The sequence below is a fragment of the Burkholderia sp. WSM2232 genome, assembly GCF_000472545.1.
GTDB lineage: Bacteria > Pseudomonadota > Gammaproteobacteria > Burkholderiales > Burkholderiaceae > Paraburkholderia.
In genome coordinates this window covers 171,004-228,674 of record NZ_AWZV01000011.1, presented here as the reverse complement: position 1 = coordinate 228,674, position 57,671 = coordinate 171,004, and the positions used below count along the sequence as shown (strand labels likewise).

49 protein-coding genes and 1 tRNA gene (2 of these 50 only partly in view) are annotated in these 57,671 nt (G+C 64.1%); 24 read left to right on the top strand and 26 right to left on the bottom strand.

The annotated features are described in order from the left end of the window. Positions 1-251 carry the 5' end (the start) of a dienelactone hydrolase family protein gene (locus F757_RS0112310; RefSeq protein WP_027211654.1) on the bottom strand. It extends 448 nt beyond the left edge of the window, so 251 of the gene's 699 nt are visible here — the first part of the coding sequence; the start codon lies at positions 249-251; the stop codon falls past the left edge of the window. 303 nt (positions 252-554) lie between these two features. Between F757_RS0112310 and F757_RS0112305 the strand changes: the two genes are divergently transcribed. Further along, positions 555-1,655 carry an NAD(P)H-dependent flavin oxidoreductase gene (locus F757_RS0112305; RefSeq protein ID WP_027211653.1) on the top strand — a complete coding sequence of 367 codons (1,101 nt, stop codon included), beginning with the start codon at positions 555-557 and terminating at the stop codon, positions 1,653-1,655. A 500-nt stretch (positions 1,656-2,155) separates the two neighbouring features. Further along, complete coding sequence (locus tag F757_RS0112300; protein ID WP_025597995.1) at positions 2,156-3,301, top strand: branched-chain amino acid ABC transporter substrate-binding protein; 1,146 nt, start codon at positions 2,156-2,158, stop codon at positions 3,299-3,301. 352 nt (positions 3,302-3,653) lie between these two features. Here the strand turns inward: F757_RS0112300 and F757_RS0112295 are convergent, their stop codons facing one another. Further along, positions 3,654-4,865, bottom strand: a complete 1,212-nt coding sequence (locus F757_RS0112295; protein ID WP_027211652.1) for an MFS transporter — start codon at positions 4,863-4,865, stop codon at positions 3,654-3,656. 283 nt (positions 4,866-5,148) lie between these two features. On the opposite strand from F757_RS0112295, the gene F757_RS0112290 reads away from it, so the two are divergent. From F757_RS0112290 to F757_RS0112280, 3 genes are all read left to right on the top strand, one after another. Further along, positions 5,149-5,811: a HugZ family pyridoxamine 5'-phosphate oxidase gene (locus tag F757_RS0112290; RefSeq protein ID WP_027211651.1), complete on the top strand. Its 663-nt coding sequence runs from the start codon at positions 5,149-5,151 to the stop codon at positions 5,809-5,811. Between the two features lie 392 nt (positions 5,812-6,203). Then, on the top strand, positions 6,204-6,506 hold the full coding sequence (locus tag F757_RS0112285; protein WP_027211650.1) for an H-NS histone family protein: 303 nt from the start codon (positions 6,204-6,206) through the stop codon (positions 6,504-6,506). Positions 6,507-6,825: 319 nt separating this feature from the next. After that, a complete protein-coding gene (locus tag F757_RS0112280; RefSeq protein WP_027211649.1) occupies positions 6,826-8,067 on the top strand; it encodes a cation diffusion facilitator family transporter in 1,242 nt (413 codons plus the stop codon). 310 nt (positions 8,068-8,377) lie between these two features. Here F757_RS0112280 and F757_RS0112275 read toward each other — a convergent pair whose 3' ends face one another. The 3 genes from F757_RS0112275 to F757_RS0112265 all read right to left on the bottom strand — a co-directional run bounded on the left by F757_RS0112275 (position 8,378) and on the right by F757_RS0112265 (position 10,197). Beyond that, positions 8,378-8,836, bottom strand: a complete 459-nt coding sequence (locus tag F757_RS0112275; RefSeq protein WP_006050474.1) for an Lrp/AsnC family transcriptional regulator — start codon at positions 8,834-8,836, stop codon at positions 8,378-8,380. Between the two features lie 90 nt (positions 8,837-8,926). Next, positions 8,927-9,556, bottom strand: coding sequence for an exonuclease (locus F757_RS0112270; protein WP_027211648.1), 630 nt, complete (start codon positions 9,554-9,556; stop codon positions 8,927-8,929). Next, positions 9,553-10,197: an MBL fold metallo-hydrolase gene (locus F757_RS0112265; protein WP_027211647.1), complete on the bottom strand. Its 645-nt coding sequence runs from the start codon at positions 10,195-10,197 to the stop codon at positions 9,553-9,555. Before F757_RS0112265 ends, F757_RS0112270 begins: the two co-directional genes overlap by 4 nt. A gap of 639 nt (positions 10,198-10,836) precedes the next feature. On the opposite strand from F757_RS0112265, the gene F757_RS36830 reads away from it, so the two are divergent. Then, positions 10,837-11,439 carry a septal ring lytic transglycosylase RlpA family protein gene (locus tag F757_RS36830; protein ID WP_027211646.1) on the top strand — a complete coding sequence of 201 codons (603 nt, stop codon included), beginning with the start codon at positions 10,837-10,839 and terminating at the stop codon, positions 11,437-11,439. Positions 11,440-11,639: 200 nt separating this feature from the next. On the opposite strand, the gene rsmI is transcribed toward F757_RS36830, so the two are convergent. Beyond that, on the bottom strand, positions 11,640-12,518 hold the full coding sequence (rsmI, locus tag F757_RS0112255) for a 16S rRNA (cytidine(1402)-2'-O)-methyltransferase (RefSeq protein WP_027211645.1): 879 nt from the start codon (positions 12,516-12,518) through the stop codon (positions 11,640-11,642). A 37-nt stretch (positions 12,519-12,555) separates the two neighbouring features. Between rsmI and F757_RS0112250 the strand changes: the two genes are divergently transcribed. The 5 genes from F757_RS0112250 (at position 12,556) to F757_RS0112230 (ending at position 15,201) form a co-directional block, all read left to right on the top strand. Then, on the top strand, positions 12,556-13,038 hold the full coding sequence (locus F757_RS0112250; protein ID WP_027211644.1) for a YraN family protein: 483 nt from the start codon (positions 12,556-12,558) through the stop codon (positions 13,036-13,038). 259 nt (positions 13,039-13,297) lie between these two features. Then, positions 13,298-13,885: a phosphoheptose isomerase gene (locus F757_RS0112245; RefSeq protein ID WP_013337801.1), complete on the top strand. Its 588-nt coding sequence runs from the start codon at positions 13,298-13,300 to the stop codon at positions 13,883-13,885. Between the two features lie 25 nt (positions 13,886-13,910). Then, complete coding sequence (locus tag F757_RS0112240; protein ID WP_027211643.1) at positions 13,911-14,702, top strand: BON domain-containing protein; 792 nt, start codon at positions 13,911-13,913, stop codon at positions 14,700-14,702. Then, a complete protein-coding gene (locus tag F757_RS0112235; RefSeq protein ID WP_027211642.1) occupies positions 14,699-15,049 on the top strand; it encodes a c-type cytochrome in 351 nt (116 codons plus the stop codon). Before F757_RS0112240 ends, F757_RS0112235 begins: the two co-directional genes overlap by 4 nt. Positions 15,050-15,125: 76 nt before the next feature. Then, a tRNA-Ala gene (locus tag F757_RS0112230) sits at positions 15,126-15,201 on the top strand. A gap of 110 nt (positions 15,202-15,311) precedes the next feature. Here the strand turns inward: F757_RS0112230 and F757_RS0112225 are convergent. Further along, a complete protein-coding gene (locus F757_RS0112225) occupies positions 15,312-17,054 on the bottom strand; it encodes a methyl-accepting chemotaxis protein (RefSeq protein ID WP_027211641.1) in 1,743 nt (580 codons plus the stop codon). Positions 17,055-17,575: 521 nt separating this feature from the next. Here F757_RS0112225 and F757_RS0112215 point away from each other — a divergent pair. The 3 genes from F757_RS0112215 (at position 17,576) to F757_RS0112205 (ending at position 21,571) form a co-directional block, all read left to right on the top strand. Next, complete coding sequence (locus F757_RS0112215; RefSeq protein ID WP_027211640.1) at positions 17,576-19,102, top strand: sensor domain-containing diguanylate cyclase; 1,527 nt, start codon at positions 17,576-17,578, stop codon at positions 19,100-19,102. Positions 19,103-19,172: 70 nt separating this feature from the next. Next, positions 19,173-19,805 (top strand): DUF2239 family protein, encoded by a 633-nt coding sequence (locus F757_RS0112210; protein WP_027211639.1) that lies wholly within the window; start codon positions 19,173-19,175, stop codon positions 19,803-19,805. 458 nt (positions 19,806-20,263) lie between these two features. Beyond that, positions 20,264-21,571 (top strand): solute carrier family 23 protein, encoded by a 1,308-nt coding sequence (locus F757_RS0112205; RefSeq protein WP_027211638.1) that lies wholly within the window; start codon positions 20,264-20,266, stop codon positions 21,569-21,571. A gap of 67 nt (positions 21,572-21,638) precedes the next feature. On the opposite strand, the gene F757_RS0112200 is transcribed toward F757_RS0112205, so the two are convergent. Continuing rightward, positions 21,639-23,288 (bottom strand): Na+/H+ antiporter, encoded by a 1,650-nt coding sequence (locus F757_RS0112200; RefSeq protein WP_027211637.1) that lies wholly within the window; start codon positions 23,286-23,288, stop codon positions 21,639-21,641. A gap of 476 nt (positions 23,289-23,764) precedes the next feature. Between F757_RS0112200 and F757_RS0112195 the strand changes: the two genes are divergently transcribed. Both F757_RS0112195 and F757_RS0112190 read left to right on the top strand, forming a co-directional pair. Then, positions 23,765-25,042 (top strand): sensor domain-containing phosphodiesterase, encoded by a 1,278-nt coding sequence (locus F757_RS0112195; RefSeq protein WP_027211636.1) that lies wholly within the window; start codon positions 23,765-23,767, stop codon positions 25,040-25,042. Positions 25,043-25,077: 35 nt separating this feature from the next. Next, complete coding sequence (locus F757_RS0112190; RefSeq protein ID WP_027211635.1) at positions 25,078-25,794, top strand: copper homeostasis protein CutC; 717 nt, start codon at positions 25,078-25,080, stop codon at positions 25,792-25,794. Positions 25,795-26,107: 313 nt separating this feature from the next. Here the strand turns inward: F757_RS0112190 and F757_RS0112185 are convergent, their stop codons facing one another. From F757_RS0112185 to F757_RS0112145, 9 genes are all read right to left on the bottom strand, one after another. Continuing rightward, the gene (locus F757_RS0112185; RefSeq protein ID WP_027211634.1) at positions 26,108-29,695 is read right to left on the bottom strand and encodes an indolepyruvate ferredoxin oxidoreductase family protein; all 3,588 of its coding nucleotides are present in this window, start codon (positions 29,693-29,695) and stop codon (positions 26,108-26,110) included. Positions 29,696-29,970: 275 nt separating this feature from the next. After that, on the bottom strand, positions 29,971-30,930 hold the full coding sequence (locus tag F757_RS0112180; protein ID WP_027211633.1) for an ion channel: 960 nt from the start codon (positions 30,928-30,930) through the stop codon (positions 29,971-29,973). Positions 30,931-31,026: 96 nt separating this feature from the next. After that, positions 31,027-31,272 (bottom strand): hypothetical protein, encoded by a 246-nt coding sequence (locus F757_RS0112175; RefSeq protein ID WP_027211632.1) that lies wholly within the window; start codon positions 31,270-31,272, stop codon positions 31,027-31,029. Positions 31,273-31,346: 74 nt separating this feature from the next. After that, on the bottom strand, positions 31,347-31,577 hold the full coding sequence (locus tag F757_RS0112170; RefSeq protein WP_027211631.1) for a hypothetical protein: 231 nt from the start codon (positions 31,575-31,577) through the stop codon (positions 31,347-31,349). A 223-nt stretch (positions 31,578-31,800) separates the two neighbouring features. Next, on the bottom strand, positions 31,801-32,718 hold the full coding sequence (locus tag F757_RS0112165; RefSeq protein WP_027211630.1) for a PfkB family carbohydrate kinase: 918 nt from the start codon (positions 32,716-32,718) through the stop codon (positions 31,801-31,803). After that, positions 32,715-33,998: an AGE family epimerase/isomerase gene (locus F757_RS0112160; RefSeq protein ID WP_027211629.1), complete on the bottom strand. Its 1,284-nt coding sequence runs from the start codon at positions 33,996-33,998 to the stop codon at positions 32,715-32,717. The genes F757_RS0112165 and F757_RS0112160 overlap by 4 nt, the downstream gene beginning before the upstream one ends. Next, on the bottom strand, positions 33,995-34,981 hold the full coding sequence (locus F757_RS0112155; RefSeq protein WP_027211628.1) for a LacI family DNA-binding transcriptional regulator: 987 nt from the start codon (positions 34,979-34,981) through the stop codon (positions 33,995-33,997). The genes F757_RS0112160 and F757_RS0112155 overlap by 4 nt, the downstream gene beginning before the upstream one ends. Before the next feature lie 206 nt (positions 34,982-35,187). Next, entirely contained in the window at positions 35,188-37,041 is a 1,854-nt protein-coding gene (locus F757_RS0112150; RefSeq protein ID WP_027211627.1) for an EAL domain-containing protein, read from the bottom strand. Between the two features lie 261 nt (positions 37,042-37,302). Continuing rightward, positions 37,303-38,328 (bottom strand): bile acid:sodium symporter family protein, encoded by a 1,026-nt coding sequence (locus tag F757_RS0112145; RefSeq protein ID WP_027211626.1) that lies wholly within the window; start codon positions 38,326-38,328, stop codon positions 37,303-37,305. 563 nt (positions 38,329-38,891) lie between these two features. On the opposite strand from F757_RS0112145, the gene F757_RS0112140 reads away from it, so the two are divergent. The 4 genes from F757_RS0112140 (at position 38,892) to icmF (ending at position 45,942) form a co-directional block, all read left to right on the top strand. Further along, positions 38,892-39,335: a hypothetical protein gene (locus F757_RS0112140; RefSeq protein ID WP_027211625.1), complete on the top strand. Its 444-nt coding sequence runs from the start codon at positions 38,892-38,894 to the stop codon at positions 39,333-39,335. A 571-nt stretch (positions 39,336-39,906) separates the two neighbouring features. Beyond that, positions 39,907-40,992, top strand: a complete 1,086-nt coding sequence (locus tag F757_RS0112130) for a porin (protein ID WP_027211624.1) — start codon at positions 39,907-39,909, stop codon at positions 40,990-40,992. 200 nt (positions 40,993-41,192) lie between these two features. Further along, the gene (locus F757_RS0112125) at positions 41,193-42,140 is read left to right on the top strand and encodes a LysR family transcriptional regulator (protein WP_027211623.1); all 948 of its coding nucleotides are present in this window, start codon (positions 41,193-41,195) and stop codon (positions 42,138-42,140) included. Between the two features lie 355 nt (positions 42,141-42,495). Further along, positions 42,496-45,942 carry a fused isobutyryl-CoA mutase/GTPase IcmF gene (gene icmF, locus F757_RS0112120; protein ID WP_027211622.1) on the top strand — a complete coding sequence of 1,149 codons (3,447 nt, stop codon included), beginning with the start codon at positions 42,496-42,498 and terminating at the stop codon, positions 45,940-45,942. A 253-nt stretch (positions 45,943-46,195) separates the two neighbouring features. On the opposite strand, the gene F757_RS0112115 is transcribed toward icmF, so the two are convergent. Continuing rightward, complete coding sequence (locus tag F757_RS0112115; protein WP_027211621.1) at positions 46,196-47,155, bottom strand: NAD(P)H-dependent flavin oxidoreductase; 960 nt, start codon at positions 47,153-47,155, stop codon at positions 46,196-46,198. Between the two features lie 466 nt (positions 47,156-47,621). On the opposite strand from F757_RS0112115, the gene F757_RS0112110 reads away from it, so the two are divergent. Next, entirely contained in the window at positions 47,622-48,512 is an 891-nt protein-coding gene (locus tag F757_RS0112110) for an alpha/beta fold hydrolase (RefSeq protein WP_027211620.1), read from the top strand. Positions 48,513-48,533: 21 nt separating this feature from the next. Here the strand turns inward: F757_RS0112110 and F757_RS0112105 are convergent, their stop codons facing one another. After that, entirely contained in the window at positions 48,534-49,019 is a 486-nt protein-coding gene (locus F757_RS0112105; RefSeq protein WP_027211619.1) for an Lrp/AsnC family transcriptional regulator, read from the bottom strand. 114 nt (positions 49,020-49,133) lie between these two features. Between F757_RS0112105 and F757_RS0112100 the strand changes: the two genes are divergently transcribed. Then, entirely contained in the window at positions 49,134-50,033 is a 900-nt protein-coding gene (locus F757_RS0112100) for a DMT family transporter (protein WP_027211618.1), read from the top strand. A gap of 333 nt (positions 50,034-50,366) precedes the next feature. Here F757_RS0112100 and F757_RS0112095 read toward each other — a convergent pair whose 3' ends face one another. From F757_RS0112095 to F757_RS0112070, 6 genes are all read right to left on the bottom strand, one after another. Beyond that, complete coding sequence (locus tag F757_RS0112095) at positions 50,367-51,305, bottom strand: MBL fold metallo-hydrolase (RefSeq protein ID WP_027211617.1); 939 nt, start codon at positions 51,303-51,305, stop codon at positions 50,367-50,369. Continuing rightward, positions 51,302-51,793, bottom strand: a complete 492-nt coding sequence (locus tag F757_RS0112090) for a MaoC family dehydratase (protein WP_027211616.1) — start codon at positions 51,791-51,793, stop codon at positions 51,302-51,304. Before F757_RS0112090 ends, F757_RS0112095 begins: the two co-directional genes overlap by 4 nt. Next, positions 51,790-52,017 (bottom strand): DUF1289 domain-containing protein, encoded by a 228-nt coding sequence (locus F757_RS0112085; protein WP_027211615.1) that lies wholly within the window; start codon positions 52,015-52,017, stop codon positions 51,790-51,792. The genes F757_RS0112090 and F757_RS0112085 overlap by 4 nt, the downstream gene beginning before the upstream one ends. A gap of 4 nt (positions 52,018-52,021) precedes the next feature. Then, positions 52,022-52,543, bottom strand: a complete 522-nt coding sequence (locus tag F757_RS0112080; protein ID WP_027211614.1) for a YbaK/EbsC family protein — start codon at positions 52,541-52,543, stop codon at positions 52,022-52,024. Between the two features lie 42 nt (positions 52,544-52,585). Further along, positions 52,586-53,512, bottom strand: coding sequence for a hydroxymethylglutaryl-CoA lyase (locus F757_RS0112075; protein WP_027211613.1), 927 nt, complete (start codon positions 53,510-53,512; stop codon positions 52,586-52,588). Between the two features lie 73 nt (positions 53,513-53,585). Continuing rightward, entirely contained in the window at positions 53,586-54,527 is a 942-nt protein-coding gene (locus F757_RS0112070; RefSeq protein WP_027211612.1) for a 2-hydroxyacid dehydrogenase, read from the bottom strand. Between the two features lie 307 nt (positions 54,528-54,834). Here F757_RS0112070 and F757_RS0112060 point away from each other — a divergent pair, with 307 nt between their 5' ends. Further along, a complete protein-coding gene (locus F757_RS0112060) occupies positions 54,835-55,437 on the top strand; it encodes an RBBP9/YdeN family alpha/beta hydrolase (protein WP_027211611.1) in 603 nt (200 codons plus the stop codon). Positions 55,438-55,621: 184 nt separating this feature from the next. Beyond that, positions 55,622-56,653 (top strand): sulfate ABC transporter substrate-binding protein, encoded by a 1,032-nt coding sequence (locus F757_RS0112055; RefSeq protein ID WP_027211610.1) that lies wholly within the window; start codon positions 55,622-55,624, stop codon positions 56,651-56,653. A 6-nt stretch (positions 56,654-56,659) separates the two neighbouring features. On the opposite strand, the gene bioB is transcribed toward F757_RS0112055, so the two are convergent. Then, a protein-coding gene (gene bioB, locus F757_RS0112050) for a biotin synthase BioB (protein WP_027211609.1) crosses the window boundary here: on the bottom strand, positions 56,660-57,671 show its 3' portion. It continues 77 nt past the right edge of the window; only the last 1,012 of its 1,089 coding nucleotides appear in the window; the start codon falls outside the window, past its right edge; its stop codon occupies positions 56,660-56,662.

The following is a 57,671-nucleotide window of genomic DNA, read 5'->3' as shown; positions in this document are numbered from 1 at the left end:
CCCTTCGCGCGGTCGGCGCCTTCATACGTCAGCTCGACGCGCGGCTGCACGCGCCAGAACACGTCCGGTGCGAGTGCCACGTAGCCGTCCTGCGCATATTGATCCGCGACCGAGCGGATATGGCTGTTCACGCCGAAAATTTCCTGAATGATGATGACGGCGGGCCCCTTGCCGCCCTTGGGCACGGCCAGATATCCGCCGAAGGTGTCGTTGCCGGCAGGAATGTCGATCCATCGTGAAGTGATGCTCATGGTGTTCTCCATAGTCGCGCGCGACCGGCGAATCCGGTCTGCGAATCGGGTCAAAGTGAATGCCAGAGGCTCGAATGCCTGAAGCGGGCGGTCAGTTTGCCACCAAAAGATTGCTGGTGCAGGCAGGGCGCCCAAAGCGGTGGCGGCGGATTGCAAGCGAGGGGCGGTGCGGCGCGCCCGGGCAATCTCGTCGGGGGATCGAAACGTTCTCGATAATTCATTTTTCCGTTGCGCGTCGGGTCGGTAGAGTCCAACGTAGTGTTCGCCGGTATGGCGAGCGGATTGCGCGAAGGAGAATCCATCATGACTGAAGGCAAGTTTGTGACGCCGTTTGCCGAGCGTTTTGCGCTGCGGGTACCGGTCGTGCAGGCGCCGATGGCGGGCGCCACGACGCCCGAACTGGTTGCCGCCGTGTCCAATAGCGGCGGACTCGGCACGTTGGCGGGCGCGGCGCTCTCGCCGGAGAAAATTGCGAGCGACGTCGCGGCGATTCGCGCGCTGACCGATCGTCCCTTCGGCGTCAATCTGTTCGTATTGGAACCCGCGGCGCCCGACGACACCACCGTGCGCCGCGCGCTCGAAGCGATCGATCCGGTGCGCGCCGACCTCGGTTTGCCGCCGGGCCGGCCGCTGGAACGCTATGCGCCGGACTTCCGCGCGCAACTGCAGGCGCTGATCGAAACGCGCGTGCCGGTAGTGAGCTTCACCTTCGGGCTACTGTCGCGCGAGGACGTCGCACGGCTGCATGCGAACGGTCAATACGTAATCGGCACGGCGACGCATGTCGCCGAAGGCGTCGCGTGGCGCGACGCGGGCGCTGATGCGATCGCCGCACAAGGCTCGGAGGCGGGCGCGCATCGCGGCACTTTCCTCGGGTCGTTCGAAGACGCGCTGGTGGGTACGATGGCGCTCGTGCCGCAACTCGTCGACGCAACGGGGCTCCCGGTGCTCGCCGCGGGCGGCATCATGGACGGACGCGGTATCGTCGCCGCGCTCGCACTCGGCGCGCAAGCCGCCGCGATGGGCACGGCGTTTCTCACGTCGCGCGAAAGCGCGATACCGCAGGCATGGAAAGAGCGGCTGCGCTCCATATCGGACACCTCCACTTCGGTCACGCGCGCGATCACAGGCCGCCATGCCCGAGGCATACGCAATCCGTTGATGCAGCGTCTGAGCGAAGCACCGCAGAAGATCGCGCCGTATCCCGTGCAAAACGCCTTGACGCAGGAGTTGCGGCAGACCGCCGGCCGCGCGCAGAACGGCGACTATCTGTCGCTGTGGTCGGGACAGGGCGCGCCGCTCGGTCGTGCGCGCCGCGAGGATTTCGGCGCGGCCGAATTGATGGCGCAGCTCGAAGAGGAGTGGCGCGCGGCAAGCGCGCGCATCGCCGCCTTCAAACCCTGAGCGGCAACGAGTCAGGCGCGCGCCGGCCCCGCTTGCGGCGCGCGTCGTTTTAACGAAATTCAGGCTGCACGAGACGATTGCCGCCCTGCGCGAAACGTTATTCGAAACCGCATTCGAAGCGTCATCCAAATCCTCATTCAAACCGTTAACGGTGGGTTCGCCAAAAGCTTTAGTGGTTATGCCCGCGCATAACCCACATAGCGCAAACCCGCATGGGCCGGTGCTTTGCAGGCCGCGCGCCAGGCCCGAACCGGGCCCCGCTGGATAAACGCTATTAGTGTTGATCCCACTTCCTCAAAAAAGTCCCACAAATTAATTTGATGGCCTACACTTGCGCGCAAGTACGGTTTGCCGCCTGTCACAAACAGTCCGGCAAACGTGCTGCCAAGTGCATGAACGATGCAACCGGCGTGGTCGTCCACGGGACTGAGCGACACGTGTTGGGGAAGCGGGGGCACAGGGCGATTACGTTGTTTTTGGGACCGAAACTGGAGACTTACATGAACATCAAGATTCAAAAGCTGTTGCCGATCAGCGCTGCGGCGATGCTGTTCGCAACGTTGGCAACAACGGCCGCAGCGGACACGGTCGTCAAGATCGGTCACGTTGCACCGCTGACTGGCGGTATCGCTCACCTGGGGAAAGACAACGAAAACGGCGCGCGCCTCGCCGTTGAAGAAATCAACGCGAAGGGCCTGACGATCGGCGGCCAGAAGGTCACGCTGCAACTCGACGCACAGGACGACGCAGCCGACCCGCGTACTGCAACGCAGGTCGCACAGAAGCTGGTCGACGACAAGGTCGTCGCAGTGGTCGGCCACCTGAACTCGGGCACCTCGATCCCGGCTTCGAAGATCTATAGCGATGCGGGCATCGTGCAGATCTCGCCGTCGGCAACCAACCCGGCCTACACGCAGCAAGGTTTCAAGACGACGTACCGCGTCGTTGCAACCGATGCGCAGCAAGGTCCGGCACTGGCTAACTACGCAGCCAAGGGTCTGAAAGTGAAGAGCGTCGCGATCGTCGACGACTCCACCGCTTATGGCCAGGGTCTCGCGAACGAGTTCGAAAAGACGGCGAAGTCGCTGGGTCTGAACGTGATGTCGCATGACGCGACGAACGACAAGGCTGTCGACTTCCGCGCGATTCTGACCAAGATCAAGGGCGAAAACCCGGACGCGATCATGTACGGCGGCATGGACGCTACCGGCGGCCCGTTCGCGAAGCAAGCCAAGCAGCTCGGCCTGCGCGCCAAGGTGCTGGCAGGCGACGGTGTGTGTACCGACAAGCTGTCCGACCTGGCTGGCGACGCAACCGACAACATCGTCTGCTCGGAAGCCGGCATGGCGCTCGAAAAGATGGAAGGCGGCTCGGCGTTCCAGGCGAAGTACCAGAAGCGTTTCGGCCAGCCGATCCAGATCTACGCTCCGTTCACGTATGACGCGGTGTACATCATCGTCGACGCAATGAAGCGCGCTGGCTCCACCGATCCGGCGAAGATCCTCGCAGCCATGCCGAACACCGACTACAAGGGTGTGATCGGCCAGACGAGCTTCGACTCGAAGGGCGATCTGAAGCACGGCGTGATCTCGCTGTACAACTACAAGTCGGGCAAGAAGACGCTGCTCGACGTGGTGAAGATGTAATACGCATGTGCGCGGGCAGCGTTGCGCTGTCCGTGGCGGCATGATTGGAAGGCACGCAGACCTTGGGTCGCGTGCCTTTTTTCTTTGGCGGATGCTATTGGGTTGGGCGTGCGTGAGCCGTGCGCTCAGCGTGCGTTGGCGGTGCGTTGGCCGTACCGGTTGCGGCTGTTGTGACGGTCAGAGCGTTGTGACGGTCTGGGCGTTGTGACGCGCAATCGTTTGCGGTTCTTTGATTGCGACTGAATTGCGGGCGCATGGAATACGTTCGCGGCGTTCACGGTTCGCCCGCTTTCGAGTGGACTGCATGCGTCGCGTCTGGAATTTCTGCTGCGTGGCGGCGCGAGGGAGGTCGCTAGATCTTCAGGCGTTGCAGCACCTTCGGACCGACGATCGCGATCACTGCGCAGCACACCGCGACCACGGACAGCCCAATCGACAGATTGGTCACCTGCGCGACTGCGCCGATCACCACCGGCCCGAACAGCAGCCCGAAGTACGCAAGCCCCGCGACGTGTGCGAGCCCTTCGGCCGCGTGGACTCCCTTCACGCTGGCGGCAGCGGCGAACAGCACCGGCATCATGTTGGCAAGGCCGAGGCCCATCAGCGTGAAGCCGATCAGCGCCGCGACCGGCGTTGGCAGCAACAGCGCGCCGATCATCCCGACAAGGGCAAGCGTCGCGCTTCCCATCACCAGTTGCGGAGCGCCGAAGCGGGCGCGCACCGCGTCGCCGGCAAAGCGCGCGACGGCCATGCCGCCCGAGAATGCGGCATAGGCGGCGCTCGCTGACGCCGGTGTGGCAAGGACGACGTCGCGCATATAGACAGTCGCCCAGTCGTACATGGCGCCTTCCGCGATCAGCGCGACGAGCGCCACGGTGCCGAGCGCCCACAGCGCAGGGGAACGCCAACGGCTCGTGCGCGGCGTAGCCAAGTCCGGATGTTCGTCGTGCGGCACATGCGGCAGCACCGACGGGCAGGCCGCGATCAGCACGAGTGCACTGACGGCCGACGCCAACGCCAGATGCACGGCCGGCGCCATGCCATGCGCGAGCAACGCGCCGCCGACCGCGGCGCCCACCATCCCACCTACGCTAAACATGCCATGCAACGACGACATGATCGGTTTGCGCAGCGCCTTTTCGACGGCGCTCGCTTCGGCGTTCATCGCGACGTCGAGCGTGGCCATGCCCGCGCCAAACATGGCCAGCACGATCAGGAGCAGCCAGTAGAAAGGCACCACGAGGATCAGCGCGACACAGAGCGCCATCACGAGGCCGCCGGTGAGACAGGCGCGCCGCGTGCCGACGCGCGCAATCCAGGACGCATTGGCCGCCATCGCGCCAATCGAACCACCGGCGACCGCAAGAAGCGCAAGCGACAGCATGGCGGGGCTGAGGTGGAAGCGGTCACGCACCGTAGGCACGTGCACGCCCCACGACCCGTACACCATGCCGGCAATGAAGAACAGCGCCATCGTCGCAATGCGCGCTCGTTGACGCGCGGTGTCGGACAGGTTCCGGTGGGCGGCGGGAATGGTGGTGAAATCGGTGGAGCGATCGGACACGGAAGTCTCGTGAAGGGGATGGATGCGAAAGAAAGCGCACTGAAAGCGAATTTCCGATTCTAACGAAGCACGGTGTCTTATGCTTGAAGCCACGGAATCGCGAGTTTCGCGCGCGCCGGGCGCGGTTTGCGCGCCCTTCGGCGCGTCGGCCCGCGAATCCGGGCGGGACGCACGCCGCATGCCTGACGTCACCCCGGTCGCCGTAGCGGTCGTATCGGCCACCGGCGTCGGCAAGCGTTCGCTCAAGCGGTTATTCAAAGCGTTTATTCATCGAGGACGGCACTTGAACATTCCTGCGCAAGCACCCTTGAATCTGTTGCATACCGCCGCGGTCGGCACGCTCGCGACGCATGCGCGCCAGCCGGAGGGCTTTCCTTATCCGTCCGTGCTGCCGTTCGCGCCTGACCACGCACACCGGCCGACCATCCTCGTGAGCCGGCTCGCCGAGCATACGCATAATCTGCATGCGGACCCGCGGGCCGGCTTCCTGGTCGTCGACGCGCCCGACGGCGATGTGCTCAACGGTCAGCGCGCCACACTGCTGGGCCGTTTCGAACCTGTCGATCCGGCGCCCGGGCTTATCGCGCGGTATCTGCGCTATCACCCGGACGCGGAACGCTATCTCGTGCTCGGCGACTTCACGTTCTGGGCGATGAAGCTCGACCGCCTGCGTTATATCGGCGGCTTCGGGGCAATGGGATGGCTGGGCGGCGACGAGCTGGACGCGCTTGCGCCACTCGAGCAGCATGACGAAGACGCGCTCATCGGCGAATTTGCAGACGCGCTGCTGAGTGCCACCGGCTACCAACTGATTGGCGTCGACCGGTATGGGCTGGATTTGCGGCAAAGCGGTCTGCGCAAACGTTTCGCATTTGAAAGCGGGAAGCCCGATATAGAAACCTTGCATGTGGCGCTAGAAGATTGCATTCGACGGCAAGGCGGGTAGCTATTTACGACCTATTCGGGAAAACCTTATCGCCGAAAACGGCGCGGGGTCGTGACACAATATGTTACGACGTTTCCTGTTGAAGCTTTCATGAAATGAAATGTTTTCTTGCGCGATCTGTCTTAATTTTCATGCGCTGATAATTAATCACCCATATTTACCGGCTCGTGCGCGTTTTCCTTGCAAAATGCGGAGCCAGCTAAATGAAAGCCGGGCGCGCGACAGTGCCGCGCACCGAAAGTTTTTGAAATGAATACGTATTAGTTTCTGTCGGCGCGTTTGTGGTCTTTCTATTTTGTGTTAATCTCCCGTTCAATTCCGAGGCATGAGCACCTTCAAAGGGCAAGCCGGCTCCAGACTGGCAGTCGTTAATCCAAACCACAAGGGAACCTATGTCTTCCTACAAGGAACTACTCGCGCAGCGAGAGAAGCTGGAAAAGCAGATCGAAGAGGCGAAGTCGCGTGAATATGCGGAAGTGCTGAACGAAATCAAACAGAAAATGGCCGACTACGGCATTTCGCTGAGCGAACTCGGCGGCGGTCGTGCGCCCAAGGGCTCCAAGGCTGCCCGGCCGCGTGCCGGCGTCGCGCCTAAATATCGCGACCCGGAAAGCGGCAGCACATGGTCGGGCCGCGGCAAACCGCCGCGGTGGATTGCCGGTATGGACCGCGATAAGTTTCTGATTCAGAAGTAAGCAGAACAGAGGCTTACTCGCGCACTTGCGCGAGATTAATCGTTGGTAATGCGTGTGGCACTAAACGTAATGCGAATAGGGGCCATGGCTGTACGCGCCGGGCCCTCCCGCTAAGGCCGCGTGTTGTTCCCGACGCGGCTTTTTCGTTGCGCCTTTCGACGCGTTATATCCGCGGCGTGTCGCGGCTGCGCACCGTTCGAATGCGAATGCTTTTCGTTTTCATAAGCGATTGATTTCAAACGCTGTTTTTGGCATTGCGCGCTCGTTCCAAGGGCCGGGCGGGTAGAATGTAGGAATTCATCGCCTACTTCCTGCTCCAATGCCTTCCGCCGCCGTCGAATCCGCTGAAAAACACCGCGTCGCGCGCAAAAGCACGTTTGTCAGTATTGTGCTGAATGCGGTATTGATGGCGTTGCAAATCGCCGTCGGCGTGTTCGCGCACTCTCAGGCATTGGTCGCCGACGGTATCCATTCTCTCGCCGACCTGATTTCCGATTTTGTCGTGCTGTTTGCCAATCGGCATAGCGGCGCAAAGCCGGACGCAGATCACAACTACGGCCATAGCCGCTATGAAACAGTCGCGTCGCTGTTCCTCGGCGCGCTGCTGATCGCGGTCGGCTTCGGCATGTTGTGGCGTGCCGGCACGCGCCTCGCCGATCTCGACAACATTCCCGCCGTCCACCTTAGCGCGCTCGTCGTCGCTGTGCTGGTGCTCGTCTCGAAAGAGGGGCTGTTTCGCTACATGCTGCGCGAAGCGCAACGCGTGCGTTCGGCCATGCTGATTGCCAATGCGTGGCATGCGCGTTCCGACGCGGCGTCGTCGCTTGTGGTGGCGCTCGGTATTCTCGGCAGTCTGGCCGGCGTGCGGTTGCTCGATCCCATCGCGGCGGCAATCGTCGGCTTCATGGTGGCGCGCATGGGCTGGATGTTCGGATGGGACGCGCTGCAGGATCTTTCCGACCGCGCGCTGGACGAAGCCGCCACCGCGGACATGCGCGCGCTGCTCCTGTCGACCCCCGGCGTGCGCGACGTCCACGAAATGCGCACACGCAAAATGGGCGATTTCGCACTGGTCGATGCGCATATCCTGGTCGATCCGCTGATTTCGGTGTCGGAAGGGCACTACATTGCCGAGACGGCGCGGCTTCGTGTGCTGAACGACAGCCGCGTGCTGGACGCGCTGATCCACGTCGATCCCGAGAACGATGCGGTTGCACACCCGCCTGTCGGCCTGCCGCCGCGCGAGCGGATCGTCGCGGACGTGAATGCAGCGCTCGCGGCAGGCGGCGCGAAGGCTGCGGCAGTGAACATTCATTATCTGAGCACCGGGCTCGATGTCGACGTGGTGTTGCCGGCGCAGACTTCGCGCGGTCCGGGCAGCGGTGACGGGCAAGGGATGGAGCGCATCGATCTGGCCGCGCTCAAGCGGCGCATCGGCGCGCGCAGGCTGCAGCTGCTACGCGAGGTGAGCACGCCTGCGACGCAAAGCGGGTCGTCTACGGAAGGCGGTGCGGCAAGCGATCGTCGCGATGAGCGCGCGACGCCGCATAGTGCTGCTTGAGGCGCTGCATGAGCCTAAGGCGGCATAGGGCTGGGCGCGCCTACGTCTTTATGGCGAGCACATGCCCGCGGAGCCAGACGGCCGACGCGCGGATGCTGACTGGGTCAGAAGGAGATGGCCGCCAGATCGCAGCCACGTCGAGGTGAGATTGCAGCGAGATCGCGGTGAGGTCGCGGTAAAAGCACATAGATAGCTCCGCGCGATCTCAGCGCGAGCACTCAAGATTGCTGCCAGCAGCACGCCGCTCTTCCAAACGCCGCTGATCAAACCGACCGCCGACCACAGCTAACTCCCCGCTCCCGTTCCCGCCTCAAAGCGGCAACTGCGTATCGAACTTGATTTCGCGCAGCACAACGCTCGTGCGCACCTGCGCGACGGCCGGAATCTTGAAGATGCGTTCATGCAAGAACGTGTCATACGCCTTGATGTCCGGCGCAACGATCTTGAGGATGTAGTCCGACTCGCCGGTCGTGCTGTAGCACTCGGTGACTTCGGGGCAGGTGGCGATCTCCCGCTCGAACTGCTCGACGCCACCTTCCGTATGGCGCGTGAGGTGAATATGCGCGAGCGCGCAAACGTGCAGCCCCAGCTTTTCGCGATCCAGCAGCGCGGTGTAGCGCTGAATCACGCCCGATTGCTCCATGTCCTTGATGCGCCGCCAGCAGGGCGTACTCGACAGGCCGACCTGATCGGATATTTCTTGCACCGAACGGCGTGCATCCAGCTGCAGAAGGCGCAGGATTTTTTGAGAGAACGTATCGAGTGTCAACTGCGCCTCCGTTTGCGTCGCCGTATCACCGCATGGTAGAGGGCTCGAAAACGAAACGCAATGAAAAACGCCTCCAACGAGGGAGATTACCTAATTTGCCCGGACGTCAGCGGGTTTTTGTCCTGAGGCGTCCCCTTCTTGGCTGGCGGCAGCGCCGGCCGCCTGCAGCGCGCGCAGATCCTTCAGCATGTTGCAAAAAAGCGCGCCTTGCTCGATGGCGTCGTCGAGCGCGACGTGGGTGTGCGGATGCTCGTCGAACCAGTGTTTCGGAAAGCGCGGTTTGATGTTCTTGCGATACGGCAGGCCGGTCATCGCGAAGGCGAGCGTCTTGATGTCGAGCGCAGACCACGAAAACGGGCAACGTCCGACAAAGCGCATCATGTACCAGAACATATAAGTGAAGTCGAAGCCGGCCGGCATGGCCACGAACACCGGCTTGCCCGGCAGCGCCTCGACCCAGTCGACATAGGCCGCAAGCGCCGCCTCCGGACGCTGCAAGTCGGTGCGGCACGCCGCCCATGCCTCCGGCTGAGTCTTCCACCATGCTTCCTGCACCGGGTGCGGCGCGGCGCCCTCGAGCAGTTCCAGGTTGGCGGAGAAGGTGCCGATCAACTGCTTGTCTTCCGTGTAGGCGGCGGAGGCGAAACTCAGCATCGAATGCGGGCCGGGAATCGGCCCGTCCGCTTCGACGTCGGTACTGACGTAGATTTCGCTGCTCATGCGACCACTCCATCGGCGACGTAGGGATTGCTGCGCCGCTCGGCGCCGAACGTGGAGGCGGGGCCGTGGCCGGGCACGAACGTAACGTCGTCGCCGAGCGGCCAGAGCTTTTCGCGGATCGACCGGATGAGGTCCGCATGATTGCCGCGCGGAAAGTCCGTGCGGCCGATCGAGCCGGCGAACAGCACGTCGCCGACCAGCGCGAGCCGATGCGCGCGGCTGAAAAACACCACATGGCCTGGCGTGTGGCCGGGGCAGTGATAGACCTCGAGCGTTTCCTCGCCGAACTGCACCGTGTCGCCCGTGTCGAGCCAGCGGTCGGGCTCGAACGCCTCTGCTGCCGGAAAGCCGAAGCGCGTGCTTTGATCCGGCAACTTGTCGAGCCAGAAGCGCTCGTCTGCATGCGGACCCTCGATAGGGACGCCGTAGTGCACAGCCAGCGTCTTTGCGCCCGCGCAGTGGTCGATATGACCGTGCGTCAGGAACACTTTTTCGACGCTCACTTTCTGGCGTGCGATCTCGCCCTGGATCACTTCCAGGTCGCCGCCCGGATCGACGACGGCCGCGCGACCGGTCGACTCGCAAACGAGCAGCGAGCAGTTCTGCTGGAACGGCGTAACGGGAATCAAGGTGACTTTCATGGATGAGGGCGGCGCGAGGAAAACGTTGATTGTACCGGCGTCTCAAGCGCGCGCGCCGGGGCTCCTCGCAGGCCAGCACGTGTTGGGCCGACCTGAATTTGTCTGCCGATTTTTGCAGCAATGGTGAAGATTCATCAAAGTTTTCAGTCCCTTAGCAACACAGAATTCTGTTTTGGGTATAATGGACCCCATGCACGAGGAATCGTGCTGCCACAAGGCGGTGCGTGCCCATCAAAAATGGGAGCGCGGATCGCCACTCAAGTAAGGGCTGTCGCGGTATGACGGCCATCAGGTATCGATGCATTCGATGCACACGTCTTGCCCAGCCAGGCGCCGCGCGCCTGCTACGACGCTAACCGTCGTGACGCTGGGTGGGGCCTACGCCGCCGTTCCTGCGCGCTGAGTTTCGCGCGCAAGAACGTGTTTGCCACGTTCGATGGCGGCATGTGGGGTCTGGTCAGGCTGCCGGGGACAGGTTGCGCCAGACGTGAAAATTAACCGTGCGGTAGCAGCTGAGTGAGCTGCGTCCGGGCTTTGACGTACTGCGCTCGTCTGCGCGGCGCGTTGCCGTCCCTTGCCGCCGGAGTAGCAGCACGCTCAACAACGCGTGATGCGGCTCGACAATGTGATTGCACGTCTATGAAAACTCGGTTATCCCGTGGTCTGGGGACTCTTTTTGCCTTTTTTGTGCTGGCCGGTTGTGCGACGCCCCCGGGCGCCGACAACAGCGTCGCAAACGCTGTGCCGCTTCGCACGAACAACGCCCAGGCCGCTTCCTTCGGACCGCAAGCCTACGGCAGCGCGCCGGCCTCCGACGCCGCTGTCAAGGGCCCTTCGCTGGCCGACGCGAAGCCGCTCACGGATGACGGCTCCGACGTGTCGGACTTCCATCAGACCGGCCGCGCTTCCTGGTACGGCCGGGGTTTCCATGGCCGCCGCACCGCGAATGGCGAACGTTACGACATGCACGCGATGACCGCGGCGCACCGCACGCTGCCGCTCGGCTCCTACGTGCGTGTGACGAATCCGGCCACGTCGCGCTCGGTGGTCGTAAGAATCAACGACCGTGGCCCGTATGCGCGCGGCCGCGTGATCGACCTGTCGATGGCGGCGGCGAACATGCTCGAGATGCGTCACGCAGGCACCGCTCGCGTGAAGATTGAAGGACTGACGCAGGAAGAAGCGCGCGCCGCGCGTGAAGAAATGCTCGCGTCCACCTCCGGATCGACCGCACAGAAGTAAGTGTGACGGGGCTCGCAGCGCCGCCGCGTGAGACAGGGACAACAAGGCACGCGCGCGAGTTGCGCCACCGCCTGTTGTGAAGTAAAGAAGGGCCGCTCATGGGTTTGAGCGGCCCTTCTTGTTTTGTGCGGCTGTGCGGCTGCCCGGCGGTGCGACCGTGCTGCTGCGTAATTGCGCTTGCCGGGCTGCCGCTTTCAGCCTCAGTCCTCGTCCTTCTTGAGTGCGAGCGCACGCGTGTACAGCGCGTTACGCGACGTGCCCGTGATCGCGGCCGCGACCTTTGCCGCGCTGCTCACCGTCAATTCTTCCAGCAGGATGGTGAGCAACGCGTCGTGATCGTGTTCGCCGGCCGCTTCCTGCTGCGCGCCTTCCACCACCAGCACGAACTCACCGCGTTGCCGGTTGGAATCGGCGGCGAGCCACGTTGGCCCTTCGGCCAGGGTGCCGCAATGCAAGGCTTCGTGTAACTTCGTCAGTTCTCGCGCGATCAGCAGCCTGCGCTCGCCACCCAATGTATCGGCCAACGCCTGCACCGTTTCTACGATGCGGTGCGGCGCCTCATAGAACACCATGGCGTGCGGATGACCAGCCAGCGTTTGCAGCGTGGCGGCACGCGCCTTGGGTTTGGGCGGAAGAAAGCCGAGAAACGAGAACGTCGCGACCCAATCGCCGGCTGCGCTCAGCGCGGTTGCGAGCGCGCTCGCGCCTGGGAGCGGAATGACGGCAAGTCCTGCGTCGCGCACGGCATCGACGAGTTTTGCGCCCGGGTCCGAAATGCCCGGCGTGCCCGCGTCCGACACATAGGCCACGCGCTCGCCGGCCTGCAGATGTTCGACGATGCGTTGCGCGGCGGCTCGCTCGTTGTGCTGATGGACCGCGATCAGCGGCTTGGAAATGCCATAGCGCGCGAGCAACTGACCGGTGTTGCGGGTGTCCTCGGCGGCGATGCGATCCACGAGTCCCAGCACATGCAGCGCACGCAGCGTGATGTCTGCGACATTGCCGATCGGCGTGGCCACCACATACAGCGCGGCGGCGGGGTACTGCTGTCCTTGCGCGAGTTCGAAGAGAGGAGTCATGAGGCAGAAAACGCAAACGGACGGAACGAGGCCGTCATTGTGCCACGCAGGGCGAGGCGCTCCGGGCGGTGTGCCAGTTGAGAACGCAGCTCCCGCGAAGCCTGCGCGGGGCCCCAGGCCGCGTGCCTCTTTGCCCGACAACTTTTCAGGGCAAGCGGAGTCCAAACACGTCGGCGCGGCTTTCGAGCTACGCGCGCAGGAATTTTTGCAGCGCCAGCGCTTGCGTCTGGTTGCACGTAACGTGTCGTGCCGCGGCGGTGAGATCGATCTGATCATGCGCGAGCGCGACGGTGCATTGGTTTTCGTCGAAGTGCGTGCGCGCGCGCAGCGCAAGTATGGCGGCGCGGCGGCCAGCATCGGGTGGCAGAAGCGGCAGCGGATCGTGCGCGCCGCGCAGCATTACCTTGCTACGCAGATTTCGCGCGCAGGGCCGCAGCCCGCTTGCCGCTTCGACGTGATTGCCTTCGAAGCGGGGCGGCTCGTGTGGTTGCGCGACGCTTTCCGTGCCGACGAAGTCTGATGCAATGCGCGGAGAACGCGTGTTAGTGCGATAAACTTGCGCTCGCGTGCGAGCTACGGGGCGGCGGACAACAGTCGGCGCGAGAGTGCGGCGGCACTATACGGCAGCGTATGTCGCGAGGTGTTTGTGTCCGGCTTCACGTAACGCGTTGCATGCAACGTTCGCCGCGCGCAGCAAGGCGGGCCGCACAACGTCATTAACACGACTTCACAACACGGCCGCGCAGTGCGGCCCTCTCGCGGTAGAAGATAGAGACTCGATGTCAGTCGAACGCATTCAACAACACTTCCGCGACAGCGCGGCAGTCAAACTCGAAGCCCTGGAAGCCTTGTCGATGCCGATCGCCGCAGCGATCGACACGATGTTCGCTGCGCTTGCCAACGGCAATCGCATTCTTGCTTGCGGCAACGGCGGGTCGGCGGCCGACGCGCAACACTTCGCCGCCGAACTGATCGGCCGCTTCGAACGCGAGCGGCCGGGCTTGCCGGCCGTCGCGCTCAGCACCGACACGTCCGTGCTAACCGCGATCGCCAACGATTATTCGTTCGAGCAGATTTTCTCGAAGCAAGTGTGGGCGCTCGGGCAGCCCGGCGACGTGTTGCTCGCGATCAGCACGTCGGGCAACTCGGCCAATGTGCTTGCCGCAATAGAAGCCGCGCACGAGCGCGAGATGATCGTCGTCGCGCTGAGCGGCAAGGGCGGCGGACGCATGCAGGAAGTGTTGAGCGACACCGACATTCACATATGCGTGCCGTCCGATCGCACCGCGCGTATCCAGGAAGTGCATTTGCTGACCATCCATTGTCTGTGCGACGGCATAGATGCCATGTTGCTGGGCGAAGACTGAGATTGATCCGAAGGAGAGCTAGTTGATGAGCGTATTCCGCGTCAAGAAGACACTGGTGAGAACCGTGCTGGTGGTTGGGTTCGCGGCGGGATTGTCCGCGACGTTGCAGGGTTGCTTTCTCGCCGTTGCGGGCGCGGCAGGCGGCAGCGCGCTGGTGGCGACCGACCGGCGCACACTCGGCGCGCAGACCGAAGACCGCGAGATTCAAGTGAAGGCGCTCTCGCAGATCAGCCAGAACCTGCCCGACTCCGCACACGTGAACGTGACGGTGTTCAATCGCCGCGTGCTGCTGACCGGCGAAGTCGCCGGCGACGCTTCCAAGCAGCGCGCCGAGAGCATTGTGCGCGGCTTGAACAACGTGAACACGATTGTGAACGAACTGACGATCATGCCGGCGAGCTCGTTCTCGTCGCGCACGAACGACACGTATCTCGAGACGCGCGTGAAAACCGCGCTGATCGCCGAGAAGGACATTTCGGCGAACGACTTCAAGGTGGTCGCCGAGCGCGGTTCGGTGTACTTGATGGGCCTCGTCACAATGGACGAAGGCAACCGCGGTGCGGACGTGGCGAGCCGCGTGCCGGGCGTCACGCAGGTCGTGAAGGTGTTCCAGTACATCCAGCCGCAGGAAGCCGCGGCGGCCGCCGCCGCTGCGGCCACGGCGCCGGTGGCGGCATCGCAGCCCGAGGCGAGCGCCGCGACGGTGGGGACGATTCCCGATTCGTCGGTGAGCGCGCGGCCGCTTGAACAGCAGGCGCCGGCGCCGGTCACGAATTCGAACGCGGTGCATCCGGGCAATCCGAAGGCTGCGCAATGAAGCGTGCGTTGGCGGGTGTTCTCATGGGGTTGACGGTGGGGGCGGCGGCGGGCCTGTTCGGCCCTGCAGCGTTTGCCGCCGATGCGCCGAGCGGTCAGCGCATTGCTGCGGCCAATGCATGCATGGGCTGTCATGCGGTGGATCGCAAACTGGTTGGTCCGTCGTTCCAGCAGATTGCTGCGCGCTATAAGGGCGACGCGGCGGCGCCGGCCAAACTGGCGCGCAAGGTGAAGGACGGCGGTTCGGGCGTGTGGGGCATGATTCCCATGCCCGCGCATCAGTCGATGAGCGATGCGGATGTTCGCGCGGTGGTCGATTGGGTGCTGGCGGGGGACCCGTCGAAGTGAAGGTGGGCGGGGGGATTTGTCGCGGGTTCTGGCTTGGCGAAAGTGGAAATGGCTGTGCTAGAATTGGTCGAACGATGGGGGGGTAGCTCAGCTGGGAGAGCGTCGCGTTCGCAATGCGAAGGTCGGGAGTTCGATCCTCCTCCTCTCCACCAATCGGATCCAAAGGCAGCACATCAGCTTCGAAAAACCCCGGCAGCTTCACCACTGCCGGGTTTTTTTCTTTGAAAAAAATCCGCGCGCCCCATTCACCGCGGCAAATAAATCAAAACTTATCCCACCCATCATCCGCGTCGGCAACCGCGACCGGCAGTGGGTCAACTTTCCCAGCTAACCGCTTCATCCCCGACACCCGCACGGCCGCAGGTGCACCCGCGTGCGCAGCCGCACCCGCACCCTCATCCCGAGCGCCACGCGCCGCAGAACCCGCAAAACCCCCACCCACCCCCTCCCCCACCCGAAAAAACCCCACAGTCTCACTCAACTGCTGCCCCTGCTCCTCCATCGACCGCGAAGCCGCCGCCGCCTGTTCCACCAGCGCCGCGTTCTGCTGCGTAACGTTGTCCATCTGCGTGATGGCGAGGTTCACCTGCTCGATGCCGCGGCTCTGTTCGCTCGAGGCCGCCGCGATCTCCGACATGATGTCCGTGACCCGAGCCACCGCGTGCGTGACTTCGGTCATCGTCCTGCCCGCTTCGCCCGCGAGCGACGAGCCGTCGCGAATCCTGTCCACCGAGCTCGCGATCAGCTCCTTGATCTCCTTCGCCGCGCTCGACGAGCGTTGCGCGAGGCTGCGCACTTCGCTTGCGACCACCGCGAAGCCGCGTCCCTGTTCGCCGGCGCGCGCGGCTTCCACGGCTGCGTTCAGCGCAAGAATGTTGGTCTGGAATGCGATCCCTTCGATGATCCCGGTGATATCCGCGATCTTCGTCGAACTGTCGCTGATCTCCTGCATCGTGCTAACCACCTGGCCCACCACCGTGCTGCCTTTTTGCGCAACAGACGAAGCGTTCGCAGCGAGCATGCTGCCTTGCTGTGCGTTGTCCGCATTCTGCTTCACCGTCGACGTGAGTTGCTCCATGCTCGACGCCGTCTCCTGCAGCGAGGCCGCCTGTTGCTCCGTGCGCTGGCTCAGGTCCATATTGCCGGCAGCAATCTCGCGAGCCGCACCGGCAATGCTGGTGCTCGTGTCGCGCACGCGCCCGACAATCGTCGTCAGACGCTCGTTCATCTCGCGCAGCGCGCCAAGCAGCTTGCTGGTTTCATCCTTGCCGTCGATGGTGATGCGCGTGCGCAGGTCGCCTTCCGCCACGGTCCGCGCAACGTCTATCGCAACGCTCAGCGGTCCGCTCACCGCGCGCGTGATCACGACACACGCAGCCACCGCAAGCGCCACCGCGAACAGCGAAATCGCAATCAGCAGATTGCGCCGGTTCTCGTAATGCGTCGCATAGTCGGTGATGGTCTCTTCCTGCCGCGTATGCGCGTAGTCCGCATACGCGTCCGTCGCGCGTATCAGTGCCGCGAGTAAAGGGCGGCACTGATCGTCCATTTTGACGATGGCCTCGTCGCGCTTGTTGGCGAGCGCCAGATTCACGATATCGGTCGCGACGGGCCCATAAGCGGCCTCCACGCGATCAATCTCCGCCACCAGGCTGCGCGCCTTGTCGGTCGCGCCCGGGTCCTTGATCATCTCGTTCAGCTTCTTGAGATTCGTTGCGACGTCTTCATGGGCGCGCATGACCTGCGCTTTTTCTATCTCGAGGTCCTCGGGTTTCACCACGAGTACGAGGTTGCGCGCCGCTATCGCGCGGCGATCCACGGCGGTCCGCACCTGCACGACCATGTCAGCGCGCGCGTTGATGCCGCGCACGAAGTTGGTGAAGCCGTCGGTGGAATCGGCGAGCGACTTCAGCGAGAGTCCGGCAACCGCAACGACGATCACGGACAGCATGCCAAAGCCGGCTATCAGCCTCGCTTTGATAGAGAATCGGTTCAGGGCGGCCATCTATATGTTTTCTCCAGGAACGAAGCGATGCTTCGCAATTGACTCTCAGGTCCGTAAATGGGAGCGTCTATGCGGCCGCCCAGCATCGGCTCGGCCCGCGCGGTGTTGCCGCTGCGCACAGCTTGGTGCAGGCACGAAAAGCGGCATCCCATCTGTCGGTTATCGGGCAAGCATGAGTGGGACTTGAGCAAAGCCGGGTAATCCACTAAAAAGCTTGCATGAGATGAAGGCTGTAGAGGCGAATCGCGGCTGCAACCGCCACAATTTGCGCTTGCCGCGGCAAGCCGCCCCCGCGTTCACTGAGGCCACGAAGGTGGTGGCGCGGCAGCGCGGCAGCATGACGAGCCATCATGGTTGCTTTGTCATCGTTTGCAAGCGGCACGCAACGTAGCAAAGACCTGTCTGTTCCACGATTTGGGCAGGCACCGGCTCTGTTACCCTAGCGCTTTAATTGACGCGTCCCTTTGGCGGCGCTTTTCCCTCTCCGCGCGTCAAGGCCGCGCTTGCCCGAACCCAACATAATGGTCACGCGTCGTCCGAACCTCATCATTGCGATCAGTGGCGTGCTGGCCAGCGCAATACTCGCCATCGCTGTGTGGGTCCTCGCGCAAATGCACGACGACGCGCTGCGCCGCGCGCAAGACTCCGTCTTCAATGTCTCGCTGCTGATAGAGCGCGACGTGTCGCGCAATCTTGAGATCTACGATCTGTCGATACGTACGGTGATCCAGGGCTTGAAGCAGCCGGGCGTGGCGCAACTGGACCCCGCGCTGCGCCAGATGGTGCTGTTCGACGGCTCGGCAACCGCGAAAGACATGGGCTCGATCCTCGTGATCGACGAGACCGGCTATATCAGGTTCGATTCGCAGGCCGTGCCGCCGCGCCACGTCTATCTCGGCGATCGCGACTATTTCAAGGTTCATCGCGACTCGCCCAACGTCGGGCTCTATGTCAGTCACCCGTTCATGCCGCGCGCGACGGGCACCGACACGAGCATCGGCCTGAGCCGGCGCATCACCAAGGCGGACGGCAGCTTCGGCGGCGTGGTGGTGGGCACCATGCGCCTCAAATATTTCCGCAGTCTCTTTGAAGGGATGAACCTCGGCGCGGGAGGGTCCATGGCGCTGATGTTGAGCGACGGCACGATGCTGATGCGCCGACCGTACGATCCGAAGACCATCGGCATCAACCTGACGGGCACGGCCAACTATTCGCGCTTCGTCGAGCAGCCGAGCGGCGACTTCTTCGGCACGGCGGCAATCGACGGCGTCGAGCGCTGGTATGCGTTCCGCCATATCGACATGTATCCGCTGATTCTCGACGTGGCGCTTTCCACGCGCGACATCTATGTGGGCTGGCGGCGGCGGGCGTGGATCATCGGCTCGCTGATCGGCGCGCTCGACCTCACGCTGATCGCGCTGGCCGTGCTGTTCGCGCAGCAGATGCGAGGGCGTCTGCTCGCGGAAGAAGAGTTGCGCGTGCTGGCGCGCACGGACGGTCTCACGGGCGTGGACAACCGCCGCACCTTTGAGGAGGCAGTCGAGAACGAATGTCGCCGCGCGCAGCGCCACGGCGGCCCGCTCTCCCTATTGCTGATCGACGTGGACAATTTCAAGGGTTTCAACGACCTGTACGGCCACTCGGCCGGCGACGACGCGCTCATCACGGTGGCGCGATGCATCGCGCGCAACGTGCAGCGCTCGGGCGACACGATGGCGCGCTACGGCGGCGAGGAGTTTGCCGTCCTCCTGCCCGACACGGACCAGGACGGCGCACGCTCGCTAGCCGAGACCATCCGCGCATCCGTGGAGGCGCTCGCCCTCAGCCACGTGGCCAGCTCGCACCATGTGTTGACCGTGAGTATCGGCGTCGCGACCATGCCGGGCGAGGCGCTCATCACCAGCCGCCGGCTGGTCGACGCGGCGGACCAAGCCCTGTACGCGGCGAAAGATGCCGGCCGTAACCGCGTGTTCACATACGGTTCTAGCGCGCCGGCGGAGCATGACGGCGGCATGGTCCGTCGTGAGCCGGCAACTCGTTCAATTTAACCCGGGTAATATGTTGTGCGTTAATTTAATCCGGGTATAATTCGACGACTTCTTGAACCCGGAGTTTGTCGTGACTACGCATCCCCGCACCTGCAGTGCCTTTGAAGGTCATCGTCTGATCGCGTCGGGCGAGTTCGCGCTGGTGGCTCTCGCCGTGAAGAAAGTGCTCGAACGCGGCGAACAGGCACCCGTCCTCGTTTTCGACGACGCCAGCGCGGCTCCCGTCGAATTCGATCTGCGTGGCACCGAGCAGGAAATCGTCGCGCGCCTGAATTCCGCGCAGACCGAATCAAGCCGCGACGCAAGCAACGAAGCGCAAGCCGCCGATGCATCGGAAGCCGCCGTCGCGCCACGCGGTCGCGGGCGGCCGAAGCTCGGGGTGGTCGCGCGCGAAGTGACGCTGTTGCCGCGTCATTGGGACTGGTTGAACGGACAGCCGGGCGGCGCGTCGGTGGCGCTGCGCAAGCTGGTCGAGACCGCGCGCGCGGCGGGCGAGCATCTCGACCGCAAACGCGCGGCGCAGGAGGCGGTGTATCGCTTCATGACGGCGCTGGCCGGCAATCTCCCCGATTACGAGGAAGCGACCCGCGCGCTTTATGCAGGTGACAGGCCGCGCTTCGAAGAGAAGGTCGCGCAATGGCCCGAAGATGTGCGCGCCTACACGGTGCGGCTCGCAGCAAACGCGTTCCCGGCTCACAACTGAATCGCGGCTCAGCCGGCCGGAGATGTTGGACCCAAGACCCGCGCATCCAGCGCGCAGGCGAAAAAAAACCGCTCACACTCGGCGAGCGTGAGCGGAAAGTCGGAGAGTTACAACAACATCGCATGCGCTGCCTGAGGTCAGCGCAGCGGGAGAAGTCTAAGAGCCGAATCTCTGGTCTCCTATCGGACGAATCTCAAAGCGGGGTAAATGAGGCGAGCCGCGCGACGACGTTAACCGCGAGGCCATGTTAACCGCCAGATTCCGGAACTCACGCTAATCACGCCGGCGCGAGGCGCCTTGCGCGGCACTTCCCACCGCGCTCCCAACCCGCACCCACGCGATTTTGCCCGCGCTTGCCACCTCCAATCGCACTCCGTACACTCGCGCGTGATTCCGTCCGGCGCTGCTTTTGCGCGCCGTCGTCCACGAAAAACGCCGAATAGAGGAGAACCCCCGCGATGGCCGATTCCTATTTCCCCCGCTGGCGCGTGCAGCCAGACGCCGTCGAGGGGCGCATCGTCGGTACTGACGAACGCCTCGCCTGGCCGCAGATGTTCGCGATGGGCATTCAGCACGTCGTCGCCATGTTCGGCTCGACGGTGCTTGCGCCGTTGCTGATGGGCTTCGATCCCAACCTGTGCATCTTCATGTCGGGCATCGGCACGCTGCTGTTCTTCGTGCTGGTGGGCGGCCGTGTGCCGAGCTATCTTGGCTCGAGCTTCGCGTTCATCGGTCTCGTGATCGCGGTCACCGGCTACGGCGGCCACGGCCCGAACATGAACATTCCGGTTGCGTTGGGCGGGATCATCGCGTGCGGCGTGGTGTACGCGATCATCGGACTCATCGTGTCGGCGGTCGGCACGCGCTGGATCGAAACGTTGATGCCGCCTGTCGTGACCGGCGCGATTGTCTGCGTGATCGGTCTGAACCTCGCGCCTATTGCAGTGCGCGGCGTGAGCGGCAGCAACTTCGATTCGTGGATGGCGCTCGTCACCGTGCTGTGCGTCGGCGCAGTCGCGGTGTTCGCGCGCGGCATGCTGCAGCGTCTCCTCATTCTGGTCGGCCTGCTGATGGCGTACGTGATCTACGCAATCGTGACCAACGGCCTCGGCATGGGAAAGCCGATCGACTTTTCGATCGTGGCAAACGCCGCGTGGTTCGGCATGCCGCACTTCACCGCGCCGGTGTTCAACGTGCAGGCCATGACGCTGCTCGCACCGATCGCGGTGATTCTCGTCGCCGAAAACCTTGGGCATATCAAGGCCGTGAGCGCGATGACGGGGCAGAACCTCGACCGCTACATCGGCCGCGCATTTCTCGGCGACGGACTCGCCACAGTGGTGTCCGGCTTCGCGGGCGGCACGGGTGTGACGACCTACGCCGAGAACATCGGCGTGATGGCGGTCACCAAAATCTATTCGACGCTGGTGTTCGTAATCGCCGCGTTGATCGCGCTCGTGCTGGGCTTCTCGCCCAAGTTCGGCGCAGTGATCCAGACCATTCCGGGCCCGGTGCTGGGCGGCGTTTCAATCGTCGTGTTCGGGCTGATCGCGGTCACGGGCGCACGCATCTGGGTCGTCAACAAAGTGGATTTCTCGGACAACCGCAATCTGATCGTGGCCGCGGTCACGCTCGTGCTCGGCGCCGGCGACTTCTCGCTGAAACTCGGCGGCTTCGGTCTTGGCGGCATCGGCACCGCGACTTTCGGCGCGATCATTCTTTACGCGCTTTTGCGAAGAAAGCCGGCACAAGGGCCGGTGGCCTGAACCTTTGCGCGGCGGCGGCGCGCGTTGCAGAACAGCGTCGTCACCGCCAGCGCGTTTGAACCCAGCGTCACTTTCTGCGCGCGGTCAGCGCCGACTCCGACAGATCCACTTCGTTCATGAGCTTGTTGAACGTCTCGTCGTTGATGGCCCCACTGCTGCGCAGCCTGAGCAGTACCTGACGCTCAGCGCGCATCGCGGAAAGCTTCATGCGAAATTCCAGTGCCTCGGCGCGCCGCGCCATCTCGCGCGGCTCCTGCTCTTCGCCAAGCGCCGTCAGCCGGCGGCGATAAATGTCCATGACTCGGGCGGTGACGTCGGCCGCGTACGCCGAGGCGGATTCGTCAAGATTCGCGCACGCCTTGTCGTGCACGTCGTCCACCGCGCGGATCGCCGCCTGGGCCGCCATTGTGCGTGCCAGCGCTTCTTCCGCCGCGTGCGGGTCCTTGCCGCGGCGCCATCCGCGCAACAGCAACGGCAGTGCGATCACGCCTATCACGAGCGAGAGCAGAATCACGCCGGACGCAATGAAGATCGCGAGATCGCGCCCAGGCAATTCCGCGCCGCCGGGCAAGGTTTCGGGTAGCGACAACACGCCCGCGAGCGTCACTGCACCGCGCACGCCCGCAACGGTTGTCACCGCCACGGTGCGCAGGCCGGGCACGGCATTCACGACGCCATGCCGCACCGCGCCGCGGCTTGCAAACCAGCGCAGCAGCCAGACCCACACGAAGCGCAGCGCATAGAGCGCCGCCCCGACGGCCGCGATGTAGCCGATCAGCCGCCCCACTTGCGCGTCGCTAGTGTGGTGCGCCTCGAGCAGCGCGCGGCCAAGAATGTGCGGGAACTGCAAGCCCAGCAGAATGAACACCATGCCGTTGAAGACGAACTCGATCATCATCCACGTACTGCTTGCCCGCAGGCGCGACGCGACGGGTCCGGATGTCGCGAGTGTCGTGTAGTTCATCATCATGCCGGCCGCGACTGCCGCGAGAATTCCCGAGAGTTCAAAGCGCTCGGCAATCAGGTAGGCGGCGAACGGAATCAGCAATGTCATGACGACGCCGGGCGCAGGGTCGCCTTCTTCGGCAAGATTGAGAAAGCGCACCGACACGAAGCTGAACAGCCAGCTTACCGCCGCGCCCGTTGCCAGGCCGCCGGCCGCAATGATCACGAAGCTGATCGAGGCGTCGCGCAGTGAAAACACGCCGGTCATTGCGGCGGCAATTGCGAACTTGAGCGCGACGAGGCCCGAGGCGTCGTTCATCAACGCCTCGCCTTCCAGAATGTGCATCAGCCTGCCCGGCACCTTGCCCTTGCCGGCGATGCCGGAGAGCGCGACCGCATCGGTCGGCGACAACACGGCGGCGAGGGCGAACGCGACCGGCAGCGGCATGGAGGGCACGAGCGCGTGCACGAAGTACCCGACAGCGAGCACCGTCATGAACACGAGTCCGAGCGCGAGCATCAGGATCGAGCGCCGCGCCATGAAAAATTCGCGTTTCGGGATGCGCCATCCGTCGGCAAAGAGCAGCGGCGGAATGAACAGCAACATGAAGATTTCCGGATCGAACGTGACATGCAGGCCGAGCCTCGGCCATGCGAGCATCGCGCCCATGGCGATCTGCACCAGCGGCAAGGGCAGGGGCAGCAAGCGCGTCACGACCCCGGAGGCCGCCACGGCAAGCATGAGGATCAATACGGTAAAGACGATTTCCATCGGTACAGGACTTCTTGCGGATGGCGACGATGCGCCCAGGATTGCGCCGGGCAGAACGGAGCGGGGTGTGACGCGCTCCGGCGCGAGTAGCCCGAAACATGAATAACGAAGGCGAAGCCGGGCGGCGAAGCTGCAAATAAAGCGCGCAGGCAACTGATGCAACTGATGCCCGCAGTGCAGACCGCGAGTTTAGCTTGGGATCGCGCGGCGTGCAGTAAAGCCGCCGCTCGGGCCGCGTGTGAGCGAGCGGCGGAAGCGGCGGCGCTCGCTGCACCCACACGGTGCGCACGCGCCCCCCGGTGGCGCACAGGCCGTATCGCCGGTGCACTCTTTCACGCGAGTCACATCGCTATGTGCGCAAGCGTGCGCATGGAGCTTGCTTAAGCGATACCGATGACGCACATTTTGGAGCATTGGCACCGTGGGCCGTTCGCATCCGCGTCCGGACCGGCCCGGCTCTCGCGTGAGAGGATTGCATGACGATTGCGCAACAGGAAAGAACGGCCACCGCGCCTCACGGCTTCGACGTCGAAATGACGTCGGGTCTCGAACGTTTTTCGGTGCAGCACGGCGAGCTGACGCTGACGAGCGTATTCCAACCCATCTTCAGCCTGTCGCATATGCGGGCGGTCGGTTATGAAGGCCTGCTGCGCGCGCACGACATGCTCGACCGGCCGGTCTCGCCGCTCGACGTGTTCGGCGAGGCGGCGCGCGTGGGCGACGTCCTGCACCTGGACCGGCTCGCGCAGACGCTGCATCTGGAAAACTTCAAGGTGCTCGGCGCTGAGCGCGAGTGGCTGTTTCTCAACGTGCATCCGGGCGCGCTTACCGATCCGTATCTGTCCGCTGCGTTGCTCGCCACGCTCAAGCGCCTCGGCTTGCCGCCACGGCGTATCGTGCTGGAGGTGCTCGAGCAGCGCGCCGAAGACCTCGAGCGTCTCGCGGATGCCGTGCGTCAATTCCGCGAGCGCGGCTTCCTGATCGCGCTCGACGACTTCGGCGCCGGACATTCGAACGTCGAGCGCATCTGGCAACTGAATCCGGATATCGTCAAGCTCGACCGCATCATGCTGTCGCACGCCGCGCATCGCGCCGACATGGCGACGATCCTGCCGGGCCTCGTCGCATTGCTGCACGAGGCGGGCAAGCTGGTGCTGATAGAAGGCGTGGAAACCGAGCATGAAGCGCAGATGGCGCTCGCCTGCAACGCCGACTTCGTGCAGGGCTTTTTCTTTGGCCGCCCGAGTCCTGGCGCGGCCGATGCGACTCATGCCGCCACCTGCATCGGCGAGCTCACCGAGCGGTATCGCGACCAGACCGAAGCGCGGGAGCGCCGCAACGCAAGCCGCCTCGCGCCGTATCTGCGCGCCTTTGAACGCGCGGCCGAGAGGCTCGCTGCGGGCGAGCCGCTCGACGAAGTCTGCTGGAATTTTCTCGCGCTCGACCACGCCGCGCGCTGCTTTCTGCTCGATTCGAAAGGGCGGCAGGCAGGCCGCAACGTCGTGCTGCGCGCCGACCGCGCGGCGCACGAAACACGCTTCTTGCCGCTTGCGGACGCGCAAGGCGCGAACTGGCTGCGCCGCCCGTACTTTCGCGATGCAATCAACGCGCCCGAGCGCGTGCACGTGACGCGCCCGTATCTGTCGATCAACGAGGCGCTGCCGTGCGTGACGTTGTCGGTCGCCACGCGCGTCGGCGAGAAGACGTGCGTGCTGTGCGGCGACATAGACTGGCTGGACGACGAGCGTATCTGAGATCATGTCGTTTTTAACGACACCCTGTTGCGCTCATGCCCGTTCTGCTCGAAGTCATTGCCACCACTGTTGCTGACGCGCGGCTCGCCGCGCAGGCGGGCGCCGACCGTCTTGAGCTCGTCACCGCGATGGGCGAGGGCGGTCTCACACCAAGCATCGGCCTGATCGAAGCCGTGGTCGAGGCGGTCAGCATTCCTGTGAATGTGATTGTGCGTCCTCACAGCCGTTCGTTCGTCTACGATGCTGACGATCACGCCGTCATGGTGCGCGACATACGGGCCGTCAAGGCCGCCGGAGCGAACGGCGTGGTGATCGGCACGCTCAACGCCGACGGCGGGATAGAGCGCGATCAGCTCGCGCGCGCGATCGACGCGGCAGATGGTCTTGCCGTGACCTTCCATCGCGCGTTCGACGAAGTGCGTGATCAGCGCAAAGCGCTGGACGTGCTGCTCGGTTTCAATGCGGTGACGAATGTGCTGACCTCGGGCGCGAGGGCTTCGGTGCTGGATGCAGAAGCGACGATTCGCGAACTGGTGCGCCACGCGTCGGGCTCGCATTGCACGGTGCTGGCGGGCGCGGGTCTGACAGTCGATGCGGTGGCAGGCTTCGTGAGCCGGACCCAGGTCGAGGCCGTGCATTTCGGATCGGGCGTGCGTGTGGGCGGCAACGGCCTCGCGCCCATCGACATGGACAAGCTCGCACGCGTGAGGGCGTTGCTGGACGAACAATCGGGCATTCCGCGGGCGCAATAGACGCGGAGGCGTGGGCGAACAACAAGCCGCCTTGTGTTGACGCACGAAGCGGCTTTGTTCGGGGCGCGGTCACGCGCTGCGCGGCACTCAGCACGCAGCACTCAGCACGCAGCACTCAGCACTCAGCACGCGTCGCGCGCCACGCACGCAGGAACAGGCGAGACGTATGCCGCAAGACGCACGCGGGAAACGCGAGACGCACGCCGCGAGACGTAGGCCGTGCGCCGTACGCCGCAACACGTACGCCGCACGTCGCACGCCGTGAGACGCGAGACGCAAGCCGCAAGCCGCGCATCCCACCCACAACCCGCGCTTACTTTGCCACCACCACCGGAATACCGCGCAACTGCCCCGCGCCTTTCACTTCTTCCAGCGACTTCTTCACCGATACCCCCGTCGCCGCTTCGATTCCGAGCCGTGCGGCGAGATCGCGCTCGCTGCGCTTCACAGCCGCGAGATTCGCGAGCTTCACATGACCATAGCCGCGCACGCGGGCATGCAGATCGGCGAGCTTCGCGACGTCTTCCAGATTGCCGGCGTCCAGCTTCGCGAGCGCGCGCTGCAACGTGGCCTCATAGTCGCCGGCGAGTTCGCGCTCCATCTTGCGCTCCAGCGTGCGGCCGAACGGATCGAGCAGGGTGCCACGCAGCCCGCGCACTTTCGCGAGTCCGCCGAGCACCGGCCACATCCATTGACCGAAGGTTTTCTTGGCCGGACGCGCACCGTCATGCGCGCGCGCAAGCGTCGGCGGTGCGAGATTGAATTTGATGCCGAAGTCTTTGCCGGCCACGCCTTCGAACTGCGCCTCGAGTGCTTCGCGGAACGCCGTATCCGTATGCAGGCGCGCCACTTCGTATTCGTCCTTTACCGCGAGCAGACGATAGAACGTCGTGGCCACCGCCCGCGTCACGCGTTCGCTGCGGGCATCGACGGCATGTTCGGCGCGGCGCGCCGCCTCGACCAGCGCACGATAACGCTTCACATATTGCGCGCCGCCGTAGGTTTGCAGACGGCCTTCGCGATGCGCGATCAACTCATCGAGCGTATCGACATGCACGCTCTCTTTCGCCGCATGCCGCGCCTGCCACAGCGATTCGAGCGCCGCAGGATCTGCGGCCGCAAGGCGGCCAATCGAGAACGCCAGTTGGTTCATCTGCACTGCGACGTTGTTCAGTTCGATTGCGCGCATCAGCGCGCCGAACGACACCGGCACGAGACCGAGCTGCCACGCGAAACCCAACATCAGGATGTTGGCGCCGATCGTGTCGCCGAGAAAACGCGTGGCGAGCGCCTGGGCGTCGCAGGTCGACAGACGCTCAGCGCCCGCGGCGTGCCGCATCTTGTCGATCAGCGCGTCCGCGTGCAGCGTCGCGTCCGGGTTTGTCACGAACGTCGCGTTCGGAATCGCATGCGTGTTGACCACAATGCGCGTGCGGCCGTGACGTACAGTCTGCAACGCATCGGCGCTCGCGCCGACCACCATGTCGCAGGCGAGCAGCACGTCGGCTTGCTGTGTGTCGATCCGAACCTGGTTGAGCCACTCGTCCCGTGCGGCGAAGCGCACGAACGACAGCACCGAGCCGCCCTTTTGCGCAAAGCCCATGAAGTCGAGCACCGAGGCGCTCTTGCCTTCCAGATGCGCGGCCATGCTGATCAACGCGCCCACCGTCACCACGCCGGTGCCGCCTACACCCGTCACCAGAATGTCGTACGGCGCGGCGTCGAGGTGCGTCGCGGGCAGCTGCAATGCGTTGACGCGCTCAGTCAGCGCCTGCGGGTCGAACGCGACGCCCGCGGCTTTCTTCAGCTTGCCGCCTTCCACCGTCACGAAGCTCGGGCAGAAGCCGTTCACGCACGAGTAGTCCTTGTTGCATGACGACTGGTCGATGCGGCGCTTTCTTCCCAGCACCGTTTCAACCGGCTCGACCGACAAACAGTTGGACTGCACGCCGCAATCGCCACAGCCTTCGCACACTTCCTCGTTGATGAAGATGCGCTTGTCCGGATCGGGGAATTCGCCTTTCTTGCGGCGCCGCCGCTTTTCGGCTGCACAGGTCTGGTCGTAGATGAGCACCGTCACGCCGTCGGTGTCGCGCAACTCGCGTTGCACCGTGTCTAGTTCGCTGCGGTGATGGAACGTGGTGCCCTTCGGAAAGAGACCGTGATGACCGTCGTATTTTTCCGGCTCGTCGCTGACCACGACAAAGCGCGATACGCCTTCCGCTTCCACCTGACGCGCGATCTGCGGCACGGAGATGCTGCCGTCCACCGGCTGGCCGCCGGTCATCGCGACGGCATCGTTATAGAGAATCTTATAGGTGATCGTTGCCTTCGCGGCCACCGCCTGGCGGATCGCGAGAATGCCTGAATGGAAGTACGTGCCGTCGCCGAGGTTCTGGAACACATGGCGCGTTTTCGTGAACATCCAATGCGAAGCCCAGTCCACGCCTTCACCGCCCATCTGGATGAGGCCGGTCGTGTCGCGCTCCATCCACGAAGCCATGAAGTGACAGCCAATGCCCGCCTGCGCAATCGACCCTTCAGGCACTTTCGTCGACGTGTTGTGCGGGCAGCCGGAGCAGAAGTACGGCGTGCGCTTCACGCTGTCGGCGGCATTCGAAAGGATTTGCGGCGCGACGAGATCGACCACGCGTTCGCGGCGATCGAGCGCGGGCTTATGCTTTGCGAGCCATTCGGCGAACACCGGCAGAATGCGCGAAGGCCGCAGTTCTCCGAGCGACGAGAGCAGCATGCTGCCGTCTTGCGCATGCTTGCCGATTACCGCGGGCCGCGCGTCTTGCGGGCGGTTGTAGAGATAGTCCTTGATCTGCTGTTCGATCACCGGGCCTTTCTCCTCGATCACGAGCACTTCCGACAGGCCCGCGACAAAGGTGTCGATGCGCGTCATTTCGAGCGGAAACGACAAGCCGACCTTGTAGATGCGCACGCCCGCTGCGTCGAGATCCGCGACCGTCAGATCGAGGCGGCGCAGCGTTTCCATCAGATCGAGATGCGCCTTGCCGCAGGTGACGATACCCACGTTCGCATGCGGACTCGGCGCGATCCATTTGTCGATGCTATTGGTCTTCGCGAAGTGGCGCACCGCGTCGAGCTTTGCGTGCATCCGCGATTCGATGGTGAGGCTCGGCAGGTCGGGCCAGCGGTTGTGCAGCCCGCCCGCCGGCGCGGTGAAATCGTGCGGCGCGGTCCATTCGGTGTGCAGCGCGTCGAGGTCCACGGTCGAACCGGACTCGACGGTTTCGGAGATCGCCTTGTAACCCACCCACGCGCCCGAAAAGCGCGACAGCGCCCAGCCGTACAGCCCGAACTCGAGCATGTCGGCGATATTCGACGGATTCACGACCGGCATGTGCCAGGCCATCATCGCGAAGTCGCTCTGATGCGGCATCGACGAGGACACGCAGCCATGATCGTCGCCGGCCACCACCAGCACCCCGCCGTGCGGCGACGAACCGTACGCATTGCCGTGCTTGAGCGCGTCGCCCGCGCGGTCGACGCCCGGGCCCTTGCCGTACCACATCGCGAATACGCCTTCGACAGTGCGTTCGGGGTCCGCTTCCACGCGCTGCGTGCCGAGCACCGCCGTACCGCCGAGTTCTTCGTTGATCGCGGGCAGAAAGCGAATGTCGCTCGCGGAAAGCAGCGTCTTCGCCTTCCACAACTGCTGATCGACCATGCCGAGCGGCGAGCCGCGATAGCCGCTGATGAAACCGGCGGTGTTCATGCCGCGCGCCTTGTCGAGCGCGCGCTGCATGAGCGCAAGGCGCACCAGCGCCTGCGTGCCGGTCAGGAAGATGCGGCCCCGAGTTGCGGTGAGATTGTCGGACAGCTTGTAGTCGGCGAGAGCGGGCGTGCCGTCGATGGGCAGGCGAGCGGTCATGGGTGAGTCTCCGTAATTTGCATTCGCGCGCGAGAAGGAACCGCCAAGGTCGCGCAGCGAAAGAGACTCTATTTTTTAGCGCCGATTGGAGTGGATTTTTTCTAGTTTTCGGCGGCGTGGGCGAATGGACGCGAAGAGCGACGCGTTTTCACGTCCTTTTGAGATAGATATGCCACGGCCACGCTGTTTACGGGTATGCCCTGGTGTCCGGCAGACGCTGTCGAGCGCGCCTGTGGGGGCCGCTCGCCGCTCGCCGCTTACCGCCTATGCAGCCTTCATGAGCGAACCGCTGTTGTCAGCGGCGCTTCGTCGAGCGGCACGATCTCGTGGAAGTGCGCATAGTCGATGTGGCTCACGCCGTCCCGCTCGCTCATGATGTCGACGAAACGGTGGTGCCAGAAGATCTGGTCGCACGGCCACATGTGGCGAGCCTGCATGGTTTGCGAGGTGGATTCGTCGACGCCTTCCAGCGTGAGCAGGAGCGAAGTATCGTGCGCTTTCAGCGTCTGCGCGGTTTCGCCGAAGAGCGGACTGTCTTCGTCTATCACGTGCATGACAGTCCAGCCCAGCTTGAACACCGGATGCTGATCGCGCACGAGTGTCAGGTCATGCAGACGGCGCAACGTGTAGCCTTCGGCGGTCGTTTCACGACGCAGCATGCGCAGGCGCGCGTGCGCTTCGGCGATGACGTTCTGACGGCCGTTGGCCGCGCGCACCATCAGCGTCATGCGGCCGTCGAGCGGCCGGATCACCGCGTGGCGCGCAAACATGATCTTGGCATGCGGACGCGAGAAGCGCGCGAAAATGAGGCCGGTCGCGAGCGCAATGCCCGACATCCCCACGAAGATTTCGAGCGTCGCGATCCAATGCGCGTAGACCGTTTGCGGATGCATGTCGCCATAACCTACGGTGGCGAGCGTTTCGACACTGAAGAAAAAAGCGCCGCCGAAACCGGGTGGATACTGATTCGCAATGGATGCGTCGCCGAGCATGTAAAGCGCGGCAAAGCTCGTGTTGAGCAACACGAACAGCACGGCGAGCGAAACGAAAAACGTCGGCCAGCGAACGGTCAGCGCGCGGTGATACAGGTCCTGCCAGAACCGCATCGGCATGCCGTGCGCGACTACCACCTGATCGTCGGGATGCAGTTCGCGGCTGCCGCGCGAGCGGCGCTTTTGCGCGCTGCTTTCAGCGTCGCCGATACCGGGAAAACGGTCGGTCGGTTCGGTAGCCATCGCGTGCTCATCGAATGGAAACGGCGAGAGCGTAGCACGGCGGCCTCGTCGCCGAACGCCGCTGCGGCTCGTGCGATGGAACCTGCGCGCCGTGCTTTAAGGGAAGGCGCGCGGCTTCGGAATGCCCGCGCCATGTTCAATGTCGTCGACGGCCTGCTGATGTGCCGCGGCGATGGCTTGCGTTGCGTCGCCGTAACCCTCGTCGCCGCCGACGGTGGTCCACGGCTTGACCGCTTTCTCGCGATGGCGAATTTCGTATTCGGCGTCCCAGCGCGTGCCGCTGAGTTCGATGGGGCGGACGTGAATCGAGTACACGCCGTAGAGGAACAGCTCTTCAGCCATGATCGCCTCCAACCATTGCGTTCAGGCGGCGCGGCGCGAAGCACCCGTGCGGCACGTGCGCGGCGCCAGTCTGCCTACAGTTCGATTTCCCCGAGTATGCGATGAGCGAGCGCCTTCGCTTCTTCCAGTGCCTCGGCTGGCGTGGACGAGGTCGCCTCGACTTCGTAGACGGTGGTCTCCTGGTCTTCGCTTGCCTCGCCTTCGTCGCGTGCTAGCGTGACCACGCCTTGCCAGGTGTCGCGATCGAGTTCCCGCACCGACGCGGTGGCCGTGTAGATGCCTTTGGTGTAGGTGATGTCCTCCATGGCGTCGCTCCTTGCTCCAAAGGTTACGGTGTTTTCATGCTAGCACGGCGATTGAGCGTCGGCAGAAGGACGGTGAAGTGGTAACCGGAATGCCAACCGAAGTACGCACCGAAGTCAGCATCTCAACGGCCAACCGGAACGCAAGCTGAAGTGCGAATGTACGCGGCAGGCGCGCGTCGAGCGCATACGAGGCCGCGCTCGACGCCACGATAAAGCGCCAGCGTTACAACAGCGCGACGACCTCGTCGAGCGACGGCGCATGCGCGCCGGCATGCCGGCAGGCCGCCGCGCCGGCCGCCAGCGCAAATGCCAGGTGCTCAGGCCACGCGCGCTGCGGCGCGCTCATCAGACTGAACAGCAGGCCGCCGATGGAGGCGTCGCCTGCCCCCACGGTATCGACCACCTCGACGCGCGGCGGCCGCGCCTCGGTCGTCGTCGCACCGTCGATCAGCAAAGCCGTTTCCGGCCCGCGCGTGACCAGAATCGTCGCGGCGGGGTTCATCGAGCGCAGCTGCGCCAGGGCGTTCGCTTCGTCGTCCGTCCTGAAGAGCAGGCGCAGGTCCTCGTCCGATACCTTGATGAGGTCGGCGAGCGCGGCCATCTTGCGCAGCGTGGGTTCGTAGCCGTGTTCCATCAGGTTGCGGTAGTTCGGATCGAAACTGATCTTCACGCCCTGCGAACGCAGCTTTGCTGCCAACGCGGCGAGCGTGTCGCCAAGCGGTTGACGCACGAGGCTGATGCAGCCGAAGTGCGCCCACTTCACCTGCTCCATCCAGCCGGCCGGCAGACGTGCCGGATCGAACGCGAGATCCGCGCCGTTCTCGCCCATGAAAAAGTAAGCCGGCGGATGCGTGCGATGAACGATTGCCAGCAAAGGCGGGCGCTCGACGCGCTGCATGAAGCGCATGTCGAGGCCGGCTGCGACGCTCGCGTCCCACAGCTCGTCGGAGAAATTGTCGACGCCCAGCGAGCCCGCGCACGCGGTCGGCAGGCCGAGCCGCGCCACGCAGCGCGCGACGTTCCAGCCGGCGCCGCCCGGACGCGACAGCCATTGCGAGGCGCCGGTGCGCACGAGATCGGTGAGTATGTCGCCAGCCGAAACGAAGACGGGCAGTTCGTTGTTTGCGCTCATGGTGGTCATTTTGCGTGCTCCGCGGAAACAGCCGCGGCGGTCGCGCCGTCGGGCAGCGCATGCGCGAGCACCTCGTAGCATGCGCCCATGGTGTGATAGTCGGTCTTGCCGGCCGGGCTTTTTTCGTCGCTGTATTTGCGGTTGTCGCAGGTAAGAATGCGATACCACGCGCCGTATTTGTGGTCGACGAAATGTGTCCAGCTATAGCGCCAGATCTCGTCGTACCAGTCCCAGAAACGTTCGTTGCCGGTGCGTTTGCCAAGCAGCGCGGCGGTCGCGAACGTCTCGGCCTGCACCCAGAAGTATTTGTCGTGATCGCACACGGTGCCGTCCGGGCCGAAACCGTAGTAAAGGCCGCCGTGGTCTTCGTCCCACGCGTGGGCCATCGCGGCGTCGAACAGTTCGATCGCACGCGGCAAGAGCCACGGCAGCGGACGGTAGCGCTCGAGAATCAGCAGCAGCTTTGCCCATTCCGTTTGATGCCCCGGCTGAAAGCCCCACGGACGGAAAATATTCGAGCTGTCTTCCTCGTTGTAGTGCCAATCCACCGACCAGTCCGCGTGAAAGTGCTCCCACACGAGCCCTTGCGACAGCTTCGCCTGACGCAGCGTGATGTTCGACGCGACACGCTCGGCCCGATCCAGATAGACAAGGTGGCCAGTCGCCTCGTGCGCGGCAAGGAGCGCCTCGGTGGTGTGCATGTTGGCGTTCTGCCCGCGGTACGAGCTTACGCGCCATTCGGGCGACGCCTCGTCGGCATAGAGGCCGGCAGCGGCGTCCCAGAAGCGGTGCTCCATCAGTTCGAAGGTCGCGCCGATCATCGGCTTCGCTTCCTCGATGCCGGCCATCGCCGCATGCGAATACGCGAGCAGCACGAAGGCGAGGCCGTAGCAGTGGCGCGTGCCGTCGAGCGTGCGCTTCCTGCCGTCGCGCCATTCGATCTCCCAGTCGTAGCCCTCGTGCTGCGCGTCCCAATGGGCGTCGCGCAAAAAGCGCAGACCGTGGCGCGCGTACTCCAGATGCCTCGCGTCGCCGAACTGGCGATACGCCATCGCGTAGTTGAACACGTAGCGGCAACTGCTCACCAGGTGCCGGGTGGTGCGGTTGTAGACGGAGCCGTCGTCGCGGAAAAAGTGGAAGAAGCCGCCGCTCGGATCGAGCACGTTGGGCGCGTAAAAGCGCAGCGTGTCCTCGATATGCGAGAGCAGAAACTCGCGGCTGCGAAAACTGGCGACGGGTGGCACGGCAGGCGCGCCGTTGGCGGAGTGAGACGTGGCGGATTGCGTCATGGCGTTTTTACCAAAGTACTGGCACGGGCAATGAGATGAACGGGCAAGCGGACTTCCGTTTCGGCGGGCGCCTCTTCGAGCAGCAATTCGACGCCGCGCCGGCCGAGCGCTTCCTTGTCGACAGAAATGGTGGACAGCGGCGGCGTGGCGTGCGCGGCGGCCGGAATGTCGTCGAAGCCGATGATGGCGATCTCCTCGGGCACGCGCACGCCGCGCGCGAAGCAGGCGCGCAGCGCCGCGAGCGCGGCGGCGTCGTTGTAGGCGAACACCGCGTCCGGGCGCGGGCCGGGCGCGTCGAGCAACTGCTGCATTGCGCGGGCGGCGCCCGTGTCCGGGTCGAGACCGGCGTCGATGGTCACTTCGAGCGACGGGTCGAACAGCAGCCCCGCTTCGAAAAACGCACGCCGGTAGCCGAGCGCGCGCTGCGCGATGCTGAAATGCGCGAGCGATCCGCCAATGAACGCGACCCGCTTGCGTCCCTGTTCGAACAGATGCCGCATGGCCAGCGCGGCGCCCGCGGCGTTGTCCAGATTCACCGAGCGCAGCCCGGGCGCCCACAGGTCGATCAGCACGAGCGGGCGCTGCATCTCCACAAGCGTGGCCAGGGTTTCCGGCTCGACGAAGCCGGCAATGGCGACGGCGTCGGGCGCGTGCAGACGCATCTGCTGGATCACGTCTTCAGTCGGGCCGGCGGTCAGCACGGAAGGCACAATGCCGCGCTCGCGGCACGCGTCTTCCACGCCATGCAGCACATGCGAGAAGAACGGGCTAACGGCGAAATTGTTGTGCTGCCGGTGCAGCAGGAAGGTCAGCCGGCGGATGCGCGGACGCAATTGCGCGGCGTCGTAGCCGAGTTCGCGCGCGGCCTCGACCACGCGCACGCGGGTTGCCTCCGAAAGGCCGGGCTGGTTCTTGAGGGCGCGGGAGACGGTGCCGATCGACACGCTCGCCGCGCGCGCAACGTCGCGGATGGTAATCGCCATCGAAGCAGGCGGCCGGGGAAGGGCGACCGCGCGATGTTTGGGTCCGGCGATTGTATAGTAAAACGATGTGAAAGCCGCTCGAAAAAAGCGCGCTGTGCTTCGGTAAATACCCGTAGGTACAGGGTATTTATGATTTTCTGTTGTTTAGTAAAATTCACTAAACATGCGTTGCCACGGGCCCTTGCGGAAGTCTTGCCCGCGGTTTTTCAGTCGACGGTCACGGCTCTTTCGGGCTGTCCGCGCAGCAAAGCCGCGCTTTCCTGCGCGTCGATCAGCACGAAGCCGCTCGCCTCCAGCTTTGCTCGCCGCTTCGCGAGCGCCGCGACCGTAGCCACCTCCTCGCTGTTATACAGCGGCGCGCCGTCGGCGGAATTCGGTTCGACGCGCACGCAGCCGATTGCCATCGTCACGAAGCCGAAGAAGGTCGGATTACCGCGCCGGTCCTCGCCGTGGATGCCGCCGGCCAGACGGTCCGCCGGCGCGTAAAAGCGCTGCGCGCCTTCGTTGAAAACATGGATCGCGCGCAGCACGCGCTCGCGCCAGTCGTCGCTCTGGAACAGGATCAGGAAGTCGTCGCCGCCCACGTGACCGAGAAAATCGCGCATCGGGTCGCACACGTCGGCGAGCACGGCGGCGGCGAACTTCAGCACTTCGTCGCCTTGCCAGTAGCCGTACTGGTCGTTGAAGGGCTTGAAGTGGTTCAGGTCCACGTAGCACGCGTAAAAACCGGCGTGATTGCCGACCAGTCGCGCAATGTGAGAACTGATCGGAATGTTGCCGGGCAGGAAGGTAAGCGGGTTCGCGTAGCGCGCCGCTTCGATCCGCACTTCGGTCACTGCGCGCACCAGGTTTTCGCCGGTGCCGAGCCCCGCGTACTTGCCGTTTTCGGTGATTACGAAGCCATCGGCGAGATAACGCTGATCGTCGCTGGCGAGGAGCTTGGCCATCTGCTCCACGGTCATGGATTTTTCGATCACGACCGGCGACGCGTTCGCGAACAGCAGGCACGGCCGCTTGCCGAACAGCTCCCGGTGATACGGCAGCGCGTAGCGGTCCATGAAGCTGCGGCGGTTGATGAGCGCGATGGGCTCGTCGTGCTCGACCACCGCCACCGCGTGCAGGTCGGGCAGACGGTTGAAGAGTTCGAGCACGTCGTTATTGGTGGCGTGGCGCGGCAGCGCGGGCGCGTGCACGAGCATCTTTTCCGACGCCATGCCGCCCGATGGCGAGGCCGCACTGAGCGTGCGCGTCGCCTCCGGAAACACGGCGATGTGACCGGCGCGCAGCGCGTCGCGGGCGTCGTCGGTGACCTTGCGCGCGGGCTGCGCATTCGGGCGTCCGAAGAAAAACCCTTGCCCGCAGCCGATTCCCATGTCGCGCACGACGATCAGATCCGCTTCTTTCTCGATGCCTTCGGCGACGAGCCGGGCGCCGCTCGCGCTCGCGAAGTGCTGCATCGCGCGCACGGCTTCGAACTTGAGCGGGTCGCAGGCAATGTCGTGAATGAAGAAGCGGTCGATCTTCACGACATCCGGTTGCAGCCGCACCCACAGATTCATGCTGGCGTTCGCGGTGCCGTAGTCGTCGAGCGCGAACTGCGCGCCTGCGGTGCGCAGAGAGGCGATGACGGGCAGGAATCCGCCCACGTCAGGAATCGTGCTTTGCTCCGTCAACTCGATCACGAGGCGCTCCGGGTCGAGGCCGCGCTGGCGCAACAGTGCGAGCGTGCCCTCGGGCGCCTCGGCCAGACGCCGAAGCGCGCCCGCGCTGAAATTGAGAAATAGCTTGCCGTCGTAGCCGAGCCGCGCGAACGCTTCGATGCAGGCGCGCGCAGCGGCCTGTTCGAGCTCAATCGTGCAGCCTTCGGCGAGCGCCTGCGAAAAGAGCGCGAAGGGCGCCTCGAGCGACGTACCCGCGGGACCGCGAATCAGACCTTCGTAGCCGAGAATCGCGCCGCCGTCGAAGTCGACGATGGGCTGGAACACGGCGGACAGCTCACGCCGGGCAATCAACTCCTCGATGCGCGGCGCGGCGGACCGGGAGGGCGAGCTAAGTTGCATGGCAGGTAGGCGTAGCGATGGACCTTCGGCTTAACGACCTGCCCTGCGGACAATTAAGTGAACTTTTGATGAAGCGTTGCACCGACCCGGTGCGTGCAAGACGCATCCAGGACTTTTAGAGAAGCCGCCTATGCCATCCGGCTGAGGCGACAACCACGGCGTTTGCGCGTGAAATAACAAAAAGCCGCGCATTGGCGGCTTTTCGAAAAACGACGCTCAGGGAGGGCGCTTATGAATGTCCTATTTGCATTGCACGCGTACTCAACGGCGGGCGACGGCTGCGGCCGCCCGCTCGCGCGAAGCGGCGCGGGTCTCCCCGCTCAGGTCGCGAGCGCCCCAGCGCTGCGCGAGCGCGGCGCACACCATCAACTGGATCTGGTGGAACAGCATGAGCGGCAGGACGACCGCGCCTACCGCCTGAGAGGCGAAGATCACCTTGGCCATGGGCACGCCGGCAGCGAGACTTTTCTTCGAACCGCAGAAGATGATGGTGATCTGGTCCGCGCGGGAAAAGCCGAGCCGCTTGCTCACCACAATCGTGACAGCCAGCGCCAGCGCGAGCAGCACCACGCTGATGAGCAGCACGCCGCCCAGCGCGGAGAGCGGAATCTGATGCCACAGGCCTTCGGTAACCGATTCGCTGAAGGCGCCGTACACCACCAGCAGGATCGAGCCCTGGTCGACGAACTTCAGCACGCCGCGGTGCCGCTCGATCCATTTGCCGATCAGCGGGCGCAACAGTTGCCCGGCCACGAACGGCACCAGCAGTTGCAGCACGATATTGCCCACGGTGTGCCAGGGCGAACTGCCGCCCGCGGCCTGGTTGGTCACGAGCACGCTGACGAGCGCGGGTGTGACAAAGATGCCGAGCAGGCTGGAAGCCGACGCGCTGCAAACGGCAGCCGGCACGTTGCCTTTGGCAATGGAGGTGAACGCGATAGAGGACTGAACCGTAGACGGCAGCGTGCAGAGGAAGAGGATCCCGCCATAGAGCGCCGGCGTGACAAGTGGCGAAAGGAGCGGTTTAAGCGCGAGGCCGAGCAGCGGAAACAGCGCGAACGTGCTGAGCAGTACGACTATATGCAGACGCCAGTGCGTCGCGCCCGCAACAATCGCTTCCCGCGAAAGCTTCGCGCCGTGTAGGAAAAACAGCAGGCCGACCGCCACGTTCGTCACCCAGTCGAACCCCACGGCGGCCTGCCCGCGCACCGGCAACAGGCTGGCGAGTGCCACGGTGCCGAGGAGGCACAGAGTGAAGTTGTCGGGAAGCAGTTTCGGGCGGGCCATGTCTATTTCTCGAAATCGGTAATGCGGGACTGTACGCAAGGCGCGTGCGCGAAGCGTGCCGTATCCGGGTCAGGGAAAACCAGCATTGTCGTGCCAAAGCGATTGAAGAGGCAAATTCATTTGATGACTCGATTGATGAGCTTGCCGCATTCGTGTCGCGCGGCCATGAGCAGGGGCCCGGCATTGCGGGCCTTTGCGGGTGGTCTGGGTGTAATTCGACGGGCGGGCGTGGCTGGCTCTCCGATGAAGGTCGTGCTTTTAGTGTTACCGATTTGGCACGCGTTACGCGAACTAACGCGCGCCGAAATCAACGCCATCGGTCGGTTTGTGCAAGGGTTATGTCGTAGAAAAAACGTCGCAGTAACAAGGTGTTACAACAGCGGGTGAGGTCTAACACTTTTTGGCTCGACACCCTCTGCTGGCAACCATAAATTAGCCGTTCAAAGGCCGTCGGGAATGCCCCGCGCCGCGGCATCGTCGCAGCGTCCGCGCCAGTCCCTCAACAAGCCCGCCGCAGCTCGAACGGCGCGCTTCAGGCAAGTCTTCGGGCATGTGAGTCACTGGTGGACGGGTTGTCGATAACGAAGCACTGGCCGTGGAGCGCGCTGATTATCGCGTTGTGCTCGTTCGCCTACGCGAAGGGGCCGGGCACACCGCACGGCGGCGCCAGGTTCGGTGTGGACGCCTACGGCCACGGTAACTACGTCAACCGCGATGTGGGCCGCGGCTTCGCCCACCCGAGCGCAGCAGCGTCCAACATTCGCCGGGTTGCAGGCCCGGGCTCCTATCCCGGCGAAGGCCGCGGAGGCATACCCTACCCTGGCGTGATCACGCCAGTCAGCGCAGAGTCGCGGCCCGGGCAGCGAGCGCAGTCCAATGCGCCGGTTCGCTCCGGCTCCATCCGGGCCGATGTCGCGCGCTACAACGAAGAGCGCAGTTCGATCCGCGCCATTCAGCGCCAGGCCGACGACGGCCGCCCACCCGAAGGTTCCCCTTACCGCAACTAGAGGCGCACCTCGCCGCCTCCTTTCGCGTCTTGGCCGCGCATGGCGTCTGCCCGTGCCCGCCGATGCGACAGCACGTCAGTTTGCTCGTGATGCGTGTGGCTGCGTAGCCTTTCGATTGGCTTTACTCCGGCATTACGTCCAGATTCTCCGAAGCAAAACGTCGAAGATCTCGTCCTCGAATTGACGTTTCGACGCCACACATTTTTGAAAACACTCGGCAGCAAGCCGCCTCCCGTCGTCAAATCTTGGCGTTTATGCGGCGGCGCGTCATCGGCATGTCATCTGAAGCGTGATCAGCGGCTGGCGCGGCGCGCGGGCCGCTGGGCGTGAGCCGGTCGCGGGCCGCCGGCAACCGTGAGAGCCGCATCTGAAGCTTCATTAGCAGGCCGATAAGCGACAAAACTAATCAGACCGATATACCCGCAATAACCAGCCATATTTTTGTTTATAAAAATGGTCCGCAAAGATGGTCCCGCCCAGATTGGCTCGACGATCACACGGATAACAACATTGGTCCGCGCGAGCTCGCCCTTTCGCACAGCCACACCTTTTGACAAAGACTGGAGAATCCATGAAAACAAACATCAGCCGTGCGCTGAACACAACCTTGAAGGTCACCGCGTGCGCGGCTTTGCTGGCCGGCGCATCGTCTGCTTTTGCGCAATCGAGCGTGCAGTTGTACGGCCAGGTCGACGAATGGGTCGGCGCGCAGAAATTCCCGGGCGGCAAGACAGCCGTGCAGGTTTCCGGCGGCGGGATGTCCACGTCGTACTGGGGCTTGAAAGGCGCTGAGGACCTGGGCAACGGCTATAAGGCGATCTTCACGCTGGAAGGCTTTTTCCGCGCGCAGAACGGCCAGTACGGCCGCTTCACCGGCGACACGACGTTCTCGCGCAATGCGTACGTCGGGGTTGAATCGCCGTACGGCACGGTCACGGCCGGACGCCTGACCACGCATCTGTTCGTGTCGACGATTCTGTTCAATCCGTTCATCGACTCGTACGTCTTTTCGCCGATGGTCTACCACGTCTATCTCGGCCTTGGCACGTTCCCGACGTATTCGACTGATCAGGGCGTGACGGGCGACTCCGGCTGGAACAACGCGGTGCAGTATCAGTCGCCGAACTTCAACGGCCTGTCGGCGAGCGCCATGTACGCGCTTGGCAACACCACGCAGAACGGCGCGAAGAAATGGAGCGGTCAGGTACTGTATTTCCACGGCCCGTTCGCGGCGACCGCGGTCTACCAGTATGTGAATTTCAACAACACCCCGGGCGACCTCGGCAGCTTCGATTCGTCGGGCGTGCCGGGCCTGAAGGCGCAAAGCGTCGCGCAACTCGGCGTTTCGTACGACCTCAAGTACGTGAAGCTGTTCGGCCAGTACATGTACACGCACAACGACCAGACGCTGACGAGCTGGCACGTGAACACCGCGCAAGGCGGCGTGTCGGTGCCGTTCGGTCCCGGCACGGTCATGGCCTCGTATGCGTACTCGCGCGACGGCGGCGGTTTCGACCAGACACGCCAGACCGCTGCCGTCGGCTACGACTATCCGCTCTCCAAGCGCACAGATATTTACGCGGCGTACCTGTACGACCACATCAGCAATCAGTCGAGCGGCAACACGTACGGTGTGGGCCTGCGCGCGAAGTTCTAGGCGTCGTCGTTCTCTCCGCCCCGGCGAACACAGCGCGCGGCCCCTGCTGTGCGCTGTCTCGGACCGCAGGCGTCAAAAGCCCGCTTCCTCTGGAACGCGGGCTTTTGTTTTTCCGGCTCGCGCCATATGGGCCTTTACTCACTCGCTCTTGATAAAGCGGGCAAAATGACGCCGATTGATTCCTTGAGCGAGCGATTCGGATGGACACCCTCGTCAGCATGAAAGTGTTCCGGCAGGTGGTCGAAGTGGGCAGCTTCGTCGGCGCTGCCGAGCGCATGGAAATGTCCGCGGCAATGGCGAGCAAGCATGTGATGCATCTCGAGCAGCAGCTCGGCGCGCGTTTGCTCAATCGCACGACGCGCCGCGTGGCGCCCACCGAGGCCGGGCGCGAATACTACGAGCGCCTGAGTCAGGTGCTCACGGAACTCGAGGAAGCCGAGCAGGTGGTCGGTGCGGCGAGCGTGGTGCCGCAAGGGCGCTTACGGGTCTCCTCGCTCTCGGCGTTCGGCTTGAGCCACGTGATGGCGGCCGTCGCCGATTACGCCGCGCAGTATCCGCAGGTCACCGTCGACATCACCTTGTCGGACCGTGTGGTGGAGCTGATCGACGAAGGCTTCGATGTCGCGATCCGCGCTTCGCCTAGCGGGATGAAGTCGTCGTCGCTGATCGCGCGGCCCATTGCGATGGCGCACCTGGTGCTCTGCGCGTCGCCCGCTTATCTGCGCCGGCGCGGCGTACCCAAGACCGCCGCCGACCTCGCGCGTCACAACTTTCTGCAATACGCGGGCGTGTCCCCGCTCGACGTCATGCAGAGCACCGGCGAGGCTGCGCGCGTGCGGCTGTCCGGCAATCTGATCGTGAACCATCTGGAGGCGCAGCGCGTGATGGTGCTGCACGGCGGGGGCATCGCGCTGCTGGGCACCGAGGTGATCGGCGCCGACCTGGCCGAAGGGCGCCTCGTGCCGCTGCTCGTCGACGAAATGCCGCCGCGCGAGTTGCCGATTCACGTCGTCTACGCAAGCCGCCGCCATTTGTCCGCGAAGGTTCGCTCATTCGTGGATTTTCTGGCTGAGCGCTTCGCAAATGAATCGCTGTGGCCGTCGCTCGAACAGATCAGGGCGCTGGCCGACACGCCGTTGCTTCGCTGACTGGGGCGAGGCGGCTCGTTGCTGGGCTCGCTGCTTGATTCGCTAAGCGGCTCGCGCAAAGTGGTTGCTGAGCGGCGCGCCAGCCCGGAAGAGTTCGCTGACTGGGGCGAGGCGGCTCGTTGCTGGGCTCGCTAATTGATTCGCTAAGCGGCTCGCGCGAAGTGGTTGCTGAGCGGCGCGCCAGCCCCCAAGAGTTCGCTGACTGGTTCGCTAAGCGGCTCCCTCAGCCGCTCACTAGGCGGCTGACTCAGCGGTTCCCTGATTCGCGCGCCAGCCCGCAAGCGCTCCCGACCCGTTTCGCTATACTGGTTGCCAGCACCCGCACACGCCAACAGCGTAACGATCTGGGGGAGACATGACCGACCTGTCCACGCCGCAGCGCGCCGCCAGCCACGAGCTGCCCGCCGGCCGGCGCCTGCGTTTCGTCACTGCCGCAGCCTTGTTCGACGGCCATGACGCGTCCATCAACATCATGCGGCGCATCCTTCAGGCAAGCGGGGTGGAGGTCATCCACCTGGGCCACAACCGTTCCGTGGATGAAGTCGCGACCGCCGCGCTTCAGGAAGACGCCGACGGCGTCGCCGTCTCCAGCTACCAGGGCGGCCATAACGAATACTTCCGCTATCTGGTCGATCTGCTGCGAGCGCGCGGCGGCGAGCGCATCAAGGTGTTCGGCGGCGGCGGAGGGGTGATTGTCCCCGAGGAAATCGTCGCGCTCGAAAAGTATGGCGTCGAAAAGATCTACTCGCCGCACGACGGGCAGCGGCTCGGCCTGCAAGGCATGATCGACGACATGATCGGGCGATGCGCCGCGCTCGCGCGCCAAAGCGCGGCGGCGCGAGTGGCGTCCCTGGGCGAGGGCGGAGGGCCAGGTGAGGTAGGCGGCTCGCCCACTGTCCACGCGCCCGACACAATCGGCGAATGGATCGACGAGTTGATCGCGGGCTCCGTATCGCACGGCCTTTCGTCCGGACAAGCGCGTGCCGAAGACACAACCCCGGCAACATTTCGCCGCCTCGCGCAACTCATCAGCGCATTCGAAACCGGCGGCATCGGCGCGGCGAAGCGCGACAAGCTCGCGGCTCGGGCACAGGCAGCGCGGATTCCCGTGCTTGGCATTACCGGCACCGGAGGCGCGGGCAAGTCGTCGCTGACCGACGAACTGATCCGCCGATTCCGGCTCGATTACGGCGACGCGCTCACCATTGCCGTGCTCGCCGTGGACCCGTCGCGCCGCAAGTCCGGCGGCGCGCTGCTGGGCGACCGCATCCGCATGAACGCAATCGGCGATTGGGGCGGCGGCGCCCGTGTCTACATGCGTTCCATGGCGACCCGCGAGGCGTCGAGCGAGATATCCAACGCGCTGCCCGACGCGCTGATGCTGTGCAAGGCGGCGGGCTTCGATCTGATCGTCGTCGAGACGTCCGGCATTGGCCAGGGCGACGCGGCAATCGTGCCGTTCGTCGACGAGTCGCTGTACGTGATGACGCCGGAGTTCGGCGCGGCCAGCCAGTTAGAAAAGATCGACATGCTCGACTTCGCCGACTTCGTCGCGATCAACAAGTTCGATCGCAAGGGCGCCGCCGACGCGCTGCGCGACGTCGCGAAGCAGGTTCAGCGCAATCGCGGCGACTTCTCGACAGCGCCCGACGCAATGCCTGTGTTCGGCACGATCGCCTCGCGTTTCAACGACGACGGCGTGAGCGCGCTCTACCGGCATCTCGCGAACGCGTTGCGCAGGCACGGTTTGCGTGAGGGCGGCGGTCGGCTGTCCGCGCCCGCAGACGTGCGGTTTTCGAGCGGCCGCCACGCAATCGTGCCGCCGCAGCGCGTGCGCTATCTCGCGGAGATCGCGCAGACGGTCCATGCTTATCGCGAGCGCGCCGAAGCACAGGCGCAGATTGCGCGCGAACGTTGGCAACTCGCCGAGGCGCGACGAATGCTCGGCGAAGCCGGCACGACACAACCCGAGGCGGCCACTGACGCATCCGCAGCCCGGCTTGCTGCACTGATCGAGCAGCGTACCGCTGCGTTGGGCGAGCGCGAACGCAAGCTGCTCGACGCCTGGCCGCAAACCGTAGCGGCCTATTCCGGCGACGAACACGTGGTCCGCATTCGTGAGCGTGAAATTCGCACGGCGCTTGCCGTCACAACTTTGTCCGGCACGCAGATACGCAAGGTCGCGCTGCCGAAGTTCATCGACCACGGCGAAATTCTGCGCTGGCTCATGCTGGAGAATCTGCCGGGCTATTTTCCGTTCACGGCCGGCGTGTTTCCGTTTCGTCGCGAGAACGAAGACCCGACGCGCATGTTCGCGGGTGAGGGCGATCCGTCGCGTACTAACCGGCGTTTCAAGCTGCTGTCCGAAGGGATGCCAGCCAGGCGTCTTTCGACCGCCTTCGATTCGGTCACGCTGTACGGCGAGGAGCCACACGAGAGGCCGGATATCTACGGCAAGGTGGGTAACTCCGGCGTGTCGGTGGCAACGCTCGACGACATGCATGCGCTCTACGACGGCTTCGATCTGTGCGCGCCGGAAACGTCGGTTTCGATGACCATCAACGGCCCGGCGCCGACCATTCTCGCAATGTTCTTCAACGTTGCAATCGACCAGCAGATCGCGCGCAGGGCGCAGCAACTCGGCCGTCAACTGACCGACGAGGAGCGTGCTGCCACGCGCCGCAGCGCATTGGAAAACGTGCGCGGCACCGTGCAGGCCGACATTCTCAAAGAAGACCAAGGCCAGAACACCTGCATCTTTTCGACGGAGTTCAGCCTGAAAGTGATGGGCGATATTCAGGCGTATTTCGTCGAACACGGAGTGCGCAATTTCTATTCGGTGTCGATTTCCGGCTACCACATTGCGGAGGCCGGCGCGAACCCGATTTCGCAACTCGCCTATACGCTCGCCAACGGCTTCACGTATGTGGAGGCTTATCTCGCGCGCGGCATGTCTATCGACGACTTTGCGCCGAACCTGTCGTTCTTTTTCTCAAACGGCATGGACCCGGAATACACGGTGCTCGGGAGCGTGGCGCGGCGCATCTGGGCGATCGCAATGCGCGAGCGCTACGGCGCGAACGAGCGCAGCCAGAAGCTCAAGTATCACGTGCAGACGTCAGGCCGCAGCCTGCATGCGCAGGAAATCGACTTCAACGATATCCGCACCACGCTGCAAGCGCTGATCGCAATTTACGACAACTGCAACTCGCTGCACACGAACGCGTTCGACGAGGCGATCACGACGCCCACCGAGGAGTCGGTGCGCCGCGCGGTGGCGATCCAGTTGATCATCAATCGCGAATGGGGGCTCGCGAAAAATCAGAATCCGAATCAGGGCAGCTTCGTGATCGACGAGCTGACCGATCTTGTCGAAGAAGCGGTGCTCGCCGAGTTCGACCGGCTGACCGAGCGCGGCGGCGTGCTCGGCGCGATGGAGACCGGTTATCAGCGCGGGCGCATTCAGGACGAGTCGATGCTGTACGAGCATCGCAAGCATGACGGCTCATATCCGATTGTGGGCGTGAACACGTTCCTGAGCGCTCATCCGCACGAAGCGCCGCAGCCCATCACGCTTGCCCGTTCGACGGAAGAAGAAAAGCAGAGTCAGCTAGCACGCCTGCGCGATTTTCAGGCGCGGCACCGCGAGGCAGCGCCTGCCGCGCTCGAGCGTTTGAAGCGCGCCGTGATGGACGACGAAAACGTTTTTGCCGTGCTGATGGATGTGGTGCGCGTGTGCTCGCTCGGGCAGATCACGCATGCGCTTTTTGAAGTGGGCGGGCAGTACCGGCGGAATATGTAGGCGGGTGAAGCGGGAGGCTGGCGGCAGTTCTGGTTGCCGCAACGCACTTCGCCTGGGTTTTCTGCGTTGCGGCTTCGCACTGTCGGCTTCGCATCCGGCCTTCGCATAAGGCCTTCACATCGGACCTTCGCATCGGGCCTTCGCATAAGGCTTTCACATCGGGCCTTCGCATCGGCCCTTCGCATCGGGCCTTGGCATAAGGCCTTCGCATAAGGCCGTCGCATCCCGCCTTCACATCCCGCCTTCGCGGCCTTCAACGCGCGATGCCAAGCCGCGCCTTCGCGTCGTCATACTCCTTCTTCAAACGCGCGACGAGTTCGCTCACGCTCGGCACGTCGTCCATCAGGCCCACGCCCTGGCCCGCGCCCCAGATGTCTTTCCACGCTTTGGCCTTCTCGTTGGCAAAGTTCATCTTGCTCTTGTCCGATTCCGGGAGCGCGTCCGGATCGAGCCCGGCGTTGACGATGCTCTCGCGAATATAGTTGCCGTGCACGCCCGTAAAAAGGTTCGTGTAGATGATGTCCGACGCGCTCGAATTGACGATGGCCTGCTTGTAGCTCTCCACCGCGTGCGCCTCCCTGGTCGCGATAAAACGCGTGCCCATGTATGCCAGATCGGCGCCCATTGCCTGCGCGGCGAGAATCGAGCCGCCGTTCGCAATCGCGCCGGACAGCACGATGGGTCCGTCGAAAATGCGCCGCACTTCGCCCACCAGCGCAAACGGCGAAGTCGTGCCCGCGTGACCGCCCGCGCCCGAAGCCACCAGGATCAAACCGTCGACGCCCGCTTCGAGCGCCTTCTGCGCGTGACGCAGATTGATCACGTCATGCAGCACGATGCCACCGTAGCTGTGCACCGCATCTACGATCTCGCGCGCCGGCGCGCGCAGGCTGGTAATGAAAATCGGCACCTTGTGCTCGACGCACACGCGCACGTCGTGTTCGAGCCGCGTATTCGATTGATGAACAATCTGGTTCACGGCGATGGGTCCGACCAGCGCGCCCGGGTTCGCCGCCTTATGCTCGGCGAGCTGTGCCTGGATGTGCGTGAGCCATTCGTCGAGCAGTTCGGCGGGACGCGCGTTCAGCGCCGGGAAAGATCCGACGATGCCGGCTTTGCACTGCGCCAGCACCAGCTCGGGATAGCTGACAATGAACATTGGCGAGGCGACGACAGGCAGCGCCAGATTTTGCAGAACGGCGGGCAAAGCCATAGTGCGAGTCTCCTGATTGATGAGCCGTGTGCTTGACGCCCACGGTTATTCGTTGAGTGTAGCGGCGCGCGTCATGTTGCGTGCGCTGCGCGGCAGCCGTGCGACTTGCGCCGCGCAGCAGCCGGCAGCAGGTGAATCAGCGGCCCACGTGGCAGCGGCACATGAGGCACCGGCCCAGGTGGCACCGGCCATGTAGCACCGGCCATGTAGCACTGGCCATGTAGCACTGGCCCACGTCGCACTGGCCCACGTCGCACCGGCCCACGTCGCAGCCGCCCCCAAAGAGCAGCATCGCCGCGCGAACCTTTAAGAACGATCGTTCGATTATAGGCCAGGCGTCTACGCTGCGTTCGTATCGTTTAGAACGGTTGGAAGGAAGGTTCTACGCCTGGGTGGGGTATCCCACCGCGCGCGGACACATTGGCCTTTTACAATGCACGAACTCCACACGACGAGAGACCCGCTCATGGCCTTCGAGAATTTCACGCCCTTTCGCGTCGTCGCGGGCGATGCGGATATCTTCGGAGTAAAGGGCGGAGCAGGGCCGCCTCTCCTGCTGCTGCACGGTCATCCGCAGTCGCATCTGATCTGGGCGCGCTGTGCGGCGCAACTGGCTGAGCACTTCACGGTCATTGCCACCGATCTGCGCGGCTATGGCGCATCGGGCAAACCGGCCAGCGACAGCTCGCATACGCCCTATTCGAAACGCGCGATGGCGGCCGACCAGGTCGCGGTGATGCGCCATTTCGGCTTCGAGCGCTTTCTGGTTTGCGCGCACGACCGCGGCGCGCGCGTCGCGCATCGCATGGCGCTCGATCACGCGGATGCCGTCGAACGTCTGATGCTGCTCGACATCGCGCCGACGCTCGCCATGTACGAGGCCACCGACCGCGTGTTCGCCACGCATTACTTCCACTGGTTCTTCCTGATCCAGCCGGAGCCGCTGCCCGAAACGCTGATCGGCGCGAATCCGGCTGCATATGTGGATGCGGTAATGGGCGGCCGTCATGCGGGTCTCGCGCCGTTCGAGCCGGCCTCGCTCGCGGCGTACCGCGCGGCATTGGCGCAGCCTGGCGCGGTCCACGCAATGTGCGAGGACTATCGCGCGTCGGCGGGCATCGACCTCGAGCACGACCGCGCCGACATCGAACGCGGGCACAAGATTGCCTGTCCGTTGCGCGTGTTGTGGGGCGACAAAGGTGTGATCGAAAAATGTTTCGACGCGCTCGCCGAATGGCGCCTCGTGGCGCGCGACGTGAGCGGCCGCTCGCTGCCTTGCGGCCACTACATACCCGAAGAGGCGCCCGAGGAACTGGTCGCCGAAATGCTGTCGTTCTTCCAGGCGATCGAGCGCTAAGGTCGCTCGCTCACGTGCCGCTCACGTGCCGCTCGCCTGGGCGAGCGGCGGCAGGCGCCGCGCGATGGGTGTCGATTTGACGATTGCGGTGCTGGTCTCAGCGCGCTCGGTGACCTTCGAGAGAATTTCGTCGAGCTGTTCGATTGAATGCAGGTAAAGGCGGCAGATGAAGCAATCGTCGCCGGTTACCTTGTCGCATTCGACAAACTCCGGAATTCGCCGGATCACTTCCTCCACCAGGTGCAACTGCCCGGGCAGCGGCTTCACCCGCACGATGGCTTGCAGCGTGAAGCCGAGCGCGCGGGGGGCGAGCTGCACCGTGAAGCGCTCGATCACGCCTTGCGCCTCCAGCCTGCGAATGCGCTCGGCCGTGCTCGGCGCGGACAGTCCGACGAGCCGCGCCAGTTCACTGACCGGGCGGCGCGCGTCTTCGGCCAGCGCAGCGAGCAGCGCGCGGTCGGTTTCGTCGAGCGTGATGGGCGTGACAGGAGTAAGGCGTTTTGACATATCAGCCTTCGAATATGAGGTGCTGTCGGGCGATGGCTTAATTTTATCCATGTTTTCGCGGCTTCGGATTATTTACACTGCTTGCCATGCAGCAATCAATTCGAGGATCGAATCATGGCTTCAAACGAAATCCGCCGCGGTGCCGCGGAGATGAGTATGGCAATGCTGATGTCCGGCACGATTGGCTGGCTGGTCGTGTCGTCGCAGCAAAGCCCGTTCAACGTAGTGTTCTTTCGCTGCATCTTCGGCGGTGCGACGCTCGCGCTCGTGTGCGCGGTGCTCGGCCTTTTCAGACGCCAGCTGTTTTCGTGGAAGATGCTCGGCCTCGCGCTTCTAGGGGGCGCGGCAATTGTCGCGAACTGGGTGCTGCTGTTCGCCGCGTACTCGCGTGCGTCGATCTCGATGGCGACCGCCGTCTACAACACGCAGCCCTTCATGTTGGTCGCGCTCGGCGCGCTCGTGTTTCGCGAGCGTATCAGCGCGTCCACGGTGATCTGGCTGCTGCTCGCGTTCGTCGGGCTCGTGTTCGTCGTCAAAGTCGAGCCCGCGGTGCTGGCAGTGCCGGGGCAGTATCTGGTCGGCATCGGCTATGCGGTCGGCGCGGCGGCCATGTATGCGGTGTCGTCCATCATCACCAAACGTCTGAAGGGCACGCCGCCGCATCTGATTGCGCTGATCCAGGTGTCGCTCGGCGTGGTGATGCTCGCGCCGCTGGTGCGTTTCGATGCGCTGCCCGCGACCGGCGTGCAATGGCTCGAACTGATCGTGCTGGGCGTCGTGAATACCGGCCTCATGTATGTACTGCTGTACGGCGCGATTCAGAAACTGCCCACTGCGATGACCGGCGCCCTGTCTTTTATCTATCCGGTGGTCGCAATCATCGTCGACCGGATTGCGTTTGGGCAGACGCTCGCGTGGATACAGGTGCTGGGCGCGGTGCTGATTCTGCTCGCAGCCGCCGGCGTCAATCTCGGCTGGCGAATCGTGCCGCAAAGGCGGGTGCCCACGGTCTGAAAGCGATCAGCGGGATTGCTGCCGACGCAATGCTACGGATTGCAAAGCAAAACCGCGTATGTTCATATGAGCGGAGCAATGAAGGTGCGGCGGCGAATGTCAACCGCGTTTGGCCGCCCGGCGCGTAGGCGCGGCGTACAGCCGCCGTCAAGCATCTGTAGGGAAATCACCGATGCGGTCCAAAATCGCGCGCGCGTATCATTCAACGAGACGCTGATCACGTCCGACAGAAATTGCGCCGCTCGCCTTAACGGGTTGAGCGGCTTTCTTTTTGGAGTAGCGCTTTCGCGGTTTTTTGCGCTTGCCTGCTGCGCTCTTCGCCCTTTCAGCCTGCTATTGCTCAGACGCGTGTACGGTTGCTCTGGCAACGATCTGCTCGCCGTCCACCGTGAGCGGCCCATTCCCGGCGGCCAGTTCTTCAACAAGTGCTTTCATAAGCGCGGGCCATTCGCCACGCGGTTTCAGCATGGAGGCAGCCGCACGCATGGCCATTGCGTTGTCGAGCATGCGCAACAGCGTCGCAAAGCTCATTGCGCGCACCTCGAGCAGCTTGAAGACGATCAACACCTTTAGCGCGTTCCTGGCGTTGCGAGCGGGGTCGGCGCGCAGCCATGCGAGCCGCGAGAAAGCGCGTTGCAGCGCCTCTTCGACATTTGCGAACGGCGCGCCGTGACCGGGAATCGCGAGGCGCACGTCGAGGGCCGCAATCGTTTCGAGCACGGCCTGCTGTTCCGCAAAGCCGCTCTCGCCTTCCAGTTCCGGAAAGATCACGCCAAAGCCGTTTTCCCAGAGCGCGTCGGCGCTGATCAACACGCGTTCGGCCGCGCAGTACAGCATGAGCGAATGCGGATCGTGGCCGGGCGCGCCGAGCACCTGCCAGTCGAGTGCGCCCAGGCGCAGCGTCGCGCCCGGCGCGAGCGTGCCCGTGAAGGTGAAGCGCTCGCAGGTCTGCCCGGTGGCGCGAAACGTGAGGCGCGCTTCGTCCCAGTCGCGCACGGCCTCGGCTTCCGACGCGGGAATCAGCGTGCGGCATGGCCACGTTGCCTGCAACAGCGCATTGCCGCCGCAATGATCGGAGTGCAAGTGTGTGTTGACGATCAGATCGAGCGGCCGTGCGCCAAGCGCCTGCTGCACGAGCGCACGCGTTTGATGCGCATGCGTTGCATAGCCTGTATCGACGAGTGCGGCGCTCCTGTCGTCGACGATCAGAACATTGTTCGAGGAGAGCCAGCCTCGCTCGAACACGCGCACGGACGCAGGCAGGGCGTTCATGACGTGGCGGCGCCGCTGCCGCAACTGATATTGACGCCGGCGTCGACAGGCGTGCCAGCTTTCGGCATGACCAGAATGGTCGAGGCGCCGACTAAGGCGACTTCGCCGCGCTGATTCGTGACCGTGCCTTCCAGATGCGTGAGGTCGCCGTTCAGGCTCGGCTTCCAGTAAGCATCGCGCACACGCCAGCTCATGACGAGCGTGTCGCCCGCGTGCGCGGCCTTTTTCAGCTTGATGTCGAACTCGAGTCCGAGCGGTTGCGCATAGGTCGAAAAATGCGTGGCGAGCAGCGCCATGAAGTGGGCGGTAGGCTGCGTGCCGGATGCGATAAGACCGCCAAAGCGGCTTTGCGCGGCATACGCTTCGTCATGATGCAGCGGGTTGAGGTCGTTGACGAGCGTGGCGAATGTTTTAACGGAATCGACAGACAACGCGAGAGTCGCGCTAAAGGTCTCGCCAATCGTAACAATACGCGGCGGCGCGTTCATCGCTGCACCTTCGCGTGGCTTGCAACGAACTGTGCATGGCGCGAGTCGAGCGCGTCCCATACCGCGCGTTTCTCGTCGTCGTCGTAGAGCGACCAGCCGGCTATTTCGTCGATGGTGCGCAGGCACCCTTCGCACCAGCCGGTCGACGCGTCCATGCGGCACACATTGATGCACGGCGAAGGCACACTGCCTCCTTTGGTCGCGTGGTGGTTGTCTGCTGCCATCGCGTCAGGCCGTTTCGCGCAGCGCCACATCGACCACCGGCGCACCCGTCAGCGCGATCAGTTCCTGCGCGGTCAGATTGAACACCGCGTGAGGGTGGCCGGCCGCGGCCCACAAGCTGTCGAGCGCGAGCAGATCCTCGTCGATCAGCGTGACCGGTTCGACCGCATGGCCGACCGGACACACGCCGCCAATCGCATAGCCGGTTTTCTCGCGGACGAACTTCGCGTCCGCGCGGCCAATCTCGCCCACCTGTGCCGCGACCTTTTTTTCATCCACGCGATTGGCGCCGCTCGCGACCACCAGCACCGGCGCGTCGTCTTCGCGGCGGCGAAACAGGATCGACTTGGCGATCTGCGCGACGGAGCAACCGAGGCCGGCGGCGGCTTCGGCGGAAGTCTTGCCGGTTTCCGGCAGCATCACGATGCGGCCCGCGTGACCGCGCTCGCGCAACAACAGCGCGACGCGGCGAGCGGAATCGGGCAAGGCGGTCAGGTCGTCGGAGTCGAGAAAAGCGTGGTCCGTCATCGTTTCAGGTCCTGTTGGTTGAGTCTGCCTGGTTCGCAGTGTTCACACACAGTTGGCCGCTTCGCTGCGCGCCTTTGCAAGCAGCGCCTTGCCCGCGCGCGACACGTTCGGCCGGCCTATCGCCGTCGAGATGAAATCGCCGATGGCGACGACCTGCGCGAGGTCGATACCGGTTTGAATGCCGAGGCCGTTCATCAGGTACAGCACGTCTTCGGTCGCGACATTGCCGGTTGCGCCCTTCGCATACGGACAGCCGCCGAGCCCCGCCACCGACGCGTGATAGATCTCGATGCCTTCCTGCAAAGCGGCATAAATGTTCGCGAGCGCCTGGCCGTACGTGTCGTGAAAGTGCCCGGAGAGCCGCTCGCGCGGAAACACGCGGGTCACGGCCTCGAACACTTCGCGCGTGCGGTTGGGCGTGCCCACGCCGATCGTATCCGCGATGTCGATCTCATCGCAGCCGAGCGCCGCGAAGCGCTGCACCACGTCGACCACCGACGCAACCGGCACCTCGCCCTGATACGGGCAGCCGAGCGCGCACGAAACGCTGCCGCGCATGCGCAAACCATGCTGTTTGGCCGCCTGCGCGACCGGCGCGAACCGTTCGATGCTTTCCGCGATGCTGCAATTGATGTTCTTCTGCGAGAACGCTTCGCTCGCAGCGCCGAAGATCACGATCTCGTCGGCGCGTGCGGCGAGCGCCCCTTCGAAGCCGCGCAGGTTCGGCGTCAGCACCGAATACAGCGTGCCGGGGCGCCGCTCGATGCTGGCCATTACGTCGGCGCCGTCGGCCATTTGCGGCACCCACTTCGGCGATACGAACGACGCGGCCTCGACGTTGCGAAAACCCGCTGCGGAGAGCCGGTTGATCAGCTCCACCTTGGTTGCGGTAGGGACGAAATCCTTCTCGTTTTGCAGACCGTCACGCGGGCCGACTTCGACGATCTTCACTTGCTGCGGTACGTTCATGTTGTGTCTCCTCTAGGTGATCCGCGCAACAAACCTGCGGCAGCGGTGCGCCTGATAATAGGGTCGGCGCCGGTCAATATCCGCGCTCGATGTTCACGACACCGCTGACGGCTTCGCCGCGTTCGAGCGCGAGCAGCTTCTGCGCGATCTGTGCGACGCTTTCTTCACGCAACGTGAGCGCCGACACGTGCGGCGTAATTGTGATGCGCGGCTCCTGCCAGAACGGATGATCCGGCGGCAACGGCTCGTGCTGGAATACGTCGAGCGTGGCGGCGGCGAGTTGGCCGCTCGCGAGCGCGTCCAGCAGATCGGCTTCCACGAGATGCGCGCCGCGCGCCACGTTAATCAGATATGCGCCGCGCGCGAGCTTCGAAAAGGTGCGGGCGTTCAGCACGTTCGCCGTATCCGGCGTATGCGGCAGCAGGTTGACGAGTACTTTCAGGCCGTCGAGAAACGCGTCGAACCCGGCTTGCCCGGCGAAGGTCGTGATGCCTTCCACCTGCTTCGTGCTGCGGCTATAACCGCGCACCGGCATGCCGAATGCCGCGACTGTTTGCGCGACATGTGCGCCGAGCACGCCGAGGCCCAGCACGCCGACGCTGAAGGTCTCACGCGGATGCGGGTCGAGCACCTGCCAGCGGCGCTCGCGCTGCAGCGTCTGATATTCGTCGAAGCGGCGCAGATAACGCAGCACGGCGTGCATCACGTATTCGGCCATTTGCGGCGCCATGCCGGTGTCTTCGAGGCGGATCAATTGTGCATTGCGCGGCAGGCTGCCGGGATGCTCGCGCTCCAGCGCGAGAATCGCGTCGACGCCCGCGCCGAGATTGAAGATCGCGCGCAGATTGTCGCGCCCGGCCAGCAGCTCGCGCGGCGGACGCCACACGACAGCGAAATCGGCGGGCGCCGTGTCGCCGGGCTGCCACTCGCGCAGCTCGGCTTGGGGCAGCGCGCGGGCGAAGTCGCGCAACCAGGCCGCGGCTTCATCGTTCGGCATGTAGAAGAGAATCTTCATGCCGCGGCTCCGTTGTGTGAGGACCGGCTCGCGTTCGCGCCGCATGCGCAGCGCACGCGGCAACGCGGCTGCGAAGCTGGCGACGGGTGAGGCGCGGCGCGCGACGCACAAGGCATGAGGGCTCCTCCTATTATGGGTAGGCTTCATTCTACTTTTTCGTCGGCGATTCCGCGCAATTGCGCACGACCGTGCGCCGCGGCCTTTGCCATGCGCTCGCACCGGCCCATAAACAAAGCACAAAAACTTGGTTCGTCCGCACGCCACGCGGCGGGACAATGGCTACCCGGTTCTCTTTCGAGGGACAGACATGCATTCATGCGCAAGATCTCCGTGGCCGCCGCGGCTCGTCACCGTTCCGGGGCTGCATGGCAGCGAGGGTGCCCACTGGCAGACGTGGCTCGAGCGTCAGTTCGCGCGCTCGCTGCGCGTCGAGCAGGCCGATTGGGACGCGCCGGACATCGCCGGCTGGGCCAACTCGCTGTGCGAGTTGCTCGCGCGCGAGCGGGGCCCGTTCGTGCTCGCCGCGCATAGCTTCGGCTGCCTCGCCGCGGCTCACGCTTTGCAGCAGGCATCGTATGCGAACGAGGTGGTCGGCGTGCTGTTCGTCGCGCCTGCCAGCCCGCAAAAGTTTGCGTTCGCGGGGACGTTCGAGGCGCGGCGCCTCGGCGTGCCGTCAATCCTGATCGGCAGCGAAACGGACCCGTGGATGTCGCTTGCCGGCTCACGTGAACTCGCGCAGCGTTTGGGCAGCGCTTTCGTCAATCTCGGTGACGCGGGGCATATCAACACCGCAGCCGGATTCGGACCGTGGCCGAGGGCCAGGTATTTCATCGACACGCTGGTGCACTGCGCCGCGCCGCTGCGCTTTCGCGACGAACCGCTCGAAGTCGCGCAGCATGCGCTGGTTTGACGGTGGGTCGGAAAAAAGCGGCGTATCGACACGCGCGTCGATGCGTCCGGACCGTGCATCGTGTACTCGCGCACCGCGGCGTTCAGGCGCGGCAGCGCAGGGCCTGAACGCGATCCGCTAGAATCCCGCTACACGCCGCGCAATGGCGCGGCCACGGCTTTTTATCATCGACAGCGGGGACAACATGGCAGGCAGGACGGGGACATTGCGCTGGCTGGCGGCCGGCGTCACAGCGATTACGCTAGGCTTCGGGCTTGGCGGTGCATCGGCGGCGTACGCGGATGCGTCGCTGATGAACGTGTCGTACGACGTGACGCGCGAGTTGTACAAGGACATCAATGCTGGCTTTATCGCCGCGTACAAACAGAAAAGCGGCGAGACCGTGTCGATCCGCCAGTCGCATGGCGCGTCGAGCGCACAGGCGCTGTCGGTATTGCAGGGCTTGCAGGCCGACGTCGTGACAATGAATCAGCCGAACGACATCGACCTGCTCGCGGAAAAAGGCCAACTGCTGCCCGCTAACTGGCGCGCCCGTCTGCCGAACGACAGCGCGCCGTACACCACGACGATGGTGTTCCTCGTGCGCAAGGGCAATCCAAAGCACATCAAGGACTGGGACGACCTCGCCAAACCGGGCGTGCAGGTGGTGATCGCGAATCCGAAAACATCCGGCAACGGACGCTATACGTACCTCGCCGCGTGGGGTTATCGCAAGCAGCATGGCGGTACGGACGCGGACGCGCTCAAGTTCGAAAAGGCCATTTTCAAAAACGTGCCGGTGCTCGATACGGGCGGCCGCGGCGCGACGACCACTTTCACGCAACGCGGCATCGGCGACGTGCTGGTCACGTTTGAAAACGAAGTCGCGCTAATGAACAGCGGCGTGGGCGCGGGCAACTTCGAGGCGGTGTACCCGTCGGTGAGCCTGCTTGCAGCGCCGCCCGTGTCGCTTGTCGACAAGGTGGTCGACAAGCGCGGCACGCGCAAGGAGGCGCAGGCTTATCTCGACTACCTGTGGTCGCCCGCTGCGCAGGAGATCATCGCGCAACATCATCTGCGTCCGCGCGACAGCAACGTGCTGGCAAAACACGCTGCCGAATTCAAGCCGATCAAGACCTTCACCGTCGAAGAGATGTTTGGCAGCTGGCAAAAAGCGCAGCAAACTCATTTCTCCGACGGCGGAACCTTCGACCAGATCGTTGTCGACAGGAAGTAACGCGCCTTACGCGGGAGCGCAACCGTGCTCGCAGCCGCTCTTTTCGAGCGGCATTTTCTGGGCCGCCTCGGCGCGGATGCCCAGACGCGAAAGCAGTTTGCGGTCCGCTTCCGCTTGCGGGTTGCTAGTCGTCAGCAACTGGTCGCCGTAGAAAATCGAGTTGGCGCCCGCGAGAAAGCACATGGCCTGCAGCGCCTCGTCCATCTGCTCCCGGCCGGCGGACAGACGCACCATTGCACGCGGCATGGTGATGCGCGCAATCGCGATTGTCCGCACGAACTCGAACGGATCGATCGCTTCCGTGCCGGTCAGTGGCGTGCCTTCCACTTGCACGAGGTTGTTGATCGGCACCGACTCCGGATACGGATCCATGTTCGCCAACTGCGCAATCAGGCCCGCGCGTTCGCGGCGTGACTCGCCCAAGCCGACAATCCCGCCGCAGCACACATTGATGCCCGCGTCGCGCACGCGTTCAAGCGTGTCCAGACGATCCTGGTACGTGCGTGTGGAAATGATCTGGCCGTAGAACTCGGGCGACGTGTCCAGATTGTGGTTGTAGTAGTCGAGGCCGGCCTCGCGCAAGGCTTGCGCCTGATGCGTTTCCAGCATGCCGAGCGTCACGCAGGTTTCCAGTCCCATCGCCTTTACGCCGCGAATCATGTCCTTGATCGGCTCGAGATGCCGGTCTTTCGGATTGCGCCACGCGGCGCCCATGCAGAAGCGCGTCGCGCCGTTTTCCTTGGCGGCTTTCGCGGCGGCGAGCACTTCGTCCACCGGCATCAGCTTGTCCGCTTGCAGGCCCGTGTCGTGATGTACCGACTGCGGACAATACGCGCAATCTTCTTCGCAGCCGCCCGTCTTGATCGAGAGCAACGTGGACAGTTGCACCGTGTTCGCGTCGAAATGCTCGCGATGCGTTTGCTGTGCGCGGAACATGAGGTCGTTGAACGGCAGTTCGTACAACGCGACGATGTCGGCGACACGCCAGCGCGCGAGTTGTTTGCCCGCGAGGGCGGCG

Bases quoted from the DNA above. Each gene is read 5' to 3' on its own strand.
- F757_RS0112130 (WP_027211624.1), top strand. From the start codon at position 39,907: ATGAAAACAAACATCAGCCGTGCGCTGAACACAACCTTGAAGGTCACC.
- F757_RS0112150 (WP_027211627.1), bottom strand. From the start codon at position 37,041: ATGCAACTTAGCTCGCCCTCCCGGTCCGCCGCGCCGCGCATCGAGGAG.
- F757_RS0112200 (WP_027211637.1), bottom strand. From the start codon at position 23,288: ATGGAAATCGTCTTTACCGTATTGATCCTCATGCTTGCCGTGGCGGCC.
- F757_RS0112305 (WP_027211653.1), top strand. From the start codon at position 555: ATGACTGAAGGCAAGTTTGTGACGCCGTTTGCCGAGCGTTTTGCGCTG.
- F757_RS0112245 (WP_013337801.1), top strand. From the start codon at position 13,298: ATGTCAGTCGAACGCATTCAACAACACTTCCGCGACAGCGCGGCAGTC.
- F757_RS0112145 (WP_027211626.1), bottom strand. From the start codon at position 38,328: ATGGCCCGCCCGAAACTGCTTCCCGACAACTTCACTCTGTGCCTCCTC.
- F757_RS0112175 (WP_027211632.1), bottom strand. From the start codon at position 31,272: ATGGCTGAAGAGCTGTTCCTCTACGGCGTGTACTCGATTCACGTCCGC.
- F757_RS0112160 (WP_027211629.1), bottom strand. From the start codon at position 33,998: ATGACGCAATCCGCCACGTCTCACTCCGCCAACGGCGCGCCTGCCGTG.
- F757_RS0112100 (WP_027211618.1), top strand. From the start codon at position 49,134: ATGGCTTCAAACGAAATCCGCCGCGGTGCCGCGGAGATGAGTATGGCA.
- F757_RS0112060 (WP_027211611.1), top strand. From the start codon at position 54,835: ATGCATTCATGCGCAAGATCTCCGTGGCCGCCGCGGCTCGTCACCGTT.
- F757_RS0112095 (WP_027211617.1), bottom strand. From the start codon at position 51,305: ATGAACGCCCTGCCTGCGTCCGTGCGCGTGTTCGAGCGAGGCTGGCTC.
- F757_RS0112185 (WP_027211634.1), bottom strand. From the start codon at position 29,695: ATGACCGCTCGCCTGCCCATCGACGGCACGCCCGCTCTCGCCGACTAC.
- F757_RS0112205 (WP_027211638.1), top strand. From the start codon at position 20,264: ATGGCCGATTCCTATTTCCCCCGCTGGCGCGTGCAGCCAGACGCCGTC.
- F757_RS0112090 (WP_027211616.1), bottom strand. From the start codon at position 51,793: ATGAACGCGCCGCCGCGTATTGTTACGATTGGCGAGACCTTTAGCGCG.
- F757_RS0112110 (WP_027211620.1), top strand. From the start codon at position 47,622: ATGGCCTTCGAGAATTTCACGCCCTTTCGCGTCGTCGCGGGCGATGCG.
- F757_RS0112190 (WP_027211635.1), top strand. From the start codon at position 25,078: ATGCCCGTTCTGCTCGAAGTCATTGCCACCACTGTTGCTGACGCGCGG.
- F757_RS0112235 (WP_027211642.1), top strand. From the start codon at position 14,699: ATGAAGCGTGCGTTGGCGGGTGTTCTCATGGGGTTGACGGTGGGGGCG.
- F757_RS0112265 (WP_027211647.1), bottom strand. From the start codon at position 10,197: ATGAAAGTCACCTTGATTCCCGTTACGCCGTTCCAGCAGAACTGCTCG.
- rsmI (WP_027211645.1), bottom strand. From the start codon at position 12,518: ATGACTCCTCTCTTCGAACTCGCGCAAGGACAGCAGTACCCCGCCGCC.
- F757_RS0112155 (WP_027211628.1), bottom strand. From the start codon at position 34,981: ATGGCGATTACCATCCGCGACGTTGCGCGCGCGGCGAGCGTGTCGATC.
- F757_RS0112115 (WP_027211621.1), bottom strand. From the start codon at position 47,155: ATGGCTTTGCCCGCCGTTCTGCAAAATCTGGCGCTGCCTGTCGTCGCC.
- F757_RS0112240 (WP_027211643.1), top strand. From the start codon at position 13,911: ATGAGCGTATTCCGCGTCAAGAAGACACTGGTGAGAACCGTGCTGGTG.
- icmF (WP_027211622.1), top strand. From the start codon at position 42,496: ATGACCGACCTGTCCACGCCGCAGCGCGCCGCCAGCCACGAGCTGCCC.
- F757_RS0112085 (WP_027211615.1), bottom strand. From the start codon at position 52,017: ATGGCAGCAGACAACCACCACGCGACCAAAGGAGGCAGTGTGCCTTCG.
- F757_RS0112125 (WP_027211623.1), top strand. From the start codon at position 41,193: ATGGACACCCTCGTCAGCATGAAAGTGTTCCGGCAGGTGGTCGAAGTG.
- F757_RS0112075 (WP_027211613.1), bottom strand. From the start codon at position 53,512: ATGAACGTACCGCAGCAAGTGAAGATCGTCGAAGTCGGCCCGCGTGAC.
- F757_RS0112280 (WP_027211649.1), top strand. From the start codon at position 6,826: ATGCCTTCCGCCGCCGTCGAATCCGCTGAAAAACACCGCGTCGCGCGC.
- F757_RS0112070 (WP_027211612.1), bottom strand. From the start codon at position 54,527: ATGAAGATTCTCTTCTACATGCCGAACGATGAAGCCGCGGCCTGGTTG.
- F757_RS0112300 (WP_025597995.1), top strand. From the start codon at position 2,156: ATGAACATCAAGATTCAAAAGCTGTTGCCGATCAGCGCTGCGGCGATG.
- F757_RS0112215 (WP_027211640.1), top strand. From the start codon at position 17,576: ATGGTCACGCGTCGTCCGAACCTCATCATTGCGATCAGTGGCGTGCTG.
- F757_RS0112180 (WP_027211633.1), bottom strand. From the start codon at position 30,930: ATGGCTACCGAACCGACCGACCGTTTTCCCGGTATCGGCGACGCTGAA.
- F757_RS0112285 (WP_027211650.1), top strand. From the start codon at position 6,204: ATGTCTTCCTACAAGGAACTACTCGCGCAGCGAGAGAAGCTGGAAAAG.
- F757_RS0112170 (WP_027211631.1), bottom strand. From the start codon at position 31,577: ATGGAGGACATCACCTACACCAAAGGCATCTACACGGCCACCGCGTCG.
- F757_RS36830 (WP_027211646.1), top strand. From the start codon at position 10,837: ATGAAAACTCGGTTATCCCGTGGTCTGGGGACTCTTTTTGCCTTTTTT.
- F757_RS0112105 (WP_027211619.1), bottom strand. From the start codon at position 49,019: ATGTCAAAACGCCTTACTCCTGTCACGCCCATCACGCTCGACGAAACC.
- F757_RS0112195 (WP_027211636.1), top strand. From the start codon at position 23,765: ATGACGATTGCGCAACAGGAAAGAACGGCCACCGCGCCTCACGGCTTC.
- F757_RS0112270 (WP_027211648.1), bottom strand. From the start codon at position 9,556: ATGAGCAGCGAAATCTACGTCAGTACCGACGTCGAAGCGGACGGGCCG.
- F757_RS0112165 (WP_027211630.1), bottom strand. From the start codon at position 32,718: ATGACCACCATGAGCGCAAACAACGAACTGCCCGTCTTCGTTTCGGCT.
- F757_RS0112080 (WP_027211614.1), bottom strand. From the start codon at position 52,543: ATGACGGACCACGCTTTTCTCGACTCCGACGACCTGACCGCCTTGCCC.
- F757_RS0112225 (WP_027211641.1), bottom strand. From the start codon at position 17,054: ATGGCCGCCCTGAACCGATTCTCTATCAAAGCGAGGCTGATAGCCGGC.
- F757_RS0112055 (WP_027211610.1), top strand. From the start codon at position 55,622: ATGGCAGGCAGGACGGGGACATTGCGCTGGCTGGCGGCCGGCGTCACA.